The 56,315-nt window shown below is 71.2% G+C and carries 49 protein-coding genes and 1 riboswitch (2 of these 50 only partly in view); of the genes, 29 read left to right on the forward strand and 20 right to left on the reverse strand.

Translation table 11 applies throughout. From position 1 onward, the window contains the following. Window positions 1–153: the 3' end of a M48 family metallopeptidase gene (locus tag AAHG03_RS15625; protein ID WP_342151605.1), read on the forward strand. 948 nt of this gene lie to the left of the window's left edge; 153 of the gene's 1,101 nt are visible here — the last part of the coding sequence; its start codon lies off the left edge, out of view; the stop codon is at window positions 151–153. 12 nt (window positions 154–165) lie between these two features. Here AAHG03_RS15625 and AAHG03_RS15630 read toward each other — a convergent pair whose 3' ends face one another. Next, window positions 166–1,959, reverse strand: coding sequence for a sensor histidine kinase (locus tag AAHG03_RS15630; RefSeq protein ID WP_342151606.1), 1,794 nt, complete (start codon window positions 1,957–1,959; stop codon window positions 166–168). A 348-nt stretch (window positions 1,960–2,307) separates the two neighbouring features. On the opposite strand from AAHG03_RS15630, the gene AAHG03_RS15635 reads away from it, so the two are divergent. Continuing rightward, window positions 2,308–2,508 carry a hypothetical protein gene (locus AAHG03_RS15635; protein ID WP_342151607.1) on the forward strand — a complete coding sequence of 67 codons (201 nt, stop codon included), beginning with the start codon at window positions 2,308–2,310 and terminating at the stop codon, window positions 2,506–2,508. A 254-nt stretch (window positions 2,509–2,762) separates the two neighbouring features. Here the strand turns inward: AAHG03_RS15635 and AAHG03_RS15640 are convergent, their stop codons facing one another. After that, complete coding sequence (locus AAHG03_RS15640; protein WP_342151608.1) at window positions 2,763–3,308, reverse strand: hypothetical protein; 546 nt, start codon at window positions 3,306–3,308, stop codon at window positions 2,763–2,765. Window positions 3,309–3,609: 301 nt separating this feature from the next. Here AAHG03_RS15640 and AAHG03_RS15645 point away from each other — a divergent pair, with 301 nt between their 5' ends. The 3 genes from AAHG03_RS15645 to AAHG03_RS15655 all read left to right on the forward strand — a co-directional run bounded on the left by AAHG03_RS15645 (window position 3,610) and on the right by AAHG03_RS15655 (window position 8,192). Next, window positions 3,610–4,473: a YicC/YloC family endoribonuclease gene (locus AAHG03_RS15645; protein ID WP_342151657.1), complete on the forward strand. Its 864-nt coding sequence runs from the start codon at window positions 3,610–3,612 to the stop codon at window positions 4,471–4,473. A gap of 8 nt (window positions 4,474–4,481) precedes the next feature. Then, window positions 4,482–5,159: a guanylate kinase gene (gene gmk / locus AAHG03_RS15650; RefSeq protein WP_342151609.1), complete on the forward strand. Its 678-nt coding sequence runs from the start codon at window positions 4,482–4,484 to the stop codon at window positions 5,157–5,159. A gap of 360 nt (window positions 5,160–5,519) precedes the next feature. Next, window positions 5,520–8,192: a hypothetical protein gene (locus AAHG03_RS15655; protein ID WP_342151610.1), complete on the forward strand. Its 2,673-nt coding sequence runs from the start codon at window positions 5,520–5,522 to the stop codon at window positions 8,190–8,192. Between the two features lie 61 nt (window positions 8,193–8,253). Here the strand turns inward: AAHG03_RS15655 and AAHG03_RS15660 are convergent, their stop codons facing one another. From AAHG03_RS15660 to AAHG03_RS15685, 6 genes are all read right to left on the reverse strand, one after another. Beyond that, complete coding sequence (locus AAHG03_RS15660; RefSeq protein WP_342151611.1) at window positions 8,254–10,002, reverse strand: ABC transporter ATP-binding protein; 1,749 nt, start codon at window positions 10,000–10,002, stop codon at window positions 8,254–8,256. A 106-nt stretch (window positions 10,003–10,108) separates the two neighbouring features. Continuing rightward, window positions 10,109–11,338, reverse strand: coding sequence for an MFS transporter (locus AAHG03_RS15665; protein WP_342151612.1), 1,230 nt, complete (start codon window positions 11,336–11,338; stop codon window positions 10,109–10,111). Next, complete coding sequence (locus AAHG03_RS15670) at window positions 11,325–11,774, reverse strand: PadR family transcriptional regulator (protein ID WP_342151613.1); 450 nt, start codon at window positions 11,772–11,774, stop codon at window positions 11,325–11,327. The genes AAHG03_RS15665 and AAHG03_RS15670 overlap by 14 nt, the downstream gene beginning before the upstream one ends. Before the next feature lie 467 nt (window positions 11,775–12,241). Then, complete coding sequence (locus AAHG03_RS15675; RefSeq protein WP_342151614.1) at window positions 12,242–13,375, reverse strand: DUF2336 domain-containing protein; 1,134 nt, start codon at window positions 13,373–13,375, stop codon at window positions 12,242–12,244. 3 nt (window positions 13,376–13,378) lie between these two features. Next, the gene (locus AAHG03_RS15680) at window positions 13,379–14,194 is read right to left on the reverse strand and encodes a response regulator (protein ID WP_342151615.1); all 816 of its coding nucleotides are present in this window, start codon (window positions 14,192–14,194) and stop codon (window positions 13,379–13,381) included. A gap of 147 nt (window positions 14,195–14,341) precedes the next feature. Then, a complete protein-coding gene (locus AAHG03_RS15685) occupies window positions 14,342–14,539 on the reverse strand; it encodes a con-10 family general stress protein (RefSeq protein WP_342151616.1) in 198 nt (65 codons plus the stop codon). A gap of 366 nt (window positions 14,540–14,905) precedes the next feature. Here AAHG03_RS15685 and AAHG03_RS15690 point away from each other — a divergent pair, with 366 nt between their 5' ends. Beyond that, window positions 14,906–15,907 carry an Hsp33 family molecular chaperone gene (locus AAHG03_RS15690; protein WP_342151617.1) on the forward strand — a complete coding sequence of 334 codons (1,002 nt, stop codon included), beginning with the start codon at window positions 14,906–14,908 and terminating at the stop codon, window positions 15,905–15,907. Between the two features lie 4 nt (window positions 15,908–15,911). Here AAHG03_RS15690 and AAHG03_RS15695 read toward each other — a convergent pair whose 3' ends face one another. Then, window positions 15,912–16,628 (reverse strand): MgtC/SapB family protein, encoded by a 717-nt coding sequence (locus tag AAHG03_RS15695; RefSeq protein ID WP_342151618.1) that lies wholly within the window; start codon window positions 16,626–16,628, stop codon window positions 15,912–15,914. A 302-nt stretch (window positions 16,629–16,930) separates the two neighbouring features. On the opposite strand from AAHG03_RS15695, the gene AAHG03_RS15700 reads away from it, so the two are divergent. From AAHG03_RS15700 to AAHG03_RS15735, 8 genes are all read left to right on the forward strand, one after another. Then, window positions 16,931–17,923: an AAA family ATPase gene (locus AAHG03_RS15700; protein ID WP_342151619.1), complete on the forward strand. Its 993-nt coding sequence runs from the start codon at window positions 16,931–16,933 to the stop codon at window positions 17,921–17,923. 1 nt (window position 17,924) lies between these two features. Continuing rightward, entirely contained in the window at window positions 17,925–18,851 is a 927-nt protein-coding gene (locus AAHG03_RS15705) for a DUF58 domain-containing protein (protein ID WP_412759753.1), read from the forward strand. Window positions 18,852–19,090: 239 nt separating this feature from the next. Beyond that, entirely contained in the window at window positions 19,091–19,582 is a 492-nt protein-coding gene (locus AAHG03_RS15710) for a DUF4381 domain-containing protein (RefSeq protein ID WP_342151620.1), read from the forward strand. A 5-nt stretch (window positions 19,583–19,587) separates the two neighbouring features. Continuing rightward, entirely contained in the window at window positions 19,588–20,610 is a 1,023-nt protein-coding gene (locus AAHG03_RS15715; protein ID WP_342151621.1) for a VWA domain-containing protein, read from the forward strand. After that, window positions 20,607–21,530, forward strand: a complete 924-nt coding sequence (locus AAHG03_RS15720; protein ID WP_342151622.1) for a vWA domain-containing protein — start codon at window positions 20,607–20,609, stop codon at window positions 21,528–21,530. Before AAHG03_RS15715 ends, AAHG03_RS15720 begins: the two co-directional genes overlap by 4 nt. Further along, window positions 21,530–22,468: a tetratricopeptide repeat protein gene (locus tag AAHG03_RS15725; protein WP_342151623.1), complete on the forward strand. Its 939-nt coding sequence runs from the start codon at window positions 21,530–21,532 to the stop codon at window positions 22,466–22,468. The genes AAHG03_RS15720 and AAHG03_RS15725 overlap by 1 nt, the downstream gene beginning before the upstream one ends. 278 nt (window positions 22,469–22,746) lie before the next feature. Beyond that, a complete protein-coding gene (locus AAHG03_RS15730) occupies window positions 22,747–23,985 on the forward strand; it encodes a hypothetical protein (protein ID WP_342151659.1) in 1,239 nt (412 codons plus the stop codon). Window positions 23,986–24,073: 88 nt separating this feature from the next. Further along, window positions 24,074–25,153, forward strand: a complete 1,080-nt coding sequence (locus AAHG03_RS15735; protein WP_342151624.1) for a catalase family protein — start codon at window positions 24,074–24,076, stop codon at window positions 25,151–25,153. Here the strand turns inward: AAHG03_RS15735 and AAHG03_RS15740 are convergent. The 3 genes from AAHG03_RS15740 to AAHG03_RS15750 form a co-directional block, all read right to left on the reverse strand. Then, the gene (locus AAHG03_RS15740; RefSeq protein ID WP_342151625.1) at window positions 25,145–26,263 is read right to left on the reverse strand and encodes an aminotransferase class I/II-fold pyridoxal phosphate-dependent enzyme; all 1,119 of its coding nucleotides are present in this window, start codon (window positions 26,261–26,263) and stop codon (window positions 25,145–25,147) included. The genes AAHG03_RS15735 and AAHG03_RS15740 overlap by 9 nt on opposite strands. A 71-nt stretch (window positions 26,264–26,334) precedes the next feature. After that, window positions 26,335–26,751: a DUF1236 domain-containing protein gene (locus AAHG03_RS15745; RefSeq protein WP_342151626.1), complete on the reverse strand. Its 417-nt coding sequence runs from the start codon at window positions 26,749–26,751 to the stop codon at window positions 26,335–26,337. 35 nt (window positions 26,752–26,786) lie between these two features. Beyond that, window positions 26,787–27,026: a hypothetical protein gene (locus AAHG03_RS15750; RefSeq protein WP_342151627.1), complete on the reverse strand. Its 240-nt coding sequence runs from the start codon at window positions 27,024–27,026 to the stop codon at window positions 26,787–26,789. A 674-nt stretch (window positions 27,027–27,700) separates the two neighbouring features. On the opposite strand from AAHG03_RS15750, the gene AAHG03_RS15755 reads away from it, so the two are divergent. The 3 genes from AAHG03_RS15755 (at window position 27,701) to AAHG03_RS15765 (ending at window position 30,026) form a co-directional block, all read left to right on the forward strand. After that, window positions 27,701–27,970 (forward strand): hypothetical protein, encoded by a 270-nt coding sequence (locus AAHG03_RS15755; protein ID WP_342151628.1) that lies wholly within the window; start codon window positions 27,701–27,703, stop codon window positions 27,968–27,970. 320 nt (window positions 27,971–28,290) lie between these two features. Then, the gene (locus tag AAHG03_RS15760; RefSeq protein WP_342151629.1) at window positions 28,291–28,938 is read left to right on the forward strand and encodes a hypothetical protein; all 648 of its coding nucleotides are present in this window, start codon (window positions 28,291–28,293) and stop codon (window positions 28,936–28,938) included. Window positions 28,939–28,940: 2 nt separating this feature from the next. Then, window positions 28,941–30,026: an XRE family transcriptional regulator gene (locus AAHG03_RS15765; RefSeq protein ID WP_342151630.1), complete on the forward strand. Its 1,086-nt coding sequence runs from the start codon at window positions 28,941–28,943 to the stop codon at window positions 30,024–30,026. 471 nt (window positions 30,027–30,497) lie between these two features. Here AAHG03_RS15765 and AAHG03_RS15770 read toward each other — a convergent pair whose 3' ends face one another. Continuing rightward, on the reverse strand, window positions 30,498–31,889 hold the full coding sequence (locus tag AAHG03_RS15770; protein ID WP_342151631.1) for a flagellin N-terminal helical domain-containing protein: 1,392 nt from the start codon (window positions 31,887–31,889) through the stop codon (window positions 30,498–30,500). A gap of 473 nt (window positions 31,890–32,362) precedes the next feature. Here AAHG03_RS15770 and AAHG03_RS15775 point away from each other — a divergent pair, with 473 nt between their 5' ends. From AAHG03_RS15775 to AAHG03_RS15810, 8 genes are all read left to right on the forward strand, one after another. After that, entirely contained in the window at window positions 32,363–32,581 is a 219-nt protein-coding gene (locus AAHG03_RS15775) for a hypothetical protein (RefSeq protein ID WP_342151632.1), read from the forward strand. A 69-nt stretch (window positions 32,582–32,650) separates the two neighbouring features. Then, a riboswitch (glycine riboswitch) is annotated at window positions 32,651–32,752 on the forward strand. A gap of 152 nt (window positions 32,753–32,904) precedes the next feature. After that, window positions 32,905–34,083, forward strand: coding sequence for a glycine cleavage system aminomethyltransferase GcvT (gene gcvT, locus AAHG03_RS15780; protein ID WP_342151633.1), 1,179 nt, complete (start codon window positions 32,905–32,907; stop codon window positions 34,081–34,083). A 31-nt stretch (window positions 34,084–34,114) separates the two neighbouring features. After that, window positions 34,115–34,477, forward strand: a complete 363-nt coding sequence (gene gcvH / locus AAHG03_RS15785) for a glycine cleavage system protein GcvH (protein ID WP_342151634.1) — start codon at window positions 34,115–34,117, stop codon at window positions 34,475–34,477. A 211-nt stretch (window positions 34,478–34,688) separates the two neighbouring features. After that, complete coding sequence (gene gcvP / locus AAHG03_RS15790; RefSeq protein ID WP_342151635.1) at window positions 34,689–37,535, forward strand: aminomethyl-transferring glycine dehydrogenase; 2,847 nt, start codon at window positions 34,689–34,691, stop codon at window positions 37,533–37,535. Between the two features lie 301 nt (window positions 37,536–37,836). Further along, on the forward strand, window positions 37,837–39,621 hold the full coding sequence (locus AAHG03_RS15795) for a calcium-binding protein (RefSeq protein ID WP_342151636.1): 1,785 nt from the start codon (window positions 37,837–37,839) through the stop codon (window positions 39,619–39,621). A gap of 170 nt (window positions 39,622–39,791) precedes the next feature. Further along, window positions 39,792–41,042: an adenosylmethionine--8-amino-7-oxononanoate transaminase gene (locus AAHG03_RS15800; protein ID WP_342151637.1), complete on the forward strand. Its 1,251-nt coding sequence runs from the start codon at window positions 39,792–39,794 to the stop codon at window positions 41,040–41,042. Window positions 41,043–41,124: 82 nt separating this feature from the next. Further along, on the forward strand, window positions 41,125–42,123 hold the full coding sequence (locus AAHG03_RS15805; protein ID WP_342151638.1) for a phosphoribosylaminoimidazolesuccinocarboxamide synthase: 999 nt from the start codon (window positions 41,125–41,127) through the stop codon (window positions 42,121–42,123). A gap of 117 nt (window positions 42,124–42,240) precedes the next feature. Continuing rightward, entirely contained in the window at window positions 42,241–43,281 is a 1,041-nt protein-coding gene (locus AAHG03_RS15810; protein ID WP_342151639.1) for a YeiH family protein, read from the forward strand. 9 nt (window positions 43,282–43,290) lie between these two features. Here AAHG03_RS15810 and AAHG03_RS15815 read toward each other — a convergent pair whose 3' ends face one another. The 5 genes from AAHG03_RS15815 to AAHG03_RS15835 all read right to left on the reverse strand — a co-directional run bounded on the left by AAHG03_RS15815 (window position 43,291) and on the right by AAHG03_RS15835 (window position 49,702). Continuing rightward, a complete protein-coding gene (locus AAHG03_RS15815; protein WP_342151640.1) occupies window positions 43,291–44,178 on the reverse strand; it encodes a LysR substrate-binding domain-containing protein in 888 nt (295 codons plus the stop codon). 25 nt (window positions 44,179–44,203) lie between these two features. Then, window positions 44,204–47,707 carry a chemotaxis protein CheB gene (locus tag AAHG03_RS15820; protein ID WP_342151641.1) on the reverse strand — a complete coding sequence of 1,168 codons (3,504 nt, stop codon included), beginning with the start codon at window positions 47,705–47,707 and terminating at the stop codon, window positions 44,204–44,206. Next, the gene (locus AAHG03_RS15825) at window positions 47,688–48,260 is read right to left on the reverse strand and encodes a PAS domain-containing protein (protein WP_342151642.1); all 573 of its coding nucleotides are present in this window, start codon (window positions 48,258–48,260) and stop codon (window positions 47,688–47,690) included. The genes AAHG03_RS15820 and AAHG03_RS15825 overlap by 20 nt, the downstream gene beginning before the upstream one ends. 174 nt (window positions 48,261–48,434) lie before the next feature. Then, the gene (locus tag AAHG03_RS15830; RefSeq protein ID WP_342151643.1) at window positions 48,435–49,079 is read right to left on the reverse strand and encodes a hypothetical protein; all 645 of its coding nucleotides are present in this window, start codon (window positions 49,077–49,079) and stop codon (window positions 48,435–48,437) included. Continuing rightward, window positions 49,067–49,702 carry a hypothetical protein gene (locus AAHG03_RS15835; protein ID WP_342151644.1) on the reverse strand — a complete coding sequence of 212 codons (636 nt, stop codon included), beginning with the start codon at window positions 49,700–49,702 and terminating at the stop codon, window positions 49,067–49,069. The genes AAHG03_RS15830 and AAHG03_RS15835 overlap by 13 nt, the downstream gene beginning before the upstream one ends. A 69-nt stretch (window positions 49,703–49,771) precedes the next feature. Here AAHG03_RS15835 and AAHG03_RS15840 point away from each other — a divergent pair, with 69 nt between their 5' ends. Beyond that, window positions 49,772–50,770 (forward strand): glycosyltransferase family protein, encoded by a 999-nt coding sequence (locus AAHG03_RS15840; RefSeq protein ID WP_342151645.1) that lies wholly within the window; start codon window positions 49,772–49,774, stop codon window positions 50,768–50,770. A 60-nt stretch (window positions 50,771–50,830) separates the two neighbouring features. Here AAHG03_RS15840 and AAHG03_RS15845 read toward each other — a convergent pair whose 3' ends face one another. Further along, window positions 50,831–52,003 carry a glycosyltransferase family 4 protein gene (locus AAHG03_RS15845; RefSeq protein ID WP_342151646.1) on the reverse strand — a complete coding sequence of 391 codons (1,173 nt, stop codon included), beginning with the start codon at window positions 52,001–52,003 and terminating at the stop codon, window positions 50,831–50,833. After that, entirely contained in the window at window positions 52,003–53,043 is a 1,041-nt protein-coding gene (locus tag AAHG03_RS15850; protein ID WP_342151647.1) for a glycosyltransferase family 4 protein, read from the reverse strand. Before AAHG03_RS15850 ends, AAHG03_RS15845 begins: the two co-directional genes overlap by 1 nt. A gap of 58 nt (window positions 53,044–53,101) precedes the next feature. Here AAHG03_RS15850 and AAHG03_RS15855 point away from each other — a divergent pair, with 58 nt between their 5' ends. The 3 genes in view from AAHG03_RS15855 to AAHG03_RS15865 are tightly spaced (at most 23 nt apart) and all read left to right on the forward strand, a layout consistent with a single transcriptional unit that may run on beyond the window. Beyond that, the gene (locus AAHG03_RS15855; RefSeq protein ID WP_342151648.1) at window positions 53,102–55,168 is read left to right on the forward strand and encodes an HAD-IIB family hydrolase; all 2,067 of its coding nucleotides are present in this window, start codon (window positions 53,102–53,104) and stop codon (window positions 55,166–55,168) included. A gap of 23 nt (window positions 55,169–55,191) precedes the next feature. After that, window positions 55,192–56,028 (forward strand): glycosyltransferase family 2 protein, encoded by an 837-nt coding sequence (locus AAHG03_RS15860; protein ID WP_412759755.1) that lies wholly within the window; start codon window positions 55,192–55,194, stop codon window positions 56,026–56,028. A gap of 13 nt (window positions 56,029–56,041) precedes the next feature. After that, window positions 56,042–56,315, forward strand: the 5' portion of a protein-coding gene (locus AAHG03_RS15865) for a glycosyltransferase (RefSeq protein WP_342151649.1). It continues 866 nt past the right edge of the window; 274 of the gene's 1,140 nt are visible here — the first part of the coding sequence; it begins with the start codon at window positions 56,042–56,044; its stop codon lies off the right edge, out of view.

Genomic DNA, 56,315 nt, shown 5'->3' on the forward strand with positions numbered 1-56,315 from the left:
TTCCTGCGCTCGCACCCCTACACCGCCGAGCGCGCGGTGGCGATCCGGGCCACGCCGGGCGGGAAGTCGGGCGAGGTCCCGCTTCTCAGCGAAGCGGATTGGCGGGCGCTGCAGGGCATCTGCGGTACGAAGGACGGGAAGACGCCGGGATAGGACGACGAGGCCTCACGCCGCCTCGACGGCGGAAAAAATCTCGCAGACGACGCCGTCTTGCGGGAAATCGATGCGGGCGTGGCCGCCGAGTTCGGCCGACAGCCCGCGCTCGATCAGCCGCGAGCCGAAGCCGCGCCGCTTCGGTGCCGTCACCGGTGGCCCGCCGGATTCGCGCCAGACGAGGTGGAGGCGGTCGGCGCCGGTCTCCGCCGGCTCCGTCCGCCAGTCGAGCGCGACCCGGCCCTCGGGCACGGACAGCGCGCCGTGCTTGGCCGCGTTGGTGCAGAGTTCGTGCAGCACCATGCCGAGCGCCAGCGCCACGCGGGGCGGCAGGCGCAGGTCCGGGCCCGACAGGGCGAAGCGCGGGCCCCCGGCCTCGAACGGGCGCAGCACCTCCTCCATCACCGCGTGCAGGCCGGCCCCGGCCCAGTTCTCCCGCGTCAGGATGTTGTGGGCTGCCGATAGCGCCAGCAGCCGCCCCTCGAACGCCTCGCGCTGGCGCGCCCCCGCGCCGTCGAGCCCGCGAAAGCTCTGGAAGGCGAAGGATTGCACGGTGGCGAGCGTGTTCTTCACCCGGTGGTTCAGTTCGTCCACGAGGAGGCGGCGCCCGGTCTCGCGCTGGCGCAGCTCCCGCGCCGCTGCGTCGAGAGTTTGTCCGATATCGCGGATTTCCCGCACGAGCGTCGGCGCCAGCACGGCCAGCGGTTCGCCGCGCCCGAGCCTTGCGCCTTGCGCGCAGACGGCGTCGAGCGGGCGCGCGAGCCGCCCGGCGAGCCACCACGCCAGGGCCGCGCCGGCCAGCGCCACGGCCAACCCTGAGACCGCGATGGCCGTGCTCAGCTCCCGCACGGGCGCGAGCGCGCGGGCGGCATCGACCCGCGCCACGACGGTCCAGCCGAGGCCGGGATAATCGCGAAAACCCCGCGTCGGCTCGGTGGCGAAGAGGACGGCGCTCGCGCCGTCAGGCCAGGGGCCGATGCGCGGGCCGGCCCCGTCGGTGCCGAGGCGGCGCGCGCCCGCCAGCGTTTCGGGCGGCAGGGTCCGCTTGAGCAGATCGGGCGGCCCGTGCAGCACCAGACCGTCGCGCGACAGCAGCAGGATCTCGGTGCCGGCGCGCTGGCGCGTCAGACTGCGCTCGAAGGCGGCCACCCCCTCGCGCGCCCACGCCCAGTCGAGATGGGCCGCGACGACACCGGCGAGCGTCCCGTCCGGGGCGCGGACGGGGGCGGCCAGATCGACGAGGCGCAGGGGCTCGGAGCCGGCCTGCGGCAGCACCTTGGCGAGCAGCCGCGCGTCGTGGACGTCGCCGACGAAGGCCCCCTCGCGCCCGGCCAGGAAATAGTCGCGGGCCGAGACGTCGGCGCCTTCGATGAGGCCGTTGCTGGTGGCGACGATGCGCCCGGCGGCATCGGTCAGCAGCAGGATCGAGTAGGCCGGATAGGTCGTCTGCAGCCGCTCCAGCACCGCGCGCTTGGCCGCAAGCGGCGCATCGGGCGCGCGCAGGGTGTCGAGGGTGGCGACCACCTGCACGTCGCGCCAGCGCTCGAACATGCCCTGGTCGAGGGTGCGGGCCATGTGGCTCGTCAGCTCGTCGAGCTGGGCGCCGACCTCCACCTCCAGCCGCGCCGTCGCCTGGGCGTGGACGAGGAGCGCGAGCGCCAGCGTCGAGACGAGGCCGAGGGTGCCGAAGGCCAGCGCCAGCACGAGCCGCAGCGGCAGTACGGGCAGGCGGGCGGATAAGCGGCGCTCCGTGCGCGTCCCGGCCGGGGACGGGATGGCTCTCGCCAGCTCGGCGTCGGTCTGCATCGATGGCGGGGCCCCGGGTCGTTCGTGCCGCATCGGCGCGTTCGAGGGCCGAAACGCCTCGTCCGAGCGGATGCGCCGGCCCTGGCGGCGGACCGGTCCCGCTGTCTTCGCCCGCCCCGCCGCGGGGGGCAATGCTCCGCCCGCGGGGAAGCGAACTTTGGGACGCGGGCGCGGCACGGTTGCACCATGGCGCCGGACCCCGCGATTTTTTTAGGCCGCGAACCGGCCTTTGCGCGTCCGTCAAGAATGTTCGTGGCGGTAAGCTTAACTATTTGCCCTCGCCACACCCCACGCGAAACGCCCCAGAGCGGAGACGGCATGGCGCAGGCAGCACCCCGAAAGGCCCCCGTGAAGGCATCCCGCATCCGCGCCCTGTGGCCGAGCCGGGACCTGCGTCCCCCGCCGCCGGAGCCGGTGCGTGTGTCGGCGCCTGCAGCCGAGGAGAGTCTTCCCCTGCGCAGCCTCACCGCGCACGAGCTGATCGCCATGGCGCGTGCGGCGCGGGCGCGGAGCTTGGAGGCGGAGGGGGCCGATTCGGCGGACGGTTGATCGCCCGGCTTCCGCCTCCGGCCGTCATCGCGAGGCGGAGCCGACGCGATCCAGGGCGCGACATGACAGGATAGAGCGGGACGGCGCCGACGAAACGGTCTCGCGTGTGCCTTCTCTGGACAATGCGGAGCGCTGGATTGCTTCGGCTCCGCCTCGCAATGACGGAGAGCGTGACCGGAGGCCGGCGCGGCGCAGACAAAAAACGCCGCCCGCCCCGCGGGGGACAGGCGGCGTTCAACGTCCCGCGAAAGAATCTACTGCACCAGCGCCAGCCGCCCGCGGGCCTCGCCCGAGCCGGTGCGGATCGGCGGTTCGACGTGGCCGGCGAAGAAGTCCTCGACCATCTCGCGCAGCACCTCGGCGAGGTCGGCGCCGCGGTCGGCCTCGATGTGCAGGTCGCTGGCGACCGAGCGGCCGAGGCTCGGGGCGCCGTTGCTGGCCAGCGCGGCGAGGCGCTCGTCGTAGCCGGCGCTGAGCCCCGTGACCGCGATGTAGTTGCGTCCGCCGAGCACCGGCCCGTACTTCACGGTGACGCGCTGCTCCTTGTCGGCAGCATCGCGCAGGATCGCGGTGAAGCCGACGAAGTCGTCGCGATCGACCTCCGGGGCCGGGCAGTCGATCCGGCCGTGGGCGACGCCGTCCTCCTGCAGCACTTCGGCCATCAGGGTCAGGGCCTCGGTGACGGGGGCGAGCGCCCGCGTGCCCTCTTCGAGGAGGCGCGCGCGCAGGCGGTTCTTCTGCGCGTCGGCGGCGCGGAGCCGGGCGCGGAAGCGGTTCTTGATGTCGAACGGGTTCGTCATGGGGTCGGTCCCTCCCGGGAAGGTCCGGAAATTCACTGTCGATTCCGAAGCTAGAAATTCGCGCAATAAGCGTCAAGATGATGCACAGTATTCGCGCCTGCCTCGACAACAGGCTACTGCGCAGGCTTTGGCCTTGCCCGTTTTTTAGGCGATGACGACCGCGGCGCGATGGGTGCAGTGCACGCGTGGACAGAGTTCGCCCCGCGTTGCGCGGGCCGGGCCAAACCGCGTATTCGGGCAACCGGGCCCGGAAGGGCCGGTTCCACAAGGAGAATGCGGCTTGGGCGGTTCGATCGCGAGCATGACGGGGTTCGCCCGCGCCGCCGGCACCACCGGCGCGGTGCAGTGGCTGTGGGAGATCCGCACGGTCAACGGGCGGGGGCTCGACATCCGGGTTCGGGTGCCGAACGGCTTCGAGGCGGCGGGCGAGGCGGCCCGCGCCGCCTTGTCGAAGGCGCTGGCCCGCGGCCAGTGCCAGCTCGGCCTGACCCTGACGCGGCCCGAGACGGCGGCGCGGGTGCGCATCGACGAGGCGCTGCTCGCCGACCTCGCGGCCGCGGTCGCGCGGGTGCCGCGGCCCGAAGGGGTCGCGCCGGCGACGCTGGACGGGCTCCTGTCGGTGCGCGGCGTCGTCGAGGTCGAGGCGGAGGCGCCCGCCGACCCGGAGGCCCTGAACCGCGACCTCGCGGCGGGCGCGCAGGCGCTGGTGGCCGACCTCGTGGCGGCTCGCCGTACGGAAGGCGCCTCGCTCCACGCCATCGTCGGCGGCCAGCTCGCCGAGATCGCCCGGCTGACGCAAGGGGCGGAAGACTGCCCGGCGCGGCGCCCCGAGGCGGTGCGGGCGCGGCTCCAGGCCAGCATCGCCGCGCTCACCGACGGCACCGGGCTCGATCCCGACCGGCTGCATCAGGAGGCGGTGCTCTTGGCCGCCAAGGCCGACGTGCGCGAGGAACTCGACCGGCTGCGCGCCCACGTCGCCGCGGCGAACGACTTGCTGGTAACGGGCGGCGCCATCGGGCGGCGGCTCGATTTCCTGGCGCAGGAGCTGGGCCGCGAGGCCAACACGCTCTGCGCCAAGGCCAACGACATCGCGCTCTCGCGGATCGGACTCGACTTGAAGGCCGTGGTGGAGCAATTCCGCGAGCAGGTGCAGAACGTCGAGTGAGAAGCGGTATGAGCCAGGGTCGGACGGAGGGCGGGCAGGATGCGATGGCCGGGCGGCGCGGCCTGATCCTGATCCTGTCCTCGCCCTCGGGGGCGGGCAAGACCACGCTGACGCGGGCCATCGCGGCCGACGGCGGCTGGGGCCTCGACCTGTCGATCTCGGTCACGACGCGGGCGCGCCGCCCCTCGGAGATCGACGGGCGCCATTACCGCTTCATCGACCGCGAGGCGTTCGAGGACCTGCGCACCCGCGACGACCTGCTCGAATGGGCCGAGGTCCACGGCAACTTCTACGGCACGCCGCGCCGCCCGGTGGAGAAGACGCTGGGCCAAGGCCGCGACATGATCTTCGACATCGACTACCAGGGCACGCGTCAGGTGCGGCAGCGCCTGCAGGACGACGTCGTCACCGTCTTCATCCTGCCGCCGAGTTTTTCGGAATTGCGCCAGCGGCTGGAGCGGCGCGCCGAGGATTCGCCCGAGACGATCGAGCGGCGGCTCGCCAACGCCCGCAACGAGATGCAGCGCTGGAGCGAGTACGACTACGTCATCGTCAACGACGACCTCGACGAGTCCTTCCGCGCCCTCCAGGCGATCCTGGCCGCCGAGCGGCTGAAGCGCAGCCGCCGCACCGGGCTGTCGGCCTTCGTCGAGGGTCTGCTGGCGGAAGCCGGCGGCGGGCGCTGACGCGCCGGCCGTTTGCCGGCTCGCCCCTTCCTTCATCGACCCCACAACCTGCGGCTTTGCGCCCTGCGCCCGTTCGGGAACGGTTCGGCGCCGTCGCGCATTCGCGCGCATCCTCACGAGCTTTTACAGACTAACCTTTGTGAGTCGCTGGACCTAGCACGTCCAGACCGGCGCATATCATCCATCAAATTCAATTGACTGGATCGTTCACGCGGCATTTCGATACTTCGAACCGCCGCCAGCTCAGCCGTATGCGGCGCCCGACCGACCTTCATCAATACAAAATCCGTGCCGCGCTGGCCAAGGCCAGCAAATGACATTTCCCTCACGGGCCGATCGCCCGCCCAGGAGTTTGCCGTCATGCCGCAGCTCGTCCTCGTCCCCACGCCGGCTTCCGGCGAGACCCGCGTCACCTTCACCTCGGCGGAGGTCGGCAACGGCAATCCCAACGATGCCGGCACGCAGAACAATCAGGACGGCGGCCTCGCCGTCCGCGTCCAGGCGGAGGCGGAAGACGGCACGCTGACCGGGCCGATCACACGCTACACCGATGAGGACATCGTCTTCATCACCAGCGACGACAGCGAGACCAATGTCGGCACCTTCGAGGTCCGCGACCTCGTCAGCGGCGTGTCGCGCGGCGACCAGTTCGCCTCGGTCCAGCTCGGCACGCAGGGCAACGACATCCTCGATTCCTACTACGAGGACCGTTCGGCCTACATCAACGGCGGCCAGGGCGACGACGACATCCTGGGCAGCACCGCGGACGACTTCCTCGTGGGCGGCGCGGGCGACGACATCCTCACGGGCGATCTCGGCGACGACAGCCTGCTCGGCGGGGCCGGCAACGACACCGCGGTTCTCGACGTCGCGCTCGACGGCTCCGACACGATCGACCTCGGCGACGGGGACGACGCGGTCGTGGTGAGCCGCCAGACGCCCGGACAGGTCCGCCTCACCTTCACCTCGGCGGAGGTCGGCAACGACAGCGCCGCCGACGGCGGGACGCTGGCGAACCAGGACGGCGGCCTCGCCGTGCGGATCCAGGCGGAGAACGACGCGGGCGAACTCGACGGCGACGTCAGCCGCGCCGACGACGAGGGCATCGTCTTCTTCGCCGACGAGGACGTGACCTTCGACGTGCGCGACCTCGTCAGCGGCGTGCAGCGCGGCGACCAATTCACGGCCGCCTATCTCGGCACCGCGGCGGACGACGAGATCGTGCTGGACGCCGAATCGGACACGGATCCCGACGGGCCGACCTACGTCAACGCCGGCCAGGGCAACGACACCGTGGTGACCGGCGCGGGCAACGACTTCCTCGTCGGCGGCGCCGGGAGCGACGTCCTCGTCGGCGGCGCGGGCGACGACGGCTTCATCGGCGGGGCGGGCGACGACTCCATCACCGGCGGCACCGGCAACGACACCGCGACCCTCAACGTCTCGACCGACGGGGCGGACACCATCAACCTCGGCGCCGGCAACGACCGTGTCGTCGTCAACGCCGCCGCGGCGGGCCAGGTGCGCCTGAGCTTCACCTCGGCGGAGGTCGGCAACGGCAACCCCAACGACAGCGGCACCCAGGCGGGCCAGGACGGCGGTCCCGCGGTGCGGCTCCAGGCCGAGGATTCCGCGGGCGAACTCACCGGCCCGATCAGCCGCACCGACGACGAGGGCATCACCTTCGTGGCCGGCACCGGCGTGACCTTCGACGTGCGCGACCTCGTGAGCGGCGTGCAGCGCGGCGATCAGTTCCGCACCGCGACGCTCGGCACCTCGGCGGCCGAGACGATCACCGGCACGGCCGAGGCCGACTACATCAATGCCGGGGCCGGCAACGACCTCGTCCGCGGCCTCGCGGGCGACGACTTCCTCGTGGGCGGCGGCGGCAACGACACGCTGGAGGGCGGCACCGGGGCCGACGGCATGCTGGGCGGCGGGGGCGACGACATCTACAGCGTCGACGACAGCCGCGACCGGGTGATCGAGGCGGTGGACGGCGGCAACGACCGGATCTACGCCACCGCGTCCTACACCCTGGCGGCGGGCCAGGAGATCGAGCTTCTGGCTCTCCTGCGCTCCACCGGCACGGCCGACCTCGACGTCAAGGGCAACGAATTCGACCAGCAGCTCGTGGGTAACGCCGGCGACAACACCCTCGAAGGCCGCGGCGGTACCGACGTGATGATCGGTGGGGCGGGCGACGACATCTACAGCGTCGACAGCTCCGACGATGGGGTGATCGAGGCGGTGGGCGGCGGCAACGACCGGGTCTACTCCACCGCGTCCTACACCCTGGCGGCGGGCCAGGAGGTCGAGCTTCTCGCTCTCCTGCGCGCCACCGGCAACGCCAACCTCGACATCAAGGGCAACGAGTTCGACCAGCGGCTCGTGGGTAACGCCGGCAACAACCTCCTCGAAGGCGGGGCCGGCGACGACGTGATGGTCGGCGGCGCGGGCAACGACATCTACAGCATCGACAGCGCCGACGACCAGATCGTCGAGGCGGTGGGCGGCGGCAACGACCGGGCCTACCTCACGTCGTCCTACACCCTGGCGGCGGGCCAGGAGGTCGAGCTTCTCGCTCTCCTGCGCGCCACCGGCACCGCGGCCCTCAACGTCACCGGCAACGAATTCGGCCAGACGCTGGTGGGCAATGCCGGCGCCAACGTCCTCGACGGGCGGGGCGGCGCCGACGTGCTGACGGGCGGGCGCGGGGCCGACACCTTCGTGTTCTCGACGGCGCTCGGCAACGGCAACGTCGATCGTCTGACCGACTTCGACAGCGCCGCCGACACGATCCAGCTGTCGGAGGCGATCTTCGCGGCGCTGAGCCCGGGCGAACTCGACGAGGACGTGTTCAGGGATGTCGGCGCGGGCGAGACGGTCGATGCCGACACCCGCATCGTCTACGACAGCCGCTCAGGCGCCCTGTCCTACGACGCGGACGGTTCGGGACGCGGGGCGGCGGTGCAGTTCGCCACCCTCGACAACCGGGCCACGCTGAGCGCCGAGAGCTTCTTCGTCGCCTGACGCCTCACGGCCGCAAGCCGAAGACGCCGGAGCCGCTCCCTCGGCTCCGGCGTCTTCGTGTCTACTCGGCGGCGGTGCGCGGCGGGTTCTCCCACACGTCGCCGACCTGGGCGGCGTGCAGGCGGCGATAGTAGCCGTCCAATCCGAGCAGGGCCTCGTGCCGGCCCTGCTCGGCGATGCCGTGCCCGGCCACCACGACGATGCGGTCGGCGTGCCGGATCGTGGCCAGCCGATGGGCGATGACCAGCGTGGTGCGCCCCTGCGCCAGTTCGGCGAGCGAGGCCTGGATCTCGCGCTCGGTCTGAGTGTCCAGCGCCGAGGTCGCCTCGTCGAGGATCAGGATCGGCGGGTTCTTGAGGAAGGCGCGGGCGATGGCGAGCCGCTGCTTCTGCCCGCCCGAGAGCTTGACGCCGCGCTCGCCGATCACCGTGTCGAGCCCGTCCGGCAGCGAAGCGACGAGGCCGTCGAGCCGGGCGCGGGCGGCGGCCTCCAGGATTTCGGCCTCGCTGGCGTCGAGGCGGCCGTAGGCGATGTTCTCGCGGATGGTGCCGGCGAACAGGAACACGTCCTGCTGGACGATGCCGATGCGGCTGCGCAGCGACCCTTGCGTCAGGTCGCGGATGTCGTGACCGTCGATGGTGATGCGACCCGATTCCGCCTCGTAGAAGCGCGGGATCAGCGACAGCAGCGTGGTCTTGCCCGCGCCCGAGGGGCCCACGAAGGCGACCGTCTCACCGGCCCGGATGTCGAGATCGACGGTGCGCAGCACCGGGCGGTCCGCGGAATAGCCGAAGCTCACGTTCTCGAAGCGGATGTCGCCCCGGAGCGGCGGGGCGGAAATCGCGTTCGGCCGGTCGGCGATGTCGGGCTCGGTGGCAAGCAGCTCGCGGTAGCGGCGGAAGCCCGCGATGCCCTTCGGGTAGGTCTCGACCACGGCGCCGATCTTTTCCAGCGGCCGGTAGAACACGCCGACCAGCAAGAGGAAGCCGACGAAGCCGCCGGCGGAGAGATCGCCGCGCACGACGAAATAGGCGCCGCCGAGTAGCACCACGATCTGGACGAGGCGCAGGCCCAGGTAATTGATCGAGAGTGCGGCGGCCATCAGCCGGTAGGCTTCGAGCTTCGCTGCGCGGTAGCGGGCGTTGTCGGTGGCGAACAGGGCGCGCTCGTGCGGCTCGTTGGCGAAGGCCTTCACCACGCGGATGCCGCCGACATTCTCCTCGATGCGGGCGTTGAAGGCGCCGACGCGGCCGTACTGCGCCTGCCAGTTGCGGGTCATGCGCCCGCCGTAGCGGATCGTCACGAAGGCGATGACGGGCAGGATCGCCGCGGTGGCGAGCGCCAGCGGCGCATGCACGTAGGCCATCAGGGCGAAGGCGCCGAGAAGCGTCATCACGGCGATGAACACGTCCTCAGGGCCGTGATGGGCGACCTCGCCGATCTCTTCGAGGTCCTTCGTCACGCGGGCGACGAGGTGGCCGGTCTTCTGCCCGTCGAAGAAGCGGAACGAGAGTTTTTGCAGGTGCGCGAAGGCGCGCTCGCGCATGGTCGTCTCGATGTTGATGCCGAGCACGTGGCCCCAATAGGTCACCACCACCATGAGGCCGGCATTCGCCACGTAGAGCAGCGCGAGGCCCAAAGCCGCCAGCACGATCAGCCCGAAATCCTGACGCGGCAGCAGCACGTCGACGAAGGCCTTCACCGCCATCGGGAAGCCGAGTTCGAGCAGGCCCGACAGCACGGCGCAGCCGAAATCGACCAGGAACAGGGTCCGGTAGGGCCGGTAATAGGCGAAGAAGTCCTTCAGCATGGGAGGGGGTGTCGCCTGATCTTTTCGGGTCCGAACGAGGACGCCGCGGAACCGCGGATAAACGAGGGCCGGTCCCTGAACCAGCCCCGGCGATGCGGGGGCGCCCTCATGCCGCCGCCGCCCGGTCGGCGTCGAGCGTGCGGGTGATGGCCCGGCGCAGCAGCCACACGGCGATCCCGTAGAACGGCAGGCACAGGGCGAAGTAGGCGGGCCAGCCGACGGCGCCCGCGAGCGCCGGGGCGGCGACCCGCCACGGCATCGCGGTGAAGAAGGCGGCGCCGAACAGGAGCGCGTAGTCGGTGGCCGGCTGCGGTCCTTCCGCCCAGCGGTAGATCATGGTGAAGACCGGCACACCGAGCCCGCCCGCCGCGAGCGTGCCGAACACGGCCGCCGCGAGCCCGAGTCCCCCTGAGCCGGCGGCGGTCGCGCCGAGCATCAGCAGGCCGGCGGCGCCGACGCCGAGCGCGGAGAGCGTGACGAGGGGCACGAGGCCGAACCGGCGCACCAGCGCGCCGGAAACGAGCGCCATCGCGAGGTTGATGCCGGCGGACACGGAGCCGGTGACGAGCCCGACCTGCGCCAGCGGCACGCCGAGATCGATCAGCGCGAGGCTGTTGACGCTGGTGAGCGCGAACAGGGCCGCGAAGTAGAGGCCGAGCACCCCCACGCGCCCGCCGAGCCTGCGCAGCCGCGCGACGTCGAGCTTTTTTCGTGCCGCAGAGGGTGCGCGGCGCAAGCGCCGCTCGGGGTAGAACAGGATCGGCAACAGGCAGAGCGCGTTCAGGCCGGCGACCGTCAGCACCACCGCCTGCCAGCCGAGCCGGTCGTAGGCCGCGATCAGCACGCCCGCCCCGACGATGCCGCCCAGCGAGGCTCCGCCGAGCTTGGCCGAGGTGACGTAGGGGCGCCGCTCCGGCGCCACCGTCTCGACCACCAGGGCTTCGAGGGCGACGTCCATGGTGGCGAGGCAGAAGAAGACGGCCAGCGCGATCACGAACAGGGCCGAGAGCGGCCACGCCTCGCCGAAGCTCAAGCCCACGAGCAGCGCGATGCCGAGCCCCTGCATCCCGACGATCCAGCCGAGCCGGTGCGGCAGGGGCGGCAGGCGGAACCGATCGACCACGCCCGCCCACAGGAAGGTGAGGCCGACCGGCAGGTTGATGAGCTGCAAGAGGCCGACCTCGGCGAGGTCGATGCCGCGCACGCGCAGGATCAGCGGCGCCCCGCTCGCCAGGAAGCCGAGCGTCGCCCCGAAGGTGACCGAGAGGCAGAAGAACGGCGCGAGCCGGAGCAGCAGCGCCGGGCCCGGCCGGGCGAGCGCATCAGAGGCGCTCAATTTTGCGCGCCGCCTCGTCGATGATGTCGGCGACAGCAAACCCGAACGCCTTGTCGGACTGGCCAGCCATGCGCTGGCCCAGCACCGTCTTGAGGTTCTGCATCGCCCGCCAGACCGGATCGGCGGGCGACGGCGCCTCGCCCACGGCGAGCGCCCGCAGCCGCTCCAGCGCGGCCTCGGCCTCGGCGCGGTGGGCGCTCAGATGCGCCGCGCCGTCCGGGGTGATCGCGAACAGGCGGCGCGAACCCTCCGAGGCCCTGGCCTCGACATGGCCGAGTTCCTCCAGCAGCGTCAGAGTCGGGTAGATCGTGCCGGGGCTGGGCGCGTAGGCGCCGCCGGTCAGCCCCTCGATCTCGCGGATCAGGTCGTAGCCGTGCCGCTCGCCCCCCTCCATCAGCAGGAGCAGGGTGTGGCGCAGCTCGCCCGCATCGAACATCCGCCGCCGCACCTTCGGACCGCGCCTGAATCCGCCGGGCCCTTCGTCGTCCCACCCCGGAGGCCCGTGGCGGCGCCCGCGATGCGGGCCGTGGTCCATGGCGTGTCGCATGAGGATTTCGGCTGATGGTGTTACGTTCGGTAGCGTGATGCGTCTGAGATATATCTTTGTCAATCGTGAAAGGGTGACTTGGGGACGTTCGGGAGACCTCGACTATCCCGCGCATCCCCTCTCCCCGCCGTGCGGGGAGAGGGCTTCGGCGACCTCGTCGTCGCCGAAGCGAGGCGGCAGCCGAGGTGTGAGGGGGCGATTCAGGATGAGCCTCTTTCGTAGAATCCCCCTCACCCCCGCTATCGCTTGTCGCGACGACGACAGGGTCGTCGCGACCCTCTCCCCGCGTGCGGGGAGAGGGGGGGGGGGAGCCGCGGCATCCGCGGCGATCAATGGCCCCTCGTCGCGGCTCGCCTCTACCCCCCATCCGCGTCGGGAAACGCCAGACACCCACCCCGCAACGCCCCGAACCGGATCACCCGGCGGGCCGACAGCGGCCCGAGGCGGCGGTGGCGCTCGTAGGCAAGCCCCGTCGTCGCGGCGGCGACGTCCTCGCCGTGGCGCAGGATCAGCAGGGCCTTGAGCAGGCTCCACGGGTGTTCCAGCCCGCCGAGGATCGCGGCGAGCGCCGAGGGATCGGCGGCGTCGAAGGCGGCGATGACCGGGGGCAGCTTCAGGCCGGCGGCGCTGGCGAGGCCGGCCAGGATATCCTCGGTGCGGCGCAGGCCCGCCCAGCGTTCGAGCTGGATGGCCCCCGGCGGGGCGGCGGCGAAGCGTTGGCGCACGAAGGCGTCGGAGGAGGCAAAGCGCGCGAGCCGCGGCTCGGGGACCGGAGCCGTCAGGGTCTCGGCGACGGTCTCGATCAGGCGCTCCGGGTCCGGGTCGTCGTTGCGGTGGAGGTCGAACCGCAGTTCGGTCAGCGCCCGCGCGCGGGTCAGGTCGAGGAGCGCCGGACGATGCTCGGGCGGCAGGTCCGGCCGGAGCGCGAGGCGCAGCGTCACCGCCTCGCTCTCGCGGGCTTGGCTCAGCAGCCCGCCGAGCCCTTCGGGCGAGAAGCGGGCGTCGGGATTGTCGAGGAGCCGGGCGGCGACGCGGGCGCCGCCGCGGCGCACCAGCGCGTCGGTGACGGCGGGGGCGAGATCGGGGCGCACGGCCAGGGCGAGGCGATGGGCCTCGCCGCCCCGCTCCGCGATGTCGGCCAGAAAATCCGGCGGCAGGCTGGTGCAGCGGGCGAGCAGCGGCGCGGCGACTGCGGCGGCGGCGTCCCCGGCGAGCGCCCGCGTGGTGCGGGGCGGCCCGAGCCGGAGGTCGGCCAGTCCCTCGGCGAAGGTCTTTCGCGCGTTCGTGTCGATCTGGCCGCACAGGCCGTGGAGCAGGGCATCGAAGGCGGGTTTTTCGGCTAACGGCAGCCGCGACCAGCGCTTGGTCAGGAGATCGGCGGAGTCCAGCACGAGCTGCGATTGCCGTGCCCGGTCGCCGTCGCGCAGCGCCTGCTCGATGCGGGCCACGAGGGCGTCGAGCTGCGCCCGGGAAGAGGGCCGCGCCGTCACGCGTCAGGACGCCTGCCGCACGGCGGACGCCTCGGCCAGACTCTCTTCGCGCCGCAGGGCGTTGATCAGGTAGGGGTGCCAGAGCCCGAAGCTCTCGTGCACGGCCTTGTCCACGTCGAAGAACCGGAACGGCTTCTTCAAAAAGCCCGAGGCGCCGAAGGTGGCGAGCTGGCGCCGCATGCCCTCCTCCATCGCCGCGCCGGTCATCAGCAGCCGCGCGCCGGGATGCCGGTCGTTGATGCGGCAGGCGACCTCCAGGGCCGGATAGTCGGGCAGGTTCATCTCGATGATGGCGAGATCGATGCCCCGCCGCTCGCTCACCCGCACCGCCTCGTGCCCGCCCGAGGCCTCGATGACGTTGAAGGTGAAATGGCTCTGGCCGAGCAGCTTGCGCATCAGCGCGCGGGTGGCGCGGCCGGGATCGACCACGAGCAGGTCGAGACGCCGGGCGATGACGCGGGCCGCGTCGAGCACGCGCTCGATGTGGGTGTCGCCGAGCGGCTTGAGGATGACGTCGTAGGCGCCCAGCCGCGTCGCGACCGAGGGCCAGCGCGGCGCCAGCATGTCGGTGACGAGGACGATGAGCCCCTGTGGGTTCTCGCTGCTGTGCCAGCGGGCGATGTCGGCGCCGTTGGTCTGCGGCAGCGCCACGTCGATGAACAGCACGTCCACCCGGCTTTCCGCCAGCAGCCGGTCGAGCGCCACGCCGTCGGCGGCCTCGATCACCACGGCGTCCGGGGCGATGCGCTGCACCGCCTCGACCAGGGTGAGCCGGGTCTCTTCGTCGGGGTCGGCGACCAGGATGGTGGGTGCGCTCAAGGACGGGCCCCGTCGGGTCGGGACGGCCTGTCCCCTGGGCTCACCCTAAGCGAAGGTTCCTAAGAAACATTCCTTTCGCGGAACCCGGACTCGGGGCCCCCGCCCCGCGGAGGATCGGACGCGGGGACCCCGAGCGGTCGGGGGAGGTCAGGAACGGCCGCCGTGGCTGGCCTCGCCGCCCTTCTTGCCGGCCTCGGAGGCCTTCTCGCGGTCGTTGGCGAAGTTGCCGCTGCTCTTCTGGCCACCCTTGTGCCCGGCTTCCGAGGCCCGCTCCCGGTCCTCGGCGAAGTTGCCCGAACCGCCGCGATGCTCGGATTTTCCTTGATTGCCGTTTGATTGCGTCAAGGCTGCATCTCCTTCTCAGGTTACACCGGGAAAAACCCGAGACGATGAGCGGCGTTCCGAGACTATTTTCGGAATTTGCACAACATATGCAAAGCGCACGGACGATTTAAGTTAAATCCGTCATCAGTATCAGGCTATTGATGCTCCCCTAACATTCGATACATCTGGTTTCGATACCCTGCGGGTGCCGACGCGCCGGGGCGATCCCGGGCCCCGCGAACGGCCGAAAACCGGCATCGCCGCTCCGGACTCGCGTTGGAGCGCCACAGGTCCCATATGATGGCCTCGCTCCCGAGGCGGGCTTATTGCCCCTCGGCGCCGCGCCCCCGCCCCACAGGACCCATGCCGCAAACGGAACACGAGCCCATGAGCGCCGGACACGCCCTTAACCCCACGGCCGCGCTCGAAGGCGGCGACGACGCCGTGCTTCCTTTCGCCGTCGAGGCGCTCGACCTGCGCGGGCGCGCGGTGCGACTCGGGCCGTCGATCGACACGATTCTGCGCCGCCACGGCTATCCCGATGCCGTCGCCCGACTGATCGGCGAGGCGGCGGCGCTGACGGCGCTGCTCGGCGCCTCGCTCAAGCTGGAGGGCCGGTTCCAGCTCCAGACCAAGACCGACGGGCCGGTGGGGATGCTGGTGGTGGATTTCGAGGCGCCCGACCGCCTGCGCGCCACCGCCCGGTTCGAGTCTGAGGCCGTGGCGGCACTCGGCGCCAAGGCGCGCGCGCCGGAACTGATGGGCCGCGGGCATCTCGCCATGACGATCGATCAGGGCGCGACCCAGAGCCGCTACCAGGGCGTCGTGCCCCTCGACGGCCAGGGGCTGGAGGAGGCCGCGCACCAGTATTTCCGCCAATCCGAGCAGATCCCGACGCTGGTGCGCCTCGCGGTGGCCGAGCAGATGGAGGCCGGCGAGAGTCGCTGGCGCGCGGGCGGCCTGCTGGTGCAGTTCCTGCCGACCTCCCCCGACCGCCTGCGCCAAGCCGACCTGCCCCCCGGCGACGCCCCGGAGGGCCACGACATCCTCACCGGCCAGCCCGCCGAGGACGACGCCTGGACCGAGGCCCGCAGCCTCGTCGGCACGATCCAGGACCACGAGCTGATCGATCCGGCGGTGTCGAGCGAGCGGCTGCTCTATCGGCTGTTCCACGAGCGCGGCGTGCGGGTGTTCGAGCCGCAGGGGCTGGTCGAGCGCTGCCGCTGCTCGCAGGAGCGGGTGATGGGCATGATCCGCTCGTTCTCCCCCCAGGAGCGCCACGACATGATCGCCGACGACGGCAGCATCGCGATCACCTGCGAGTTCTGCTCGCGCCGCTACGTACTCGACCCGGCGGCGGTGGAACGGGAGATCGCGGCGGCGTCGTGAGGCGTCAGTCCCCCGACTGCGCCGACCACGTCGCGTGCCGCACCTCGGGCCGGGCCTCCAGCGCGGTCGTCACCGCGTCGAGTTCCTTCGCCTGCACGGTCGTCGCGGTCAGCGTGGCGATGACGTCGACCGCCTCCTCGCCGCGCTCCTCGACCTCGATGGCGCCGACCGGATAGCCCGCCGCCTCCAGGCGCTCGACCAAGAGGTCGCGGGCCGGGCCGGAAAGGTCGGGGGCCACCGTCACCTGCACCTCGTAGGTCGCCTCCGTCGCGCTCTCGTCGATGGGGATGCGGTCGATCAGGTTGACGAGCGGGCGCAAGAGCGTGTTGCCGGCGAGCACCGCGGCGGTGACGAAGCAGGCCTCCAGCGGCAGGTCGGCCCCGGCGAAGGCGCCGACGGCCGCCGAGCACCAGAGCGTGGCGGCGGTGTTGAGGCCGCGCACGTTCATGCCCTCCTTCATGATGACGCCGGCCCCCAGGAAGCCGATGCCGGAGACCACGTAGGCGACCACGCGGGTCGCCCCGTCGCCGCCGGTCAGCCGCATGCCGAGATCGACGAAGGCGGCGGCCCCCAAAGCCACCAGCACCGCCGTGCGCAGGCCCGCACTGCGCTGCCGGTACTGCCGCTCGACGCCGATCAGGGTGCCTAGCCCGAAGGCGGTGGCGAGGCTGATCGCCGAGTTGAGGGCTTCGGGCGTCGGGAAGGGAAAGGGGCCGGGCATGCGTCGTCCGTGTTGGTGCGGCGCCCCCGCTGGCGGAGAAGCGTGACGCTGGCATGACGCACGTTTCGCAGAAATCGCACGCAGTTGAAGCCGCGCGCCCCGCGCCCCACGGGCAAATCGCCCTACCTGACCGGCGGCCGGCGCCGCGGGATTGACGGGGCGCGGCGGCACCGGGCACACCGGAACCAATGTGGGCACCTTAAGAATAAGCCCAAAGAATAAGATCACCGTGAGGAGATGCGCATGAGGCAGGCCGCCCATCCTGCGAACGCCCGGTCGTCAATCCGCGGGGTCGCCTTCGCATGAGCGGGCAAGCCCTCGCTTCGGCGCCCAAAGCGGACGGCGTCCGCGACCGTCTCCTGCAACTGCGCGACGGCCTCGCCCACGGCTTGATCGGTGCCGACAAGCTGGTCGAGCGCCTGCTGATCGGCTTGCTCACCGGCGGGCACCTGCTGATCGAGGGCGCGCCGGGGCTGGCCAAGACCCGCGCGGTCAAGCGCCTGTCGGACGGGCTCGACGGCTCCTTCGCCCGCGTGCAGTGCACGCCGGACCTGATGCCCGCCGACCTCACCGGCACCACTGTGTGGCGGCAGGACCAGGGCGAGTTCGAGTTCCTGCCCGGCCCCCTGTTCCACTCGCTGATCCTCGTGGACGAGGTGAACCGCGCGCCCCCCAAGGTGCAGTCGGCGCTGCTCGAATCCATGGCCGAGGGCCAGATCACGGTGTCAGGCCACACCCACCGCCTGCCCGACCCCTTCATGGTGGTGGCCACCCAGAACCCGATCGAGCATGCCGGCACCTTCCCCCTGCCCGAGGCGCAGCTCGACCGCTTCCTGCTCCACGTCGTGGTCGAGATGCCGGACGAAGCGAGCGAGCGCCGTATCCTCGACCTCGTCGAGGGCGAGCTGAACCACCACGCCGAGGCGATGCCGGTGAAGCTGTCGGTCGCCGAAGTCATCGCCGCCCGCGAGGCCGCGCTCGCCACCTACGTCTCGCCCGCGCTCAAGGACTATCTCGTGCGGCTGGTGGCCGGCACCCGCACCGACGCGGTGGCGCCGGAACTGCGCGCGGCGATCGAGCACCCGGCCTCGCCCCGCGGCACGCTCGCCCTGATGGTCGCCGGCAAGGCCCGCGCCTACCTGCACGGCCGCGACCACGTCGTCCCCGAGGACATTTCGGAGCTGGCCGCCGACGCGTTGTCTCACCGCATCGGGCTGACGTGGCGCGCGGCCGCCGAAGGGCGCACCACGCGGGGCATCATTGCCGGGCTGGTCGAGCGGACGCGGGCGCTCTGAGATGGCGGGCTCCGCCGCCGCGACCGACCCTCTGGAGACGCCCGGCATCCACCTCTCGGGGGCCGGGCTGATGAGCCTGCGCCACCTCGCCCGGCGCGGCGTCTCGCCCTCGACCAAGACCATCGCCGGGCTCCCCGGCGGCATCGTCACGCGCAAGCGCGGGCGCGGCTCGGAGCCCGACGACGTGCGGCTGTGGTCGGAGGGCGACGACCGCCGCTTCATCGACCGCAACGCCACCGCCCGCACCGGCGAGCTGCACGTGCGCACCCACCACGACGAGCGCGACCGCGCCGTGGTGCTGCTGGCCGACTTCCGGCCCTCCATGCTGTTCGGCACCCGCCGCGCGCTTCGCTCGGTCGCGGGCGCGGAGGCACTCGCCCTGCTCGGCTGGCGCATCGTCGGCGACGGCGGGCGCATCGGCCTGATCGTCGCCTCCGCGGGCGAGCCCGTCGTGGTGCGCCCGGCGGGCGGCGAGCGGGCGATGACGGCGGTGACCGGGGCGCTCGCCCACGCCCACGCGGCGGCGCTCGCGAGCCCGGCCAAGGACGACCCGCCGCTCACCGACACGCTGGCGCTCGCCCGCTCGCTGCTGCCGTCCGGCGGTCACCTCGTCATCGCCACCGCCCTCGACGCGCCGGGCCCGGAGATGGAAAGCCTGCTGACGGCCCTCGCCGAGCGCCTCTCGATCCGCCTGCTGCTGGTCAGCGACGCCTTCGAGCGCACCCGCCCGCCGGGCTTCTACCCCTACGCCGTGCCCGACGGCCGCCGCGGCACCGTCGAGGCCGGGCGCAGCGCGGCGCCGATGACCGACACGGAAGAGCGGCTGGCCCGCCTCCACGCCTGCGGCGTCGAGGGCCTGCGCATCGATGTGGAGGGCGGGCCGGAGAGCTACGCGCCCCTGATGGAGCGGCTCGATGCGGTGCTTTGAGAAAAGTCGCCGCCGCATAACCCTCCCCCCAACGGATGTCGGGCTTGCCCGACATCCGCAAGGGATTGTCCAAGTCGAGCAAGCCCGACTTGGATGGGGGAGGGTGTCGGCGGAGCGGACGGGAGAGGGGAACCACGCCTCCGCTTGGCCGCCCTCGTCCAGTTCCCTCCGGCACCGTCGCTCCCCTCTCCCGACCCTCGCTTACGCGAGGCCCACCCTCTCCCGCAGAGGGGAGAGCGATGCTCGGCGGAACCGTCGCGACCATGAACGGTAGCCCCCCTCCCCTCGACCTCTCGGCGCTGCGCCCCCTCCACCTCCCCACCGGCGGCGGCGGCGCCGTGCAGCCCGAGGTCGTGGCCGCCATCGCCATCGGCTTCGGCCTCGCGCTGCTCGTCGGCCTCATCCGCATCGTCCGGGCTCGGCGCGGCGCGTCCGTCCGGCGGGCGGCGCTCCGCGAACTCGCGCTCGCCCAAAACCTCCCGCCGGAGCCCCGGCGGGTGGCGCAGGCGCGACTGCTGCGGCGGCTGGTGCGGACCCTCAAGGGCGAGGAAGCCGCCCGCACCCGCGGCCCCGCCTGGGCCGAGACGCTCGACACCACCTTCGCCACCGATTTCTTTCGGAACGGCGCGGGACAGGCCTTCACGGACGGCCTCTACCGTCGCCCCGGCTCGACCGACTCCCAAAAGATCGATGACGGCCTGACCCGTCTCCTCTCGCGGATCAGGGCCTGAACCCGATGCCCGCTTGGCTCACCGCCCTCGTCTCGGCCTTCGATTTCGCCGCGCCCCTCGCGCTGCTGCTGCTGCCCCTGCCGCTCGCCGCCGCCCGGCTGATCCCGCCGGAGCGCGAGGGCGGCAGCGGCGCGCTGCGGGTGCCGCCCTCGCTCGTCGGCGACACCGAGAGCGCGGGCGCCGTCGCGGCCCGCGGCCGGCGCCGCCTCTGGCTCACCGGCACGCTCTGGGTCGCCCTGGTGGTGGCGCTTGCCGGCCCCCGCCTCGTCCTGCCGGCGACCGCGCTGCCGGCCTCGGGGCGCGAGATCATCCTGGCGCTCGACCTGTCGGGCAGCATGGAGCGCCGCGACTTCTCGCTCGACGGCGAGACCGTGAGCCGGCTCGCCGCGGTCAAGCGCGTCGGTGCCGACTTCATCCGCCGCCGGGCCGGGGACCGCATCGGCCTCGTCGAGTTCGCCGATCAGGCGTTCGTGGCCGCCGCCCCCACCTTCGACACCGCGAGCGTTGCCCGCACGCTGGAAGAGGCCACCATCGGCCTCGTCGGCCGCTCCACCGGCATCGGCGACGGGCTCGGACTGGCGCTCAAGCGCCTCGCCCCGGCCCAGGTCGCGAACGCGGAGGGCGGCGGCCCGCCGCCCGCGCGCGACAAGGTCGTGGTGCTCTTGTCGGACGGGGCCAACAACGCCGGCCAGACCGCGCCCAAGGATGTCGCGGAACTCGCCAAAAGCCTCGGCGTGCGGGTCTACACCATCGCGCTCGGCCCCATCGACATGGCCGACAACCCCAACAACGAGCAGGACGTGGTCGATGTCGAGACCCTGCGGGCGATGGCGGCGGCCAGCGGCGGTCGCGCCTTCCGGGTGAAGACCACCGAGGATCTGGAGGGCGTCGCCGACGCCATCGACGAGTTGGAGGGCGGGCGCGCCCAGGCCCCGCCGCTGCCGCTGCGGCGCGACCTCTGGCCCTGGCCCGGGGCACTGGCCTTCCTCTGCGCCTGCGCGCTGCTGGCGACGAGGCGCCGCCTATGATCGAGAGCCTCACCCTGCTGCGCCCGCTCTGGTTCCTCGCGGTGCCGGTCGTCGCCCTCCTGGCCCTGCGGGCGGCTTGGCGCTCGGCCCCGCTGGGCGACTGGGCCAAGGCGGTCGATCCGGCGCTGATGGCGCTGCATGCCCGCCGCGGCGCGGTGCTCGGCGGGCGGCGGCAGGCCAACCTCGCGGCGGCCATCGCCGCCGGCATCCTGGCGCTCGCGCTCACCGGCCCGGCCATGGAGCGGCCCGAGGCCGCGACCTTCCGCAACCTCGACGCCACCGTGATCGTCCTCGATCTCTCCCGCTCGGTCACCGACGGCGGGCGCTTCAAGGAGGCGCGCCAAGCGGCGGAAGCCGTGGCGGAGGCCGCGGGCACCCGCTCGGTCGCGCTCCTGATCTACGGGGGCGACGCCTACACCGCCGTCTCGCCGACGACCGACCGCGAGGCGATCAGCACCACCCTGTTCGCGCTCGACGCCGACACCGTGCCGGACCGCGGCACCCATCCCGAGCGCGGCCTCGCGCTCGCCCGCCGGACGCTGGACGAGGCCAAAGTGGTCGCCGCCGACGTGGTGCTCATCACCGACGGCGACGGCATCGGCCAGGCCGCCGAGCGCGAGGCGGCGGCGATCAAAGCGAAGGGCTGGCAGCTCCACGGCCTGTTCGTGCCCGCCGCCAAGGCCCTGCCGCCGGGCGCGCCGCCGACCGACCGCGCCGCCCTCGACCGCCTCGCGGCGGCGGGCGGCGGCCGGGCCGCCGACATCGACGGCCCCCAGGCCGTGCTCGACCGGGTCGGCGCCTCGACGGCGCAGCACCTCGCCGCGGGCGGCTACGGCGTGCTCGCCTTCGCCGATCTCGGCCGCTGGCTGCTGCTGCTGGCGCTGGTGCCGGTCCTCCTCCTGTTCCGCCGGAGCGCGTGATGACGGCGCCGCTCGATCCCCGTACGCTCCTGAATGCCCACCCCCTCGGCCGCCTCGCCCCCGGCGCCTTCCCGCGCCGTTGGCGCAAGGCCGCCCGGATCGGTGGGCTGGCGCTGGCGGGCCTCGGAATCCTCGGCCTGCTGCTGATCTCCGAGCCGCGCACCACCCTTGGCCGCGCCCTGCTGGCCGCGGGTTTTCCGGGGGCCGCCCTCTCGGTCTTCGACCAGCCGAACTGGCGCGCCGCCGCGCTCTACGAGGCCGGGCGCTACGGGGAGGCCGCCGCGTTCTACCGGACGCAAGGCAAGCGCGGCGCCTACAACCTCGGCAACGCGCTCGCCCGCGCCGGCGATCTCAAGGGCGCGCTCGACGCCTACGACGAGGCGCTGACCTACAACCCGCGCGACGCCGACGCCCAGGCCAACCGCTCCCTCGTCGCCCGGGCGATGCAGGAGGAGATCGACCGCGGCAAGGGCGGCGGCATCGCCAACGCCTCGGCCCAGTACGGCGCCCGCTACGGCAACAGCGCCAACCAGGACCAGAACGACGACATCAAGGCCACCGCCAGCGGCGAGGGCTTGGCCGGCAACAAGGAGGCGGGCTCGTCGGCCTCGCTGCCCGGCACCAGCCCGGTGGCGCGGCGCGGCAAGTCCGAGCAGCAGGCGATGGATTCCGGCAAGGGCCAAGCCCGCGGCTCGGCCAGCGACGCGGCGGGCCGCGGACGCCAGGGCGCCGGCTCGGCCATGGTGGCCGCCGCGCCCGAGAAGGAGGCGCGCCGCGTGACGAAAAGCTTCGAGGCGCACGAGATCCACCCCGACCGGCTCTGGCTCCAGACCCTGCCGGACGAGCCCGGCCGCTTCCTCAAGCTGCGCCTCAAGGCCGAGCAGGGCCGCCGCATCGAGGCCGGCACCGCGATCCCGGGAGGCAGCAACCCGTGGTGATTCTTTTGGGATTTCTTTTGGGGCGCGCCGCCGCCCAGAACCCTCCCCCCCAACGGATATTGGGCTTGCCCGATATCCGCATCCTGCTTGCTCAAGTCGGGCAAGCCCGACTTGAGGTGGGGGAGGGTGCCCGCGGAGCGGGCGGGAGAGGGGAACCACGCTTCCGGAGATTTCTCCTTCGACTGCGGACAAGCGGCGCCGTCGCTCCCCTCTCCCGCCCCCCTTCGGGGGCCACCCTCCCCCGCGGAGGGGGGAGGGGTTGGGTCGCGCTCGTCCTTCTGGCCTTCCTCGGCTTCGCCACCCCCGCCCGCGCCATCGACCCCGGCGACCTCACCTTCACGGTCACCCCCGAACTGCCCGCGGGCGGCGCGGCCTATGCCCGCGAGATGGTGCTGCTCCACCTGCGCGGGGTCTACCGCACGCAGATCCTCCTCGAAGAGGTGCGCCAGCCCGCGCTCGTGAATTTTTCCTGGACCCAGCTCGGCCGCGACACCTGGGGCCGCACCCGCCTGCCCGACGGGCAGATGGCGATCGAGTTCCATCGCACCATCGCGGTGTTCCCGCAGCACACCGGCACCTTCACCATCGATCCGTTCATCCACCGCCTGACCATCAACGACAACGGCGAGCGCAAGGTGATCGACGTGCGCTCCGAGCCCGTGCCGTTCCCGGTCGCGCCCTGGACCGGCCAGGGCGGCGGGCCGGACGCCGCCGAGCCGTGGTGGCTGCCCGCCCGCGACGTGGCGATCACCGACCACTGGGACCCCGACCCGGAGACGATCAAGATGGGCGAGACCGCCCGGCGCATCGTCGTGCTGGAGGCGCAGGGCATGCTCGCCGAGGGCCTGCCGCCGCGCCCCGTCATGCGCACCCGCGGCATCGCCACCTTCGCGGGCCCGGTGAAGCGCGAGACCATCATCACCCCCACCGGCCCGGTGGCGCGGGCGACCTACCAGTGGGACGTGAAGCCCGGCGTGCCCGAGGTCATCCCCTTGGACGCCATCAAGATTCCCTGGTTCGACACCGTGTCCCGCACCATGCGCGAGGCCGAGATTCCGGCCCGCCAGATCGGCGGCGGCCTCGCCGACCGCGAAGAGGACCTGAAGCCCCCCGCCCCCGCGGGCTGGCCGGTGCTGGCGGCGGCCGCACTCGCCGCCTTCGGTCTCGGCATCGCACTCATCGGCTACGGCACCGGCCAGGGCCGTCTGCGCCTCGACCGGGGGCAGGCCCGCGCCCTCAAGCGGGCGGCGGGAGCGAACGATGCCCGCGCCTTCCGCGCCGCGCTGGGGGAGGCGATGCGGGCGCATCCCGACCTCGCCGCCCTGTGGCGGGACGATCCCGCGGTCGCGCCGGGGATCGCGGCCCTCGACACCCACCTGTTCGGCAACGGGACGGCGCCCGCGCCCGACCTCGCGGCGCTCGCGAAGGCGCTGGTTCGGCCCCGGCGCCCGGTCGGCGGCCCGCTCGCTTCTGAGCCCCACCTCGCCCCCCTCGACGGTCCGCTCGCGAAGGCGTGAGCGGGCCGCCGGAACGGCCGCGTTTGCGCCCCGGTTGAGACCGGCACGCGCCTTCCGCCCGGGAGCCGCCGGTTCCACGGAGACGCTGGTGAACGCGCCGATCCCCTACCACCCGTCCGTCGAGCAGCCGCGCACCGACGAGGACGACGTCCACGCCGAGATGCTGGCGACCTTCGCCAAAATCCAGTCCACCACCTTTGCGGATTACGGCCGGGCGGTGCGCGGCGTCCACGCCAAGAGCCACGGCCTGCTCGAAGGCCGGCTCGAGGTGTTTTCGGATTTGCCGCCCGAGCTGGCGCAGGGCGCCTTCGCTCAAGGTGGTACCTACGACGCGATCCTGCGGTTCTCGACCAATCCGGGCGACATCCTCGACGACAGCGTCTCGACCCCGCGGGGTCTCGCGCTGAAACTCGTCGGCGTCGAGGGCGCGCGGCTGCCCGGCGCCGAGGGGGCGACGCAGGATTTCGTGATGGCCGACGCCCCGGCCTTCACGGCGCCGGACGACGCCGCTTTCCTCAAGAGCCTCAAGCTGTTGGCCGCCACCACCGACACCCCGCAGGTGTTCAAGAAAGCCTTTTCCGCGGTTTTACGCGGCGTCGAGACCGTGCTGGAAAGCGTCGGCACCAAGAGCCCGACCCTGATCTCCCTGGGCGGCCACCCCGAGACCCACATCCTCGGGGAGACCTTCTTCAGTCAGGTGCCGGTGCGCTGGGGCGACTACGTCGCCAAGGTCGCGGTCGCTCCCGTCTCGCCCGAGCTGACGGCGCTGACGGGCGCCGCCCTCAACGTCAACGGCAAACCGAATGGGCTGCGCGAGGCGGTGACCGCGTTCTTCGCCGAGCACGAGGGCGTGTGGGAGCTGCGGGCGCAGCTGCGCACGAACGACGAGAGCATGCCGGTGGAGGATGCCTCGGTGCCGTGGCCGGAGGGCGAGAGCCCCTACGTCGCGGTGGCCCGCCTCACCGTGCCGCGCCAGGACGCCTGGAGCGAGGACAAGCAGCGCCGCATCGACGACGGCCTCGCCTTCAGCCCCTGGCACGGGATCGAGGCGCACCGCCCGCTTGGCGCCATCATGCGGGCGCGGCGTGCCGCCTACCCGGCCTCCGCTGGGTTCCGGGCCGAGCACAACGGCTGCCCGATCCACGAGCCGGGACGGTCGCTACCTTAGCTCGGCCAGCGCGTCGGCAAGGGCATCGACCTGCGCCTCGCTGTGGGCCGCCGAGAAGGCGACCCGCAGGCGGGCGGTGCCCGGCGCCACCGTCGGCGGGCGGATCGCCACGACGAGAAAGCCGCGTTCTTCCAACGACTTGGAGAGCGCCAGCGCGGCCTCGGCCTCGCCCACCAGCACCGGCACCACCGGGCTCTGCGCCTCGGGCAGGCCGAGCCGGGCGGTGAAGCGGCGGGCCAGCATCAGCGGCCGGGCGGCGAGCGCCGGCTCGGTCTCGACGATGTCCAGCGCCGCGAGCGCCGCCGCCGCGGAGGCCGGGGGCAGGCCGGTGGTGTAGACGAGGCTGCGGGCCCGGCTCGTCAGCAGGTCGATGACGGGGCGCGAGGCGCAGAGGTAACCGCCGTAGGAACCGAGCGTTTTCGACAGCGTGCCCATCTCCAGCGGGGCCCGGGCGCCGGGCTCGACCACCCCGAGGCCGTGGGCGTCGTCGACCAGGGTCCAGGCGTCGAACTCTTCGGCGAGCGCCAAAATTTCGGGCAGCGGCGCCCGGTCGCCGTCCATGCTGAAGATGCGCTCGGTGAGGATGAGGGCGCGGCGCGCGGAACCGCGATAATCACGCAAACCTCCTCGAAGCTGCTCGATTCGATTGTGCGAAAACACCTCGATTCGCGCCCCCGACATCCGCGCTCCGGCAAACAGGCAGGAATGGCCGAGTTCGTCGATCAGGATCAGGTCGCCGGGGCCGACCAGAGCCGGGGTGATGCCGAGATTGGCCAGATACCCGGAGCCGAACACGAGCGCCGCGTCCTTGCCCTTGTGCCGGGCGAGCCGGGCTTCGAGCGCGGCGAGCGGCGGCGAGTGGCCGGTGACGAGTTGCGACGCCCCGGCCCCGGCGCCGTAGCGGGCGAGCGCCTCGGCGGCGGCGGCGACGACGCGGGGATCGTGGGACAGGCCGAGATAGTCGTTGCAGGAGAACGACACGAGGGTGCGCCCGCCCCGCTCGGCGAAAGCCCCGGGACCGCGTGAGGTCGGCACGAGTCGGCGGCGGAGTGCGGCCGCGTCGAGGCCGGCGAGTTTGTCGGCGGCGAAGGCGTCGAGGCTGTCGGACATGACGCCTCAAGCGGCCCGAGCGCTGGCGATGTCAAGCGCCCCCGGCCGGGACGGGCCGGGGGCGTGACCCGTCAGTCCAGAACCTCGACGATGCGGTGGCTGCCGTCGACCAGCACCGGCTGCCGGTTGACCACGGTGTAGCGGTAGCCCGGCTTCACCCGGTACTCGCTCGGCACGTCGTAATAGGTCACGCCGCTCGCCGGCAGGGTCGAGCCGACCGCGACGCGGCCGTCGTAATCGTAGGAGCGGACGTTGCGCTCGCGCACGTAGGAGCGGAAGCGCGGGCGGTCGTCGATGCCCAGGATGCCCCCGACCGTGCCGGTCGCGGCGCCGACCGCCCCGCCGACCACGCCGCCGACCGGACCCGCCGCGGCGGCCCCCGCCTCGGCCCCCTCGGCCGCGCCGCGGATCGTGCCCTGGGCCTGTGCGACCGCCGGCAGCGCCAGCAGCGAGGCGGTGACCGTTGCGAGCCAGAACTTGTTCGTCATCGCTGTCTCCTTTCGTCGGCGTGCGGGGCGGGGCTTCAGCAGCCTTCCTTGTGAACGGTCTTGGAATTGCCGGCACCGTCCTCCTTGTGGACGGTCTTGGAGCCGCAATCGACGCTGCCGGTGGTGACCTCGCGGTGCTCGACCACGCCCTCGCGGCGCTCGACCGACACGTCCGGCCGGGTCTCGCTGCGGATCACGGTTTCTTCGGCCCGGGCAGTATTGGCGGCAAGGCCAAGCGTCAGCAGGCCGGCCGCGGCCATCAAATGTTTGCGCATGAGCGTACTCCCGAGATTTGTTATCGATGTGGCGAGAAACTTACGCCCTCGAAAAACGGTTCCGGGATTTTTCTGCTTGCTCGGCTCGGAAAGATCTGCATCCAGCGGTCGAAAACCGGCCGGTAAACAGCCGATACGATGCGCCGGCATGGCCCGGCGCCCGAACCGCCGGGGCCCGCGGCCCCGTCGCACGGCGAAAAAGGGCCGCCCCCCCGGACGGGAGCGGCCCTGATCGAGGGCGGACCGGAACCCGGCCGCCGGCTCACATCGACCGGCTCACATCGGCTTGGGATACGTCTCGGCACCCCGGCCGGGACTTGAAGAACCGCCCGGCCTCGACGAGGGACGCCGACGCCGCGGGACTATGGTGGAGGACGCCGCACCTGTCTGCGGCTCTGAGGCAGGCGGCCTTGACCGAGCGTCCCCAAATTCTTGGTCCAACAATTTTTAGGACCGGCTTCCCCGGCCCGCGGCGGTGACGCTCGGGTCCAACGGGGAGAGTCAAACAGGCGGTTCTATTGACGATCTCCAGATCCGATACGAAACAGGGCTACCGTCGGGTAGTGTTTCAGTTTGAAATTTGACGCCGACCCGGCCCGCTCGGCGTTGCTGTCCCGTACCCTCGCGATCCGTCCCCCGCTAGCGTATGCTTTGCGCCAAGCAGGAGACTGAATATGCGTTCGACAGTTTATGCCGACGAGCTAGCTACGGGCATCAGCGGTGACGCCAGGGTTGAGCGACTCCAAGTCCACGGCACGGGCGATGTCGAAATTCGTTTCTCGTGGTGGAAGAACGGTAACCTCGCAACTCGTCCGCTCGATGTCACAGAGGAGCACCTGCTTGATCTAATGCGATCCGGGATTCTGGCTGGGGTCTTTACCGACACTTTCATGAAACAGCTTGAGCAGATGTTGAATAAGCACCTGAACGGGGGGAGCATTTAGCCAAAGCCCACCGGACCTAGGGGTCAGCAGCGTCCCGCCGATGTCATCGGCAACGCCGTGGAGGTAATGCGGATTCCGACTTAGGAAGAGCCGGAGGACTACGGCCCGGCCAAGCCCGATAAGAACGAGGCGGCGGCCGAGATGGGGCGGAAAGGCTTTGCCGCGCTGTCTGCGACCATGACGCCGGAGTGGCGGGCCGAGATTCGCACGGAGGGCTAAAGCCAAGCGGTGGGAGAAGTAGCTCTATCGAGCCGATGACCCTTGACCACTTCCGATTTTCGCCCTCAAATGAGGGAAGAAAACGGAAGTGAGGTGATACGATGCAAGCCGTCGTTTACAGCGAGCCGTACGAGGTCGAGCGCCGCCTGAAGCAACTCGATATCCCGGTTGAGGCCCTGGTTAGGGCAGCGCAGGCAGGCCACACCGCGTTGGTAACTCGAAGCCCAAACGACCCGCCATCCTTGCCTGGGACAAACGCGTGGGGGCATACAGTTCGCGCAGTACGCGATGAACTTCTGGCTATAGGCGGCTGGCGCAAAGACGACCCAGGCAACTTTTCTCTTACCATTAACGACGAACTTGGTATAAATATATATGTATCAAGCGGCGATATGTACACTGGAAGGGAACCACCTTATAGACAACCTAAAACGAAGTCACCAAAGGGCCTCTACGCGGAGGCAGCGATCAAGATCAACACGGCTCAGGGGGATTTGTTCGGCAACTTTCAGAGCGATCTGGTCCGAAAGGCGATCACGCTGGGACATCCGACTTGGTTTTATCTCGTTTATATCACCGATGATGAGATAAGGGCTGAGCTTTCATTTCCAGATGACTTCATGGACAATGAAGTGAGTAGCTGGAAAGAACGTATCATCATCAGGTATATCGGGACCGATCCCGGTGTCATCAATACGACCAAAGACTTCGGACCCGACTTCGACGTTCCAGTGCTACGCAAAAAGTGATCATGTTCAATAGCAAAAGACTGACAGTCGCTCGGCAACGAAAGCTCTACACAAAAAAGGAGCTTGCCGAGAAAATTGGCGTTGAGCCACGCACTGTCTCTGGATACGAAGCTGGTGATTATCCTCCTAGCGATGAGGTATTTGAAAGGATTGTGCGGGAGCTGAAATACCCCCGCGATTTTTTCTTGGCTGACGACCTTGATATCGCCGATCAGGGCGGCGTTAGCTTTCGGTCAATGTCAAAGATGTCAGCTCGGCAGCGGGACGCAGCCGTCGCTGCGGCTTCGCTCGCATTTACTCTAAGCGACTGGGTTGATCGCGCCTTCGATCTACCGAAAGCGAATCTACCCGACTACGACGACTATCCGCCGGAAGTGGCTGCGGCAGCCCTACGGCAATTGTGGGGAATCGGAGAGCGCCCCATCAAAAATATGGTACATCTCCTTGAAGCAAAAGGCGTCCGCGTTTTCTCACTTGCTGAGAATTGTGTCGAAGTAGACGCCTATTCTCTTTGGCGGAGCCGTAAGCCGTACATTTTCTTAAACACCGTCAAGTCAGCAGAGCGCCGTAGATTTGATGCCGCACACGAACTCGGACACCTTTTGCTACATAAACATGCCGCACCAAACGGGCTCAATGCGGAAAAAGAAGCACAAGAATTTGCTTCTGCATTCCTCATGCCTACAACAAGCATGAGAGGGATTGGTCGCATCGCGCCTTCTGTTAGTACCTTAATTGCTCATAAGCATCAGTGGAATGTATCTGTTTCTGCAATGGCATATAGACTTCATTCTTTGCAGTTAATATCGGACTGGCATTATCGGTCTTTGTGCATAGAGATACAGCAAAGAGGCTACAGGACGAAAGAACCAAATGGCTCTCGCCCTGAAACTTCCCAAGTCTGGCAAAAGGTATTCTTGTCCATGAGGGAAGATGGCGTTAGCGCCGAAGAGCTGGCTTGCAGGCTGGCCCTTCCATCAGATGAATTAGTCAAGCTTGTTTTCGGCTTGGTAACGATTGGCTTGCCATCCGCACGCGAGGGCGTCAGCAGTACGAAGAGGGCTGAACTCCGACTTGTGAAGGGATGATCCTTTTGCTTGAAGCCAAGCATAAAAGCTCAGACACATAGGGCACGAACAAGCTGCCTCTCGCGAAGCGCGTCCAAATCTTGAGCATGCTCTGCGAGGGTTCCTCAATGCACTCCATCAGCAGCGTGGTACGTGTCGATCGACACCGTGAAACTGCTAGAAGACGCCGGCTGGGCCTGTGCGGTCTTCCATCACGGCACAGCGCGGCCCCGACGCGGGCGGCATTGGCTCAGCGTTTTAAAATTTATGGGTCCAATAATTTTGGGACCGGCGTCCTCGGCCCGCGGCGGTGACGCTCGCCTCTGATGGGGAAGGTCGGACAAGCGGTTTTGTTACCGATCTCCAGACGCGATACGAAATCGGACTGCCGCCGGGGCCGCCGGACGACGAAAAGGGCCGCCCCGGTGACGGGAGCGGCCCTGATCGATGGCGGAAAAGAACCCGGCCGCCGGAAGCGGCCGGGGGCGAGGCTTACCGGAACAGCGAGAGCACGTTCTGGCTGGACGAGTTGGCGATCGACAGCGCCTGCACGGCGAGCTGCTGCTGCGTCTGGAGCGCCTTCAGCTTGGTCGATTCCTCCTCGATGTCGGCGTCGACCAGGATGCCGATGGTGCGGTCGTTGGCCTTCATCAGGGTGTCGACGAAGGTTTTTTGGCCGTCGATCTGGGTCTTGTTGGCGCCGAGCTTGGTGCCGGCGTCGGTGACCTTGGCAATCGCCTTCTCGACCTGGGTGATGATGTTGCCGAGCGTGGCGTCGCCGGTGGTGCCGACGAGGCCCGAGATGTTGATCGAGGCGATCGAGAAGGTGGTGGTGCCGTCGGCGGTGTCGAGGATGCCCTTGCCCGCGGCGGTACCCGCGGCCGAGCCCTTGCCGACCCGGGCGTCGGTGCCGGCGACGCCGGTGCCGAAGCCGACATCGACCAAGGTGTAGGTGGCGGTGGCGGCCAGGTTCTGGACCGTGACCTGGGCGTTGGTGCCGGCGCCGGTCGCGGTGGTCTTGAAGGTCAGGCGGCCGGCCGTGTCGAGCGAGGCCTTGACGTCGCCCGCGAGCCCGCCGGCGGCGGTGGAGGCGGCGATCTGGTTGTTGATCGCGTCGAGGAACTCCGAGGTCGTCACCTTGGTCAGGTCGGCGGCGGCCGAGTTCATCGTGGTCTTGTTGATCGTGATGGTCGCGGTGTCGGCGTTGCCCAGCGTCAGCGAGAACTTCACCTCGTTGGTGCCGCTGAAGTCGGCGGTGCCGCCGGTGAACACGGTGGTGCCGGTGAGCGAGGTCGAGCCGAACACCTGGCCGGCGGTGGCCGGGGTGGTGATGCTGGCCGCGTTCACGTCGTAGAGCTTGATCGCGTTCACATCGACGCCGATGTTCGAGAACGAGACCGTACCGGTCGGCGAGCGCGAGAAGCCCGCGACCACGTTCTGCGTCGCCTGGAACGCGGTGTTGGAGGCCGAGGAATCGACCGAGAGCCAGTTCTGGCCCGACGAGGTCGAGGAATCGGCGGTCGAGCGCATCTTGTCCTGGATCGCCTTGATCTCGGTCTGCACCTTGGCACGGTCCACGCCCGGCTGCAGCGCGGTCTGCAGCTTGGCACGCATGTTCTGCAGGTCCGACAGGACCGAGTTCAGGCCGTTATAGGCGGTGTCGACCGCCGAGGAGCCGAGGCCGAGCGAGTCCTTCACGGCGGACAGCGAGGCGTTGTCGGTGCGCACCGTCGTGGCGATCGACCAGTAGGCCGCGTTGTCGGACGCCGCCGAGACGCGCTGGCCGGTGGAGACGCGGTTGGAGGTCGCGTCGAGCTGGCTGTTGATGCCCTTGAGCGTCGTCAACGCCGTCATGGCGGAGGTATTGGTCAGAAGGCTGGTCACGGAGCGTCTTCCGGCAAAAGGGGACAGGGGGGATTCGTGGAACCGGGCTCACACCGGTGCGGCGTCTCCGGCTCCCGAACAGAGCCGTGGCGGACCCCGCAAGGCCCGTCCGCGCCGCGCATCACACCTCCGGACTCGCACCGGATCGGCGGGACGGACATCATGTCCCTGAGCCTTCAAAAGACCCACCCGCCGGCCTGTTCTCGGACGAGGACGCGGGGTTGCCGGCGCCTCGTCTCGATGTCGCGAAACTGGCGGGGCCGCGTTACGAAGGACTTAAGCAGTCGAAGCCGGCCCCGTCTCGGCGGAAATGCTCCACAGCCGGATAAAACACGGGGGACGACTGTATAAGACTCACGCCTTGCGGTGGACACGCAGTCATCGTGGGAAAAGTCGTTAACCTTCGTCCTTCGCGCGAACCGCCGACCGGCTCGGGCGTTGGCGCAGCGTCGAACCCTACCGAGACGAACCCCATGCCCCGCTGCCTCGCCGCCCTGCTGTTCCTCGCCGTCGCCGCGGTGCCGGTCACGGCCCAGGCCGGCCCGGCGCAGGACTACACCTTCGGCGAACAGCGCTTCCGCAACGCCTGCCGCCCGCCGCTGAAATACGCCGCCGGGGCCTGCCTGCGCCGCTGCCCGGCGGGCTACGAGGCGATCGGGCGGTTCTGCCGGTTTCGTAGCATGCGGCGGTGATTGTCACCCTCAAGCCCGGACGCGGCTTGCGCGGGGCGCCGCACCCGTGCGACGTTTGGCGCGTCCGCTACAGACGATACGGGAGAGCCCAGACCGCTCGCGAGAGGGGTTATGGCGCCGACGGAGCAACCACCCCCGGAAACTCTCAGGCACAATCACCGTATCGTTGGACAATCTGGAGAGAGGCGCCGACCGGCGTCCACCGAAGGAGAAACCTCAAGGCCCGTAAGGGCCTGAGGGAAGCTCTCAGGTAACCGCGACAGATGGGGGCACCTCGCTCGGGCATCCGCCCCGGCGAGAGCCGAACGTCGTGGAGTTGCCCGATGAGCCCGCTCGCCGCCGGGGCGTCGCCCCCTGTCGCCGCCGTCCCCGAATCCCCACAGCTCGCGCGCACGCCGCTGCATGCGCTCCATCTGCGCCATGGGGCGAAGATGGTGCCGTTTGCCGGCTATGCGATGCCGGTGCAGTACCCCGCGGGGCTCCTGAAGGAACACCTGCACACCCGCGCGGCGGCCGGGCTGTTCGACGTGTCGCATATGGGCCAGATCGTGCTGACGCCGTGCTCGGGCGAGGCGGACGACGCGGCGCGCGCGCTCGAGGCCCTGATCCCGGTCGATCTGCTGGGGCTGCCCGAGGGGCGCCAGCGCTACGGGCTGCTGACCGACGCGGACGGCGGCATCCTCGACGACCTGATGGTGGCGCGTCTGCCCGGCCGCCTCGTCGCCGTGGTCAACGCCGCCAACAAGGCGGCGGACCTCGCCCATCTCAAAAGAAATCTGCCGGAGGATGTGGCCGCCGAACTCGTGCCGGGCGGGCTGATCGCCTTGCAGGGACCGAAGGCCGCGGACGTGCTCGGGCGCTTCGCCGACATCGATGCGATGCGGTTCATGGACGTGCGCGCGGTCGCGATCCTCGGCGCGCCCTGCCTCGTCAGCCGCTCGGGCTATACCGGCGAGGACGGGTTCGAGATCGCCGTGCCGGAAGACCGCGCGGAGGAGATCGCCGAGGCGCTGCTGGCGGACGAGGCCGTGCTGCCGGTGGGGCTCGGGGCCCGCGATTCCCTGCGGCTGGAGGCGGGGCTGCCGCTCCACGGGTCGGACATCGATCCCGGCACCTCGCCGGTCGAGGCCGGGCTCGCCTGGGCGATCTCGCCGGCCCGGCGCCCCGGCGGCGCCCGCGCGGGCGGGTTTTTGGGATCGGAGCGGATTTTTTCGGAACTTGCCAGCGGCCCGGCCCGCCGCCGCGTCGGGCTGCGGCCCGAGGGCCGGGCGCCGGTGCGGGCCGGGGCGCCGCTCTTCGCCGACGAGAATGCGGGCGAGCCGGTCGGCCATGTGACCTCCGGCGGGTTCGGGCCGAGCGTCGGCGCGCCGGTCGCCATGGGCTTCGTGCCGACGGCGCTCGCCGCGCCCGGCACCCGCCTCTTCGCCGAACTGCGCGGGGCGCGGCTGCCGCTCACCGTCTCCCCCCTCCCCTTCGTCCCGGCCGGGTTCAAGCGCGGCTGATTCTTTTCCCTCGTCTCAGGAGACAACAACCATGCTGCGTTTCACCGACGAGCACGAATGGCTGCGCCTCGACGGCGACACCGCCACCATCGGCATCACCGCGCACGCCGCCGAACAGCTCGGCGATCTCGTCTTCGTCGAGCTGCCGAAGGTGGGGGCGCGGCTCACCAAGGGCGAGGCGGCGGCGGTGGTCGAATCCGTCAAGGCGGCCTCCGACGTCTACGCGCCGCTCTCCGGTACCGTGACGGAAGTCAACGAGGCGGCGGTCGGTGATCCGGCCTCCGTCGGCGGCGACCCGCAGGGGGCGGGCTGGCTCTACCGGCTCAAGCTCGACGATCCGGCGGATATGGACGCGCTGATGGACGAGGCGGCCTACGCGGAATTCGCGAAGTAGCGGCGCCGCCTGAACCCTCCCCCCTCTGCGGGGGAGGGTGCCTCGCGGATGCGAGGCGGGAGAGGGGACGACGCTTCCGGAGATTTCGCGAGCGACCGCTGCCAAGCGGCACCCGCGCTCCCCTCTCCCGACCCCCTTCGGGGGCCACCCTCCCCCGCAGAGGGGGGAGGGAAAAGCCGCGGCCATCGGCTGCCCCAAGAGGACATTCCCCATGAAATACGATCGCCACGATCCCTTCGACTTCGCCGCCCGGCGGCATATCGGCCCGAAACTCTCCGAGATCGACCAGATGCTCGAGACGGTCGGCGCGGCATCGCTCCACGCGCTGATCGACGAGACCCTGCCGCCGGACATCCGGCAGGCCGAATACATCGATTTCGGGGTCTCGCTCACCGAGCGGCGCTCGCTGGAAAAGCTCCGGGCCACCGCCAACAAGAACCGGCTGCTCGTCTCGCTGATCGGCCAGGGCTATCACGGCACGACGATGCCGCCCGCGATCCAGCGCAACATCTTCGAGAACCCGGCGTGGTACACCGCGTATTCGCCCTACCAGCCCGAGATCAGCCAGGGGCGGTTGGAGGCGCTGCTCAACTTCCAGACCATGGTCTGCGACCTGACCGGGCTCGACGTCGCCAACGCCTCGCTGCTCGACGAGGCCACCGCGGCGGCGGAAGCCATGGGCATGGCCAAGCGCGTGGCCAAGTCCGAGAAAAACACGTTCTTCGTCGATCGCGACTGCCTGCCCCAGACCATCGCCGTCTTGAAGACCCGCGCGGCGCCGCTCGGCTGGACCGTCGTGGTCGGCGATCCGCTGAAAGACCTCGATCCGGCCGCGGTGTTCGGGGCGCTGTTCCAGTATCCGGGCGTCAACGGCGCCATTCATGACTTTTCTGAGCAGATCGCGGCCTTGCATAATGCCGGCGCTCTGGCCGTCGTCTCCGCCGATCCGCTGGCGCTGACACTTCTAAAACCGCCGGGCGAGATGGGGGCCGACATCGCGGTGGGCTCGATGCAGCGCTTCGGCGTGCCGATGGGGTTCGGCGGCCCGCACGCCGCCTACATGGCGACCCGCGACGCCCACAAGCGGGCGCTGCCGGGGCGGATCGTCGGCGTGTCGGTCGATGCCCGCGGCAACCGCGCGTACCGCCTCGCGCTGCAGACCCGCGAGCAGCATATCCGCCGCGAGAAGGCGACCTCGAACATCTGCACGAGCCAAGTGCTGCTCGCCGTCATCGCCTCGATGTTCGCGGTCTATCACGGGCCGGCGGGGCTGAAGGCCATCGCGCTGCGCGTCCATCGCGACGCCGTGCGGCTCGCCGCCGGGCTCGAAAAGCTCGGCTTCAAGGTGAGCCCAAAAGAATTCTTCGACACGATCACGGTCGAGGTCGGGCCGTTCCAGGGGGTGATCCTGAGGAGCGCCGTCGAGAACGGGGTGAACCTGCGGAAAGTGGGTGACGACCGCATCGGCATCAGCGTCGATCAGCGCACCCGCTCGGACATCGTGGAAGCCGTGTGGCGCGCCTTCGGCGGCACGAGCCTGACCTACGACGAGGCCTATCCCGAGCCGCGCCTGCCGCCCGCGCTGGAGCGGACCTCGGAATACCTGACGCACCCGATCTTCCACATGAACCGGGCCGAGAGCGAGATGACGCGCTACATGCGCCGCCTCGCGGATCGCGATCTGGCGCTCGACCGGGCGATGATCCCGCTCGGCTCGTGCACGATGAAGCTCAACGCCACCGCCGAGATGCTGCCGGTCTCCTGGCCGGAGTTTTCGGAACTGCACCCGTTCGTGCCCGAGGATCAGGCGCTCGGCTACAAGGAGATGATCGACGACCTGAACCGAAAACTCTGCGCGATCACCGGCTACGACGCGATCTCGATGCAGCCGAACTCGGGCGCGCAGGGCGAGTATGCGGGGCTCTTGGCCATCCGCCGCTATCACCTGTCGCGGGGCGAGGCGCACCGCACCGTCTGCCTGATCCCGTCCTCGGCCCACGGCACCAACCCGGCCTCCGCCCAGATGTGCGGGATGAGCGTGGTCGTGGTCGGGGCGGACCAGCAGGGCAACATCGACGTCGAGGATTTCTCGCGAAAAGCCGAGCAGCACAGCGAAAAGCTTGCGGCCTGCATGATCACCTATCCCTCGACCCACGGCGTGTTCGAGGCGCGGGTGCGCGAGATCTGCGACATCGTCCACGCGCACGGCGGACAGGTCTATCTGGATGGCGCCAACCTCAACGCCATGGTCGGGCTGGCGCGCCCCGGCGACATCGGCGCCGACGTGAGCCATCTCAACCTGCACAAGACCTTCTGCATCCCCCACGGCGGCGGCGGGCCGGGGATGGGGCCGATCGGGGTCAAGGCGCACCTGATCCCGTTCCTGCCCTCCGATCCGCGGACGGGCGAAGAGGGCGCGGTCTCGGCCGCCCCCTTCGGCTCGGCCTCGATCCTGCCGATCTCGTGGAGCTACTGCCTGATGATGGGCGGGCGCGGGCTGACGCAGGCCACGCGCGTGGCGATCCTCAACGCCAACTACATCGCCAAGCGTTTGGAGGGGGCCTACCCGATCCTCTATTCGGGCCGGGGGGGCCGGGTCGCGCACGAATGCATCGTCGATGTGCGGCCGTTCCAGAAGAGCGCGGGCGTCTCGGTCGAGGACATCGCCAAGCGCCTGATCGATTGCGGCTTCCATCCGCCGACGATGAGCTGGCCGGTGGCCGGCACGCTGATGATCGAGCCGACCGAATCCGAGACCAAGGCCGAGATCGACCGCTTCTGCGACGCGATGCTGGCGATCCGCGAGGAAATCCGCGCCATCGAGGACGGGCGGATGGACCGGGCCGACAACCCGTTGAAGCACGCGCCGCACACGGTGCAGGACCTGATCGGCGCCTGGGAGCGGCCGTATTCGCGCGAAGCCGCGTGCTTTCCCTCCGGCAGTTTACGGATGGACAAGTATTGGCCGCCGGTGAACCGGGTCGACAACGCCTACGGCGACCGCAACCTCGTCTGCTCCTGCCCGCCCACCGAAGCGTACAACGAGGCGGCCGAGTAGAATCACCGGAGGCGGCGGCCTCGGGACAATCGTTAACGGACCGTGACCGATCCCGTCGGCAGGTTGTTGGGCAACGATGCCGCCGGGCCACAGCCGGATGCTTGAACCGAACCCGCGAACACCGTAGACCGTGATTCGCGACAAGACGGCCGGGCGCGCTGCGATGGCGCCCGGCCGTTTTCGTACGCCACCGAACACGGGAAGACGCGGCGACAACCGGCTTCGGCAGAACGGTTCGGCGCAAAAGGCAATGAACCGGGGACGACAACAGTCGCTCCGGCACAAGCGAAGGGGGAAGATCATGGCGGGACCGACATCCGGCAAGGACAACTTGGTCGGCACGGACGGGAACGACTACCTGTTCGGGCTCGCGGGCGACGACACGCTCACCGGCGGCTTCGGCGCCGACACGCTCAGCGGCGACGACGACAACGACATCCTCTACGGCGGCGCCAACAACGACACTCTCCTCGGCGGCAACGGCCGCGACCGGCTCGAAGGCGGCTCGGGCACGGACACCCTCATCGGCGGCGCGGGCGCCGACACGGTGTTCGGCGGCGAGGGCGACGACATCGTGACCGTCATCGGCCTCGCCGACGCCAAGGGCGACGTGCTGAACGGCGGCGCGGGCGTCGACACGGCGAGCTTCGACCTGTCGAGTGCGACCACCGCGCTGACCTTCAAGGCCCTCGACGCGAAGCAGACCACGAGCTTCGTCGGCGCGACGCTGACCGGCTTCGAGCGCTACTGGATCACCGCCGGCTCCGGCAACGACAGCCTGACCGGCGGGCGCTTCAACGACATCCTGCGCGGCGGGGCCGGGCAGGACACCCTCGCGGGCGGCGCGGGCGGCGATTCGCTCTCGGGTGACGCCGGCCGCGACACGTTGAAGGGCGAGGCCGGCAACGACTATCTCGACGGCGGCGCCGACGACGACCTGATCCAGGGCGGCGACGGCAGCGACTACATCCAGGGCGGGCTGGGCAACGACCGGATCGAGGGCGGCGCCGGCAACGACACCGTGACCGTCGTCTCGAACGGGCCGAACGGGCCGGTGGAGAAGGAGACCCTGATCGGCGGCGACGGCCAGGACACGCTCAACCTCGGCTTCGGCCTCGACACCAAGGCCACGATCCTCGATTTCGGCACCGGCAGCTTCAAGCTGGCCAGCGGCACCACCGTCAGCGGCTTCGAGCAGTTGAACTTCACCGGCGGCTCCGGCCACGACAAGGTCAGCGGCGGCGCCTCGTTCGACTATCTCGCGGGCGGCGCGGGCAACGACGCGCTCTACGGCCGCGGCGGCGACGACTACATCAGCGACGGCCAGGGCGCCGACGGCCTCTACGGCGAGGACGGCAACGACACCTTCGTCATGGTGCCGAACGGCGGCTTCAGCCCCGGCCCGGCGAATTACGTCTACGACAAGGACTTCGTCAGCGGCGGCAAGGGCACCGACACCGTCGTGTTCGGCTCGCAGACCGGGCAGGTCGGCGGTCCGACCGGCCAGTCGGTGGTGCTCGACCTCGCAACCCAAGCCAACAACGGCGGCTTCATCAAGGGCGACACCTACCGCGACATCGAGAAGTTCGTCGGCACCGGCCTCGACGACGTGATGCGGGGTGACGCGTCCGCCAACACCTTCGACGGCGGCGCGGGCGACGACGTGCTGAGCGGCGGGGCCGGGGCCGACGTGCTGATCGGCGGCCAGGGCTCGGACACGATGACCGGCGGGGCCGGCAACGACGTGTTCGACCTGACCGAATACTTCGCCGGCTACTATGAGGGCGGCTACGGCGGCGGCTTCTACGGCGACACCAAGGGCGACGTCATCACCGACTTCGCCGCCGGCCAGGACAAGCTGCGGTTCGACCTCGACTCGCTCCTCGACGGCGAGGCCACCAAGGTCACGGTCGAGAGCGGCGTCGGCAGCGCCACCCAGACGACCGGCCCGGTCCTGCGCTTCGACACGCAGGCCCGGGAGCTGTGGTTCGACTACGACGGCAAGGGCACCGACTCCGACGCCGTCCACCTCGCCACGATCACCACGCTGGCTACGCTGAAGAGTTCGGACGTGCTGTTCGTGTGATCCGCGTTCCGGGCGCGAAGAGCGCCCCGCGGAGCGTGCCCACGAAGACGGATGTCTTCGTGGGCGTCTAGCAAAGCGAAAGCCTAAGGTCGCGGACGCGACCGCCGGCGCTTGAGGCCAAAGAGAAAGCCCCGTTTGACAACCGCCCCGGCCTCCGCGAAGGCCGGGGCATGTCCGGTCCCGGCTCTCATCCGCTTTGGCGTCCCTACACCCAGATGAAATCCGCCGCCCCGCCGCTGGAGGCGGTGGGCACGCACGGCTCGCGCATCGTGCTCGCCGACGGGCGCGAACTCATCGACGGCATCGCCTCGTGGTGGACGGCGGTCCACGGCTACAACCATCCCCACATCGCGGGCGCGGTGGCCGAGCAGCTCGGGCGGATGCCGCACGTGATGTTCGGGGGGCTGACCCATGCGCCCGCCGAGCGGCTCGCCGCGCGGCTCGCGGCCCTGCTGCCGGGTGATCTGAACCACGTGTTCTTCACCGATTCCGGCTCGGTCGCCGTCGAGGTCGCGCTGAAGATGGCGGTGCAGCTCTGGCTCAACCGCGGCGAGACCGGCCGCACCCGCGTGCTCGCCTTCCGCGGCGGCTATCACGGCGACACGCTCGGCGCGATGTCGACCTGCGACCCCGAGGAGGGCATGCACCGCCGCTTCGGCGCCTACCTGCCGACGCAGGTGTTTTGCGAGTTGCCGCGCGACGCGGAGCGGACGGCGGCGCTCGACGCGACGCTCGCCCGGCATCGCCACGAACTCGCCGCCGTGATCGTCGAGCCGCTGGTGCAGGGGGCGGGCGGCATGCTGACCCATCCGCCCGCGGTGCTGGCGACCGTCGCCCGGCTCGCCCGCCGCCACGGCCTGCTGCTCATCGCCGACGAGATCTTCACCGGGTTCGCCCGCACCGGCTCGCTCTTCGCCTGCGAGCAGGCGGAGGTCGTGCCCGACATCCTGTGCCTGTCGAAGGCGCTCACCGGCGGCACGATGGCGCTCGCCGCCACGGTCGCCACCACCGAGATCTTCGCCGCGTTCTGGTCGGACGATCCGGCTGCGGCGCTGATGCACGGGCCGACCTTCATGGCCAATCCGCTGGCTTGCGCGGCGGCGAATGCCAGCCTCGACCTGTTCGAGACCGAGCCGCGGCTGGATCAGGCCCGCGCCGTCGCGGCGCGGCTGGAGGCGGGTCTGCGCCCGCTGGCGCGGGTGCCGGGCGTGCGCGACGTGCGGGTGCTCGGCGCCATCGGTGCGGTGCAGTTCGCGCGCGCGCCCGATCTCGCGGCGCTGAAGGCGCGGCTCGTCGCCCGCGGCGTCTGGGTGCGGCCCTTCGGCGACATCCTCTACCTGACGCCCGCGCTCACCATCGCGCCGACCGATCTCGACCGGCTGATCGCGGCGGTGGCGGCGGAAACCGAGGCCCTCGCCTGAGGAAAGCGGCGTCCGCGCGAGTCGGCGCGGCCCGAGTGTCGTAAGAAGCCCGGGATTCGAACGAAACGAAGGAGTTCGACGCATGACGGACACCGCGTCGCTTGTGCCCTACGCGCAGTGCGTCCTGGAGGAAGCCGAGATCGCGGGGCTGCCCCCGCGCTACCGCGGCAAGGTGCGCGACAACTACGATCTTCCCGACGGGCGCCGCATCCTGATCACCACCGACCGGATCAGCGCCTTCGACCGCCCGCTCGCCGCGATCCCCCTGAAAGGTCAGGTGCTGACGCAGACCGCGCGCTACTGGTTCGAGCGCACCGCCGACATCGTCCCGAACCACGTGATCGCCTATCCGGACCCGAACGTGGTCGTCGGGCGCCGCCTCGACATCCTGCCGGTGGAGATCGTGGTGCGCGGCTACCTCGCGGGCACGACCTCGACCTCGATCCTGACCCGCTACCGCCGCGGCGAGCGCGCGATGTACGGCCACACCCTGCCCGAGGGCCTGCGGGCGAACGCGCAGTTGGACCGCGCGATCATCACGCCGACCACGAAAGCCGCCGACGGCGGGCACGACGAGCCGCTGAGCGAGGCGGCGATCCTCGAACAGGGGCTGATGACGCCGGAGCAGTGGCGCACCGTCTCGCAGGCGGCCCTGGCGCTGTTCGCCCGGGGCCAAGCGCTCGCCGCCGAGCGCGGCCTGATCCTGGCCGACACCAAGTACGAGTTCGGGACCGATGCGGACGGTCGGATCGTGCTCGCCGACGAGATCCACACCCCCGACAGCAGCCGCTACTGGTTCGCGCAAAGCTACCCCGAGCGGCTCGCCGCCGGGACGGCGCCGGAGAGCTTCGACAAGGACTACGTCCGCAACTGGGTCGCGGCGCGCTGCGACCCCTACCGCGATCCGATCCCCGCGATCCCGCCCGAGGTCGTGCTGGAAGCCGCCGCCGTCTACATCCGCGCCTACGAGACGATCACGCGGGACGCCTTCGTCCTGCCCGATCCGGCCGAGGTGCCGGTCGCGCGCATCCGGCGCAACCTCGCGGCCTATCTGGGGGATGCCTTTTTCGCGCAGGGTTGAGACAGGCGCGGCCGTTCGTTCTGAAATTCAGAACGAAACGTTCGAAACGTTCCGTTGGAATGATTTTTCTGCCTGGGCGAGGATCGGGGCGATCCCATCCTCACCCAGGAGATCGACATGCCCCTCGCCTCCCCGGAGCGCGGCAGGATCACGGCCTTCCGTCGCATCCTGCCGGGCCTCGCCCTCTGCCTGATCGTGACCGGCGCCGCCCTCGGCCTGGAGGCGGTGGAGCGGCTCCTGTTCGGTGAGGCGTGGCTGGAGGCGCTGGTGCTGGCCATCGTGCTCGGCACGGGCCTGCGCACCCTGTGGAATCCCGGCGCGCGCTGCGCCCCCGGCATCGCCTTCGGGGCCGGGACCATGCTGGAGATCGCCGTCGTCCTGCTCGGCGCCTCGCTCAGTCTCGGCACCCTGCTCGCCGCCGGGCCCGGCCTGCTCGTCGGCATCGCCGCGGTCGTGGCCGTGGCGATCGGCGTGAGCTACGGCATCGGCCGCGCCCTCGGGCTGGCGCCGCGGCTGGCGATCCTGGTCGCCTGCGGCAACTCCATCTGCGGCAACTCGGCCATCGCCGCCACGGCGCCGGTCATCCGCGCCGAGGGCGAGGATGTGGCTGCCGCCATCGCCTTCACGGCGGTGCTCGGCGTGGCCGTGGTGCTCGGCCTGCCGCTGCTGGTGCCGCTGCTCGGCCTGTCGCCGATGCAGTACGGGGTGCTGGCGGGGCTGACCGTCTACGCCGTGCCGCAGGTGCTGGCCGCGACCGCCCCGGTCGCCGCGCTGAGCGTGCAGGTCGGCACGCTGGTCAAGCTGGTGCGCGTGCTGATGCTCGGGCCGGTGGTGCTGGCGCTGTCGCTGGGCGCGCGCCGGGCCGGCGGGCGCGGGGATGCGGGGCTCCCGCTCCATCGCCTCGTGCCGTGGTTCATCCTCGCCTTCCTGGCGCTCGCCGGCCTCCGCTCGGCCGGCCTCATCCCGCAAGCGGCCTTGCCGCCTCTGGCCGGGGCGGCGAACGGGCTCACCGTGGTCTCGATGGCGGCGCTCGGCCTCGGGGTCGATCTGCGCAGCCTCGCCGGGGCGGGCCCGCGCGTCACCCTCGCGGTCGTGGCCTCGCTCGTCGCCCTGGCGGGGATCAGCCTCGGGCTGATCCGGCTCCTCGGCATCGCCTGACGGGCGGGCCTACTGATCCGCCTCGGCGATCAGGGCCAGGAGCGCTTCGGCGGCGCGGCTGCGGTAGCGCTCCTTGTGGCGCAGCACACGGAAGGTGCGGGCCGGCAGGGCGAACGGCACCGCCACGAGGGTGCCGGCGGCGAGCGGGCCGGCCACCACCGCCTGCGACAGCACGCTCGCCCCGGCGCCCGCGGCGACCGCGGCGAGCACCGCCTCGTTCGAGGGCAGTTCGAGCGAAACCGCCAGCGCGTCCGGCGCGAGGCCGGCCTCGGTCAGCGCCGCCTCGAAGGCGGAGCGGGTGCCCGAGCCCGGCTCGCGCAGCACCCAGGCCGCCGCCGCGAGCGCCGCCGGCCCCGGCGCCGGACCGAGCGCGAGCGGATGGCCCGGCGGCACGACGAGGACGAGGCGGTCCTGCGCGACCGGCCGGCTCGCGAGGCTCGCATCCTCGACCGGGCCCTCGACGAAGCCGAGTTCGGCGGTGCCGGCCCGGACCGCCTCGGCGGCCTCCGCGGTGTTGCCGATGGCGAGCCGCAGGACGATGTCCGGATAGGCCGCGCGGAACGCCACGAGATGGCGGGGCAGCCAGTGGCCGGCGATGGTCTGGCTCGCCCGGATGTCGAGGGTGCCGCGGCGCAGGCCGCTGAGGTCGGCCAGCACCCCCTCCGCCGCCGCCGCGCGGGCCAGCACGGCGCGGGCCTCGGCGAGGAAGAGGCGCCCGGCCTCGGTCAGCTCGATGCCCCGCCCGACCCGATGGAACAGCCGGACGGCGTGCCGGCCCTCCAGCGCGGCCACCGCCGCGCTCACCGCCGAGGGGACGAGATGGAGCGCCTCGGCGGCCCGGGTGACGTGCTGGCGCTCGGCCACCGCCACGAAGATGCGCAGCTGGTCGAGGGTCATGGCCCCGCGGACCAGCGCGGACCGATCACGGGCGCGGGCCGGCCTCGGGAGCCTCGAGGACGATCTGGCCCGAGAGCTGCGCCATGCCGGGGATCGAGACGGCGAGCCGGTAGCCGGTCTCGTCGAGGTTGCGCTCGACGGTGGCGTGGAGCTGCTGAAGCGACATCTCGATCAGCGACGAGCCGAAGCCGCGCCCGTCCTTCACCGCGCCGCGCCGCGTCATCCGCTCGCTCCAGTGCAGGGTGAGCCCGCCCGCGCGGTGCTCCCAGGTCACGTCGAGCCGTCCGTCCTCCGCGCCGAGCGCGCCGTACTTCACGGAATTCGTCGCGCATTCGTGCAGGATCATGGCGAGCGAGGAGACGTAGCGCCAGTCGATCGCCACCGGCGGACCCTCGATCGTGGTGGGGATGTGGTCGCGGTAGGGCTGGAGCGTCGCGGCCACCAGGCTGGTGAGGTCGCTCATGCCCTGGTCGGTGGTGTGGTCGGCGAGCGAATGGGCGCGGCCGAGGGCGGCGATGCGGTCGCGCATGTCGCGGGCGAAGGTCGCGACGTCCCGCTGCGCGCGGGCGCCCGCCGTGATCATCCCGCCGATGATCGCGAACAGGTTCTTCACCCGATGGTTCATCTCGCGAAGCATCAGGTCGCGGGTCTCGGTCAGGGCGTGCTCGGGCGAGACGTCGATGGAGACGCCGACGATCCGGGCCGGCGCGCTGCCGACGATCGGCCGCCCGTAGCTGCGGACGTAGCGGATGGCGTGCCCCTGCCCGCGGACGCGCAGGCGCGCCTCGAAATCGCCCCGGCCGCGGGCGGCCTGGGCGAAGGCGTCGCGCACCTCCCGGCGATCCTCGGAGGGCAGGCGCGCGGCGAGATCCGCCAGCGGATGGCGCCCCTCCCCCGCGAGGTCGAGCATGGCGGTGGCGGTGGCATCGACCACGATGGCGTCGTCGTCGGGGCAGTATTCCCAGATGCCGATGCCGCCGGCCTTGATCGCGAGGTCGAGGCGTTCCCGCTCGGCGGCGAGCTGGCGCTCCAGCGCGAGCGCCTCGGTGATGTCGGTCAGAACCAGGGTGGCGCCGTCGACGCTGGCGCTCTGGAGCCGGTAGGGCAGCACCCGCAGCGACAGGGTGCGCGTGCCGTCGCGGGTCACGACCCGCCGCTGGATCGCCGCGCCGCCCGCGCAGACCGCCCGCGCGTCGGCGAGGTAGTCCGAGCCTTCGAGCCGGGTCGCCACGTCGGCGAGCGGGCGCCCGCGGTCGCCGGGCTGGAGCGGGAAGATCGCGGTGGCCGAGCCGGTGAAGCTGCGGATGCGCAGGTCGCGGTCGAGCACCACCACGGCGAGGTCGGTCGATTCGAAGAAGTTGCGCAGGTCGGCGTTGGCGACGGTGAGCTGGTCGATCTTGGTCTTCAGCTCGTCGTTGACCGTGGTCAGCTCCTCGTTGGTCGATTGAAGCTCCTCGTTCATCGACATCATTTCTTCGTTGGAGCTCTTCAGCTCCTCGTTGGCCGTCTCCAGCTCCTCCACGGCCGAGCGCAGCTTGTAGCGGGTGCGCAGCAATTCCTCTTCCAGCGCCTCGACGTGATCGCCGCCCGCGTCCATCTCGACGAGGTCGGGATCGCTCGACGGGCGGAACGCGCCCGCGTCGCGCAGCACGAGGAGCATGGTGGCGTCGGGCATCGGATCGCAGACGAGTTCGATCTGCTGGACGCCGTATTCGGACACCACCTCGACATCGCGCACGACGACGCGCTTGCGGGCGTCGCGGGTCTGGCGCAGCAGCGGGCCGATCACGTCGCGCAAGCCGGGGCGCGCCAGGGTGATGGCGCTGGTGCCGCCGGTGCGGGTGACGGGGAAGTCGAAGTAGCGGCTCAATCGCCCGTAGGCCGCGACGATGGCGCCGTCCTCGTTCAGGACCATGCTCGGCGGCGCGTAGCGTTCCAGCATGCGGCGCGCGGCGGCCGTCTCGTCGGCGACCGGCGTGGCCTTTCGCCCGTCGTCGCGGCGCGTCTCGCTGCGGCGGGCGTGGCCGGGCAGATCGATCGGGTATTTCGGCTGGCCCGGCGGGCGCTCGAACAGGCGGGCGTGCTGGTCGATCGGCGGAAACAGCTGCTCGAACCGGCTGACGCTCTCGGAGGGGCCGAGGAACAGGTAGCCCCCCGGCCGCACCGCGTAGTGGAACAGCGGCAGCACCGATTGCTGCAGGCGGTCGTCGAAGTAGATCAGCAGGTTGCGGCAGGACAGGAGGTCGATGCGCGAGAACGGCGGGTCCTTGACCAGGCTGTGGCTGGAGAAGCGGATGAGGTCGCGGATCTCCGCGGCGACCGTGAAGCGCTCGGCGTGGGGCACGACGTAGCGCTCGCGCAGGGGCGCCGGGATGTCGGCCAGCGCCGCTGCCGGATAGGTCGCCTCGCGGGCGATCTGCAGCATGCGCTCGTCGATGTCGGTGGCGAAGATCTGGACCGCGAGCGGCAGGTCGAGGCGGCGCGCGGCGTCGGCGAACAGCATGGCGATGGAGTAGGCCTCCTCGCCGCTCGAACAGCCCGGCACCCAGACCCGGATGTCCTCGTCCGGATCGCGGTCGCGCAGCAGCGGCTCGATCGCCCGCTCGCGCAGCACCTCGAACATCTCCGCGTCGCGGAAGAAGCGGGTGACGTTGATGAGCAGGTCGCGAAACAGCGCGTCGCACTCGGACTTGTCGGCGCGGATGCGGGCGAGATAGGCGCGGCCCGCATCGATGCCGAGCACGTGCATGCGCCGCTCGACCCGGCGGATCAGGGTGGTGCGCTTGTAGCCGGAGAAGTCGTGCCCGACCGCGCTGCGGAGCACCCGGCACAGGTCGTCCACATGGTCGGCGAGCAGCTCTTCCCGCTCGTCGAGCGGGTCCGAGCCGCGGCGGCGGAAGAAGGCCGAGAGGCAGTTCACGATCTCGCCCGGCGGCTGGACGAAATCGACGAGGCCGGTGCCCACCGCCGAGACCGGCATGCCGTCGTAGCGCGCCGTGTCCGGCTGCTGCACGACGCAGACGCCGCCGTGCTCCTTCACCGCCCGCAGGCCGGTGGTGCCGTCCGCGCCCGTGCCGGACAGGATCACGCAGGCCGCGTTGGCCTGCTGATCGACCGCGAGCGACAGGAAGAAGTCGTCGATGGGCCGGCGCAGCCCGCGCGGCTGCACGAACTCGGTGAGTTCGAGCACGCCCTGCTGGATCGCGAGGCCGCGGCCGGGCGGGATGATGTAGACCGTGTCGCCCTCGATGCGCTCGCTGCCCTCGCATTGCAGCACCTTGAGATCGGTGTGCCGGTCGAGGAGTTGCGCCAGCATGCTCTCGTGGTTGGGATCGAGATGCTGGACGATGACGAAGGCCATGCCGGTCGGCGCCTGGGCGCGCGACAGCATCTCCCGCAGGGCTTCCAGGCCGCCCGCCGAGGCGCCGATCCCGACGACGGGACCGGCGAAGCGGGGCGCCGAGGCGCCCGCTCCGCTGCGCGCCTCGGGCGCCTCGGCCTGGGCGATGTCAGGGAAATCCGGTTCCATCGAGATCCGCGAGGGTGAGCTTGGCCTGGGCGACGGTGGCGACGGTGTTGGCAATCGCCTTCAGCGACCCTTCGAGGACGATCCCGCTCTCGGCCAGCGAGGGACGCAAACGGGACAGCGTGCGGCTCAGTTCCGCATCGTAGGCCGCGAGCAGCTCGGGTTGCGAGCGGCTGACGTCGAATTGGGATGCGAAAAGAAAGCGCACCTCCCCGGACAGCGCCCGCAGCTTCGACATGTAGAGCAGGTTGACGAAGGGCCGCCCGTCCTTGCGGACGTTGAGGATGGTGGTGCGCACCGCGTTCACGCCGTCGCCTTCGAGGAAGGCGTGAATCTTCTCCCGCGCCTCCGGGTTCTCGGCGTCGCCCTGCAACAGGCGGCAGTTGCGGCCGACCACCTCCGGGGCGTCGTAGCCGGTCAGCTTGTGGAACGGCTCGTTGACGAGGAGCAGGGGGTTGTCGTCGCCGACATCGGCGAGCGCCAGCGCGATATGCGCGTGTTCGAAGTAGCGTCGAAGCTCGTCCGGGACGGCCGGTGAGGGAGACTGCGCCTGCACGATGGATCCTTCAGCGCCTGCCGCTCCCCGAGCACCCGTCGTCGGCGATGCGAGGAGCTAACATAGGGCTTGCGCCGCCGATACCGCGACGCCCCGCGGTTCGAGGGGTCGAAACGCCGCCTGCCTCAACGCCTCCATCGCCCCGCGCGATCCTCACCGGAACGTGATCGGGCGTCACGGGGCGGTCCAGGCGGCGTGGACCGATCCGCCCGCGGTGTCGGGCTTGGACGCGCCGATGAAGATCACCACCGGGCCGTGGGCATCGCGGCGGGGATCGTAGAAATCGAGCAGGCCCGGCGCGATGTTTTGGAAGTAGCCGGGTGTGAGGCCGTCCCGGCGGAGAAGGTGGTCGATCACGACCTGATCGCCGTGGACGGCGTTGGGCACCGGGCCGCACGAGCCGGGGGTCATCCAGCGCGCGGGATCGGCCGCGAACTCGGCGTAGAGTCCGGCGAGCGCGTCGCCGTCCCAGCGCAGCAGGGCGCTGGAGAGGCGGCCCTTGTGGAAGTAATCCTCCATCGCGGCGAGGCCGGGCTCGGCAAGAGCGTCCGCGGGGCCGGTGAAGACGGTGTCGAGGTCGCACAAGAGCGCGGTGCCCTCGACGAGGCCGGGGCGGAACGCCTCCATCTTGGCCCACCACGCCGGCCAGTCGTGGCGCAGCGGCACGCGCTCGACGCCCGACACGTCGAGCGGCAAGTCTGTGAGGCAGAGGATGCGCCCGAAGGCCGGGGCGTGGCGGCGCACGCCGCGGGCGAGGCGCTCGACCCAGGTCGCGTCGTAGCGCCCGCCGCCCTTCAGCACCGTGATCAGCGTGGGCATGGGGTGCTCTCGGAGGGATGGAGGTGCAGGCGCCCGGCCGCCTCCTGATCCGCGAACCACGCGCGCTCGGCGGCCCAGGGGTGGCCGGGCCAGCCGTCGAAGCCGAAGCCGTGGGCCTGGACCGGCGGGGCGCCGGGGGCGCGGGCGGAAAGCAGCGCCAGCGTGACGAGGAAGCCGGTGCTCGGGTTCGGGCGGCCCGATGCGAGGGGAGCAAGCAGCGTGCGCGCCTGCTCGTGCAGGGACTCGGGCAGGATGTGGACCGGGCGGCCGGTGGGGCGCAGCAGGGCCAGGATGTCGCGGGTCCAGCAGATGGTCTCGGGGCGGTTGTGCGCTTCCGGCAGCATCGGGAAGGGCAGGATGAAGGCCCCCGCCGCCCGCACCGCCGGGCGGTCGAGGAAGTGGCGGTCCTCCAGCCATTCGCGCATCTGGCCGCCGCGGTTGACCAGGGCGAGGTGGGTGACGCGGGCGCCGGCGGCGCCGCCGAACCCGGCGGCGTTGTTGAAGCGCACGACGGTGTCCGCGGCATCGATCGCCGCCGCGCCGCCGGTCGCGGGGGCGTTGCCGACGACGGCGAGGGTGGCGTCGGCCGGAACGGAAGGGACGAGGGCGCTGTCGGGGGGCACGGGGATCGGGGGCTGGACGAGGGTCGTGCGGGGAACCGCCGAGGTTCGGCGCCGGTTCGCTGCATCCGGATGCATGCGGCGCCGCAGGGGACAGGGATCGACGTGACGCGCCCGCGCCGATGCTTCGTCTGCGCCGCCGACATGCCGGCCCCGAGCGGGCGGCACCTGACCTTTTCCGATGGGCGGCGGCGCGGGTTTCTGCTCGCCTGCGGCTCGTGCGGCGTGCTGCTCGACGGGGAGGCCGACGTTGTGGCCTGCCGCGGGCATCTGAGCGCGGCTCTGGCCGGGGCGACCTTCGTCTCCGATGGGGCGGCGGGGTACGGGCTCGACCTCTACACCTTGCGCATCGCCGCGACCCGGCTCGGACGCGGCGTCCGGCCGCTCGACGCGGCGGGCCGGGCGGATTTGCGGCATCCGCATGCGGAGCAGGCTGCGCGAGGCGCGCTGTACGATCTCGCTGGGGCGGAGAGGCTGCCCGTCTCCCTCGGCCTGCTGTGCCGCCCGTCCGAACTCGACGGGGTGCTGGCCGGGCTGCCGGACTGGGCCGACGACGTGGCGATCCTGCTGGACGCCGAGGCGGCCCCGCCGCGGCCGGTGGCGGACACGGTGCGGGTCGCGGCCCGGTCGCTCTCCGGCGACTTCGCGGCGCAGCGCAACGCGCTGCAGGCGATGGCGCGCCATCCCTGGATGCTGCAGCTCGACGCCGACGAGCGTCTCGCGCCCGCCGCTGGGCGGCTGTTGCCGGCGCTGGCCGCGATGGCGGAGGCGGGGGCGGTCCGCTCGGTCGGGCTGGCGCGGGAGAACCGCGTCGACGGCGTCCTCGCCGACGTGTTTCCGGACGTGCAGTACCGGCTCAACCGGCGCGACGTCGCTTACGCCGGCCGCGTCCATGAGCGGCCTCTGCTGGCGGGCGGCTGGCGCGAGAGCTTCATCAGCCTCCACGGCGTCATCGAGCACACCTTGAGCCGCGCCCATGTCGAGGCGCGCTCGCGCCGCTACGAGGCGCTGGACCCCGGCCGCGGTCGCCTGGAGGAAGCGGAGGCCCTGCTGCGCCCCTACCGCGACTGAGTCCCGGATTCCAAAGGTCGAGACCTTTGGCGGGTCCAGGGCAGAGCCCTGGTGGACCGATCATCTCCTCCGGGCCGCCTCGTACAGAGCCAGCGTCTCCCGCCCGAGGCTCCCCCGGTCGAACCGCCCGGCGGCGGCGAGCGCGCGGGCGCGGTAGGCGCGGCGCAGGGCGGGATCGACGAGGAGCGGGCGCAGGGCGTCGGCGAGCGCCGGGCCGGTGGCGGCGGCGGCGAGGGGGCCGGCGCCGGGGGCGCCGACGAAGGCGCGGGCGCTGGCGTCCTCGGCGCAGGCGACGACCGGGCGGCCGTAGGCCAGGGCTTCCTGATAGACGAGGCCGAAGCTCTCGTAGCGCGAGGGGGCCAGCACCGCGTGGGCCTGCGCGTAGGCTTCGGCCAGCCCCGCCGCGTCGATCCGGCCGCGGGCGCGGATGCGCCGGCGTGCGGCCTCGGGCAGGCCCGGCGGCAGGTCGTCCGGGGGCACGCCGACGAGGTCGAGGCGGAACGGCGGCAGGGCACCGCGGGCCTGCTCCTCGGCGAGGATCGCGGTGGCCGCGAGCAGGGCATCGAAGCCTTTTCGGGCTTCCGCCCGGCCGACGAAGAGCAGGCGCAGGGGCGTGTCCTCCTCCGGGTAGGGGGCGGCGCGGGCACTCTCGAAAATCTCCGGCGGCAGGCTGAGGCCGATCACCGCCGAGGGCCGGTGCCCGCTGAGGCGATAGGCGCGCGCGATCACCGCGCCGTGCGCTTGCGTGTTGGCGATGAGCCCGGCGCTGCCGCGGGCTTGGCGCCGCTCCAGGGCGTCGGCGGCGCGCCCGTCGAGGCGGTCGCGCAAGCTTGGCTCCGCCCCGCGGGTGAAGGCGGCCGGCGTCGAGCTTCGCGTGACCAGCGGCAGGTCGCGGCGGCCCGCGAGCAGCACGGCCGGGGCGTACCAGTTCGTCGCCTCGATCACGTCGAAGGGCGCGCGCGCATGCGCGGCCAGGACCGCCCGGCGGAAGGCCAGCGGTGCGGCCAGATGCCCGAGCGAACCCCACAGGCGCAGGCGCGCCAGCCCGCCGCCGGGGGGCAGCGCGAGGCCTTCGACCGTGACGCCGCCGATCCGCTCTCGGCCGGTGCGGTCGAGGGTGAAGACGGTCACGTCGGCGCCGGCTGCGCCGAGGCTCTCGGCGATCTCGCGGGCGGCGGTGGAGAGCCCGCTCGGGGCCGGCGGGTAGTCCCAGGTCAGCAACGCGACGCGCATCAGGCGGCGCGCAGGCGCTGGTAGAGCGCGAGGTAGTCGCGGGCCATGCGCTCGGCCGTGAAGCGCACTTCGAAGCGGCGGCGCACCTGCCCGCGGTCGAGCCCGTCGATCCGGGTAAGCGCCGCGACCGCCTCCTCCTCCGAGGCGACGACGAAGCCGGTCACGCCGTCCTCGACGATCTCGGGGACCGAGCCGTGGTTCCAGGCGATCACCGGGGTGCCGTGGGCCATCGCCTCGATCATCACGAGGCCGAAGGGCTCGGGCCAGTCGATCGGAAAAAGCAGCGCGCGGGCCCCGCCGAGCAGCGTGCTCTTGGCCGCATCGTCCACGGGGCCGAGATAGGTCGCGTCGGGCCCGAGCAGCGGGCGGACCCTCCGCTCGAAGTAATCCGGGTTGCCGACATCGATGGTGCCGCCCAGGCGAATCGGCAGACCGGCGCCGCGGGCGACCCGGATCGCCACGTCCGGCCGCTTCTGGTCGGTCATCCGGCCGACGAAGGCAACGTGGGCGCCCGCGTCGCGGGACAGGGCGTAGCGGTCGGCGGCGAGGCCGTGATGGACGACGCCCGCCCGGTTGGCCTGCGGGATGCCGGCCGCTTGCGCCGCCGAGATCGCCGCCACGGGCAAGTCGGGGAAGCCGGCGAAGAACAGGGCGCGGTCGAGTTCGTCCACGCGCCAATGCACCGTGGTCAGGCTGTGGCGCCGCCGCGCGCCGAGGAGCGCCGCGTGGGCGAACTCGCCGTGGGCGTGGACGATGTCGAACGCATCGAGCCGCAGGCGCAGGGCTTCCAGCTGAAGCGCGTCGAGCGCCGCCGGCACGCCGGGCGCGACCCGGCCGAATCGCTGCTCCAGCGCCGAAAGGCTCGGATGGTCGCCGACGCGGGGCAGGTCGGTCACGCTGTCGGAGGAAGCGAACAGCGTCACTTCGACGCCGAGGTTTCGTAAGGCAACGGAGAGATCGTGGACGATCCGCTCCGTACCGCCATGGTGCAGCGGGGGCACGGGAAAGATATTGGGAGCGATCTGAGCGACGCGCAGCAACAGTTCCACCTACATATGTTGTGACCGGCACGGGACGATCCGGTCCATAGACCGTCCTATGTTCGTTCTACACGTCGCCCTCCAGGGCTGCCTGCGCGGCAGCGACGTTGTCTACGGACTGACGGCCGATACCGGCGGCCATATCCGCTACCTGCTCGATCTGGTCGGCGCCTCGGCGCGGGACGAAGCCGTCACGCGGATCGTGGTGGCGACGCGCCTGTTCCACGGCGCGCCGGGGCCCGATTACGCCGTGCCCGAAGAGCGGATCGCCGACAAGGTCGGGCTGCTGCGCCTCGCCAGCGCCTCGCCGGGCTACCGCTCGAAGGAGGAGATGCACGCCGAGGTCGCGAGCTACGCCGACAACCTCGTGGCCTGGATCGGGCGCCAATCGCGGGCGCCGGACATCGTCCACGCGCATTACGCGGATGCGGCCGCCGTGGCGGCGATCGTGGAGGAGCGGCTCGGCATCCCGTTCGTGTTCACCGCCCATTCCCTGGGCCGGGTGAAGGCCATGATGCTGGGCGAGGCCGCGCCCCGCCCCGACCTGACGCGCCGCATCGCCACCGAGGAGGCGGCGCTGACGCGCGCGAGCCTCGTCGTCGCGTCCTCGCGCGACGAGGCCGAGGTGCAGTACGCCGGCTACCGTTCCTACGATCCGGGCCGGGTGCGCGTGCTGCCGCCGGGCAGCGACCTCGCGCGGTTTGCCGCGAGCCGCCCGCATCCGCGGGTCGATGCCGCGATCGACCGGTTCCTGGCCGATCCGGGCAAGCCGCCGCTGCTGGCGCTGGCCCGCCCGGTGGCGCGCAAGAACCTCGCGGCTTTGGTCCGGGCCTACGGCGAGAGCCCGGACTTGCAGGCGAGTGCCAACCTCGTCCTCGTCGCGGGCACGCGGGAGGACATCGACGCGCTCGACGGCGACATGGCCGCGACGATGCGTGATCTCCTCGTGCTGATCGACCGCTACGACCTCTACGGGCGCGTGGCCTACCCCAAGACCCACCGCCCCGACGACGTGCCGGCGATCTACGCCTATGCCCGCGAGCGCGGCGGCCTGTTCGTCAACCCGGCGCTGAACGAGCCGTTCGGCCTGACCCTGCTGGAGGCCTCCGCCGCCGGCCTGCCCTTGGTCGCCACCGACAGCGGCGGGCCGAACGACATCGTCGAGACCTGCGGCAACGGGCTTCTGGTCGATCCCCGCGCGCCCGCCTCCATCGCGGCGGCCTGCCTGCACATCCTCACGGACCGGGACTTCCGCGCGGCCTGCGTCGCGGGCGGGGCGCGGGCGGCGGCGGCCTACGACTGGGACCGGCACGCCGCGCGCTACCACGCGCTGCTGGCCGCTCTGCTCGCCCGCACCCCGCCGCTGCGCCACCCGCGCCAGCTCCTGATCTGCGATATCGACAACACCCTGGTCGGCTGCGAATCCGCGCTCGCGACCTTCCGGCGCTGGCGCAGCCGCCAGACGGGCCTCGCCTTCGGCGTCGCCACCGGCCGCTCGTTCCACAGCGCCATGGCGGTGCTGGAACAGCAGGACAGCCCGCGCCCGCAGGTGATGATCACCTCGGTCGGCTCGGAAATCTACCATCTCGACGAGAACGGCGTGACCTACACGGCCGATTCCGCGTGGCGCGCGGCGGTCTCGGAGGGCTGGGACCGCAAGGGAATCGACGCGGCGCTCGGGCGGCTCGACGGGCTCGTGCCGCAGGGGCCGCTGGAGCAGCGGGGGCACAAGCTCAGCTTCTTCGGCGACGCGGAGACCGCGCAGGGGGTGCGCGAGCGCCTGAGCGCGGCGGGCCTCTCGGCCAACGTGATCCACAGCCACGGCCGCTATCTCGACGTGCTGCCGGCCACCGCCTCCAAGGGCTCGGCGGTCGATCACGTCCGCTCCCTCTACGGCCTGCCCGAGCGGGCGGTGTTCGTGGCGGGCGATTCCGGCAACGACATCGAGATGCTGCGCGACCGGACCCAGGCGATCATCGTCGCCAACTATTCCGATGGGCTGGCCCACCACGCGGCGCTCGCGCATTCCTACGTCGCCCGCGCCTCGCATGCCCGCGGCATCATCGAGGGCGTGCTGCATTTCCGCCGGGCGGTGGCCTACGCCGCGCCGGCCCCCACCGCGTGACCGGCCCCGACCTCCGGGCAAGCGTGCTCACCCTGGTCCGCGGCCGGGCCGACCGCCTGCGCCACCTGATGCACGGTCTCAGTCGCCAGAGCGTGGCCCCGCGCGAGTTGGTGATCGCCTGGATGCAGCCGGAGCGCGCCGCCGACCTGCCCGATCCCGGCTGCCCCGTGCGCCATTGCCACGTGCCCGGCGAGCCGATGCCGCTCGCCGCCGCGCGCAACCGCGCCGCCGCGGCGGCGTCTTCCGATCTTCTGGTGTTTCTCGACGTGGACTGCATCCCCTCGCCCGGCCTCGTGGCGGCCTATGCGGACGCGGCGCGGACCGAGCGCGGCCTGTTCCTCGGCGAAGTGCTCTACCTGCCGCCCGGCGTCACCGACCCCGCCGATCTCGACCGGCTCGGCCGCATCCATCCGGCCCGGCCTCCGGTGCCTGCATCAGGGTTGCGGCGCGAGCCCGATGCCGGGCAGCTCTGGGGGCTGTCCTTCGCCCTGCCGGCGGAGGCGTGGCGGGCGGTCGGCGGCATGGACGAGGGCTTCGTCGGCTACGGCGGCGAGGAGACCGATCTGGCCGCACGCCTCGCGGAATCCGGCTTGCCGACCTTCTGGGTCGCGGGCGCCCAGGCCTATCACCAGCACCACCCGGTCCACGTGCCGCCGCTTCAGCACTTCTCGGCAATTCTCGCCAACGCGGCCCGCTTCCATGCCCGGCACGGGCGCTGGTGCATGACCTACTGGCTCGGCCAGTTCCGCGCCGCCGGCCTCATCGCCTGGGACGAGACCGCCCCGGCGATCCGCCTCCTGCGCCATCCCGAACCGCCCGAGATCGCCGCGGCGTTCCGGCCCGACGCCCTGTTCTCCTGACGACGGCGAGACCATGAAGAAACCCATCGCGTTCTTCGTCCACCACCAGGGCCGGGGCCATGCCCACCGCACCATGGCGGTGGCGGCCGAGTTCGCCCGCGACCGGCCGGTCTCGGTGCTGACCGCCGGCCCGCAGCTGTTCGACGGCTTTTCCCGCGACATCGAGATCGTGGCGCTGCCCAACATGATCGGCGCCGCGGTGCCGACCCCGCGCCTCTACGCCGAGCCGACGCCGCCGGTGATGCATTGCGTGCCGCTGGGCCTCTCTGAGATGCGCCGGACCATGC

The sequence above is a fragment of the Methylorubrum subtropicum genome (assembly GCF_038442325.1).
Classification (GTDB): domain Bacteria; phylum Pseudomonadota; class Alphaproteobacteria; order Rhizobiales; family Beijerinckiaceae; genus Methylobacterium; species Methylobacterium subtropicum.

What these genes read in the sequence shown, in the direction of transcription:
- AAHG03_RS15630 (WP_342151606.1), bottom strand. Translation starts at nt 1,959, where the DNA reads ATGCAGACCGACGCCGAGCTGGCGAGAGCCATCCCGTCCCCGGCCGGG.
- AAHG03_RS15640 (WP_342151608.1), bottom strand. Translation starts at nt 3,308, where the DNA reads ATGACGAACCCGTTCGACATCAAGAACCGCTTCCGCGCCCGGCTCCGC.
- AAHG03_RS15645 (WP_342151657.1), top strand. Translation starts at nt 3,610, where the DNA reads ATGACGGGGTTCGCCCGCGCCGCCGGCACCACCGGCGCGGTGCAGTGG.
- gmk (WP_342151609.1), top strand. Translation starts at nt 4,482, where the DNA reads ATGAGCCAGGGTCGGACGGAGGGCGGGCAGGATGCGATGGCCGGGCGG.
- AAHG03_RS15655 (WP_342151610.1), top strand. Translation starts at nt 5,520, where the DNA reads ATGCCGCAGCTCGTCCTCGTCCCCACGCCGGCTTCCGGCGAGACCCGC.
- AAHG03_RS15660 (WP_342151611.1), bottom strand. Translation starts at nt 10,002, where the DNA reads ATGCTGAAGGACTTCTTCGCCTATTACCGGCCCTACCGGACCCTGTTC.
- AAHG03_RS15670 (WP_342151613.1), bottom strand. Translation starts at nt 11,774, where the DNA reads ATGTTCGATGCGGGCGAGCTGCGCCACACCCTGCTCCTGCTGATGGAG.
- AAHG03_RS15690 (WP_342151617.1), top strand. Translation starts at nt 14,906, where the DNA reads ATGAGCGCCGGACACGCCCTTAACCCCACGGCCGCGCTCGAAGGCGGC.
- AAHG03_RS15695 (WP_342151618.1), bottom strand. Translation starts at nt 16,628, where the DNA reads ATGCCCGGCCCCTTTCCCTTCCCGACGCCCGAAGCCCTCAACTCGGCG.
- AAHG03_RS15700 (WP_342151619.1), top strand. Translation starts at nt 16,931, where the DNA reads ATGAGCGGGCAAGCCCTCGCTTCGGCGCCCAAAGCGGACGGCGTCCGC.
- AAHG03_RS15705 (WP_412759753.1), top strand. Translation starts at nt 17,925, where the DNA reads ATGGCGGGCTCCGCCGCCGCGACCGACCCTCTGGAGACGCCCGGCATC.
- AAHG03_RS15710 (WP_342151620.1), top strand. Translation starts at nt 19,091, where the DNA reads ATGCTCGGCGGAACCGTCGCGACCATGAACGGTAGCCCCCCTCCCCTC.
- AAHG03_RS15715 (WP_342151621.1), top strand. Translation starts at nt 19,588, where the DNA reads ATGCCCGCTTGGCTCACCGCCCTCGTCTCGGCCTTCGATTTCGCCGCG.
- AAHG03_RS15720 (WP_342151622.1), top strand. Translation starts at nt 20,607, where the DNA reads ATGATCGAGAGCCTCACCCTGCTGCGCCCGCTCTGGTTCCTCGCGGTG.
- AAHG03_RS15725 (WP_342151623.1), top strand. Translation starts at nt 21,530, where the DNA reads ATGACGGCGCCGCTCGATCCCCGTACGCTCCTGAATGCCCACCCCCTC.
- AAHG03_RS15740 (WP_342151625.1), bottom strand. Translation starts at nt 26,263, where the DNA reads ATGTCCGACAGCCTCGACGCCTTCGCCGCCGACAAACTCGCCGGCCTC.
- AAHG03_RS15745 (WP_342151626.1), bottom strand. Translation starts at nt 26,751, where the DNA reads ATGACGAACAAGTTCTGGCTCGCAACGGTCACCGCCTCGCTGCTGGCG.
- AAHG03_RS15750 (WP_342151627.1), bottom strand. Translation starts at nt 27,026, where the DNA reads ATGCGCAAACATTTGATGGCCGCGGCCGGCCTGCTGACGCTTGGCCTT.
- AAHG03_RS15755 (WP_342151628.1), top strand. Translation starts at nt 27,701, where the DNA reads ATGCGTTCGACAGTTTATGCCGACGAGCTAGCTACGGGCATCAGCGGT.
- AAHG03_RS15760 (WP_342151629.1), top strand. Translation starts at nt 28,291, where the DNA reads ATGCAAGCCGTCGTTTACAGCGAGCCGTACGAGGTCGAGCGCCGCCTG.
- AAHG03_RS15765 (WP_342151630.1), top strand. Translation starts at nt 28,941, where the DNA reads ATGTTCAATAGCAAAAGACTGACAGTCGCTCGGCAACGAAAGCTCTAC.
- AAHG03_RS15775 (WP_342151632.1), top strand. Translation starts at nt 32,363, where the DNA reads ATGCCCCGCTGCCTCGCCGCCCTGCTGTTCCTCGCCGTCGCCGCGGTG.
- gcvT (WP_342151633.1), top strand. Translation starts at nt 32,905, where the DNA reads ATGAGCCCGCTCGCCGCCGGGGCGTCGCCCCCTGTCGCCGCCGTCCCC.
- gcvH (WP_342151634.1), top strand. Translation starts at nt 34,115, where the DNA reads ATGCTGCGTTTCACCGACGAGCACGAATGGCTGCGCCTCGACGGCGAC.
- gcvP (WP_342151635.1), top strand. Translation starts at nt 34,689, where the DNA reads ATGAAATACGATCGCCACGATCCCTTCGACTTCGCCGCCCGGCGGCAT.
- AAHG03_RS15795 (WP_342151636.1), top strand. Translation starts at nt 37,837, where the DNA reads ATGGCGGGACCGACATCCGGCAAGGACAACTTGGTCGGCACGGACGGG.
- AAHG03_RS15800 (WP_342151637.1), top strand. Translation starts at nt 39,792, where the DNA reads ATGTCCGGTCCCGGCTCTCATCCGCTTTGGCGTCCCTACACCCAGATG.
- AAHG03_RS15805 (WP_342151638.1), top strand. Translation starts at nt 41,125, where the DNA reads ATGACGGACACCGCGTCGCTTGTGCCCTACGCGCAGTGCGTCCTGGAG.
- AAHG03_RS15810 (WP_342151639.1), top strand. Translation starts at nt 42,241, where the DNA reads ATGCCCCTCGCCTCCCCGGAGCGCGGCAGGATCACGGCCTTCCGTCGC.
- AAHG03_RS15815 (WP_342151640.1), bottom strand. Translation starts at nt 44,178, where the DNA reads ATGACCCTCGACCAGCTGCGCATCTTCGTGGCGGTGGCCGAGCGCCAG.
- AAHG03_RS15820 (WP_342151641.1), bottom strand. Translation starts at nt 47,707, where the DNA reads ATGGAACCGGATTTCCCTGACATCGCCCAGGCCGAGGCGCCCGAGGCG.
- AAHG03_RS15830 (WP_342151643.1), bottom strand. Translation starts at nt 49,079, where the DNA reads ATGCCCACGCTGATCACGGTGCTGAAGGGCGGCGGGCGCTACGACGCG.
- AAHG03_RS15840 (WP_342151645.1), top strand. Translation starts at nt 49,772, where the DNA reads ATGCATGCGGCGCCGCAGGGGACAGGGATCGACGTGACGCGCCCGCGC.
- AAHG03_RS15845 (WP_342151646.1), bottom strand. Translation starts at nt 52,003, where the DNA reads ATGCGCGTCGCGTTGCTGACCTGGGACTACCCGCCGGCCCCGAGCGGG.
- AAHG03_RS15855 (WP_342151648.1), top strand. Translation starts at nt 53,102, where the DNA reads ATGTTCGTTCTACACGTCGCCCTCCAGGGCTGCCTGCGCGGCAGCGAC.